This is a genomic window from Rhodococcus sp. JS3073, assembly GCF_026810085.1.
GTDB lineage: Bacteria > Actinomycetota > Actinomycetes > Mycobacteriales > Mycobacteriaceae > Rhodococcus_F > Rhodococcus_F wratislaviensis.
Window position 1 is genome coordinate 403,700 of the sequence record NZ_CP113952.1, and the last position, 57,671, is coordinate 461,370.

The window sequence follows — 57,671 nt, forward strand, 5'->3', positions numbered from 1 at the left end:
TCGGGTTGGAGATGCCAATCACGATTGCGAACGCGTTGACGGCGAAGAGCAGGCAGGCGATCGGAACCCAGTATGGGGAGAGTTTCAGTGGGCGGTGCAGGTGTGGCTGGTCGCGGCGAAGGAGGACGAATGCGCCGACGGCGAGGGTGACGGCGGTGAGGTAGCCGAGATTGCTGGCGAGCAGGATGGCGATCGGTTCGCCGAGCACGATCAGCACGGTGATGTTGATCAGCATGTCGGTGGTCAGGGCGCGACCGGGAACACCGTACTTGTTGAGCACGCCCAATTGCTTGATGGTTCCGCCGGATCGTGAGATGCCGTAGAGGGAGCGGCCGCCGTCCGCGGTGGCCGTCATCATGGCGATGATGAAGGCTGCCATGACGGGGAGTTGGCCGAGCCAGGAGTAGCCGCCGAGGATCCGGTCGAACGCGAGGCCGATGTAGTTCACCGGGTTCAGGCCGATCGTTTCCTCGCCGAGCGCACCGACGACGACGTAGGGGACGACGATGTACAGCCCGAGGATGAAGGCGGCCGAGATGCGTAGCGCTCTTGCCGTGTCCCTGACGGGGTTCTTGTATTCGGCGGCGAAGCTGGCGCATACCTCGGTGCCGTAGGTGGTCCATGCGGTGATGTAGAACCAGACCACCACTTCCTTCCATCCGAAGGGGGAACTGGCGCCTGTCCAACTGATTCGGCTGATGTCGAAGTCGGCGCCGGATGCCACGAAGGGGCCGACTGTGAGCACCAACAACCCGATGACCAGGAGGATTCCGGTCACCTTCGCGACGCCGGCGGCGAGTTTGACGCCGAAGTAGTTCAGTGCCCAGGCGGTGAAGATCGCGCCGATGGCGATCAGGTACGGCAGGCCGAGTTCGTGGCCTATCGGAAGTTGAAGTGCGATGTGCGAATCGGGAAAGAAGGCCTGTTCGATCAGGGTGCCGAGGACGACGCCCTCGACGGACAGAGACAGTGACCAGCCCATCCAGTAGCCGAACGCGGCGATGGCGCCGAGCGGGGCGAAGTGCCGTTTCCATCCTTCGTAGGCATAGACCGAGATGCCGCCGGACCGGTTCGGGAACATGGCGGCCATCTCGGCGAACAGGTTGTTCTGCAGGAAGGCGAGTGCGCAGGCGACGCCCCAGATGGCGATGGCGGTCCATCCGCCGATCGCGCCGACCGTGTAGCCCAGGGTCAGGAAGAGGCCGATCGGCATGTTGAGTGCGAAGACGAATCCGTCGCGCCACGTGAGTGTGCGCAGCATGGATCCGGCCTCGTCGGTGTGGTGTTGTGGGGGAATCGTTGTGCGTGGTTCTTTCGCTGAACTCATTGGACGTGTCCTCGAGAGTGTCGGCGAGTCGGGTGAATGGCGTCAGAGGTCAGCCAGTTCCCACTCGGGGATTTCGGATGTGTGGGTACCGGCCGCGGCCCATTTCCGGCATTTGAGAACCAACCGCAGTTGGTCGACGACGCACGCGCCGACGAATTTACCGTCGCGTGAGTAGAGCGCCCCCAGGTCCTCGGTGCCGCGGGACAGGAATCGGACGGTGTCGTGCCCGGTGGTGTCTCCGATGATGCTGATGCGCTTGCCGAACTGATCGGACCAGACGAACGGGGCCGCCTCGACCGTGCGATTACCGTTGTCGAGGAGGTTGTGTGCGACAGTTCGTGCCTGTTCGCCCGCCGAGGTCCAGTGTTCGTGCCGATGTGGTGTCTCGTTGGTGTCGCGCCAGGCGCAGACATCGCCGGCGGCCCAGATGTGTGGTGCGGCTCGGCCGGTCCGGTCGCATACCAGGCCGGCGGGACCGAGTTCGAGTCCGGAATCGGTGAGCCAGTCGGTGTTTGGTATCGCGCCGACTCCGACGATGACTGTGTCGCAGCGGATCAGTGTTCCGTTGTCGAGCGTAATGCTCTCGACGTGGGCGGTTCCGTCGATAGATGCAACGGATCGTCCGCACGTCAGTGTGATGCCGTGGGTGCGGGCAAGGGCGGAGAGCGCAGGCGCAACGTCGGTGCCGACGTTGCGGGAGAGGGGGATCTCTGCAGCCTCGACGATGGTGACCTGGGTGCCGCGGGACCGTGCGGCTGAGGCGACCTCGAGTCCGATGAACCCGCCGCCAACGACCACGACATATTTCGCGTCGGACAGGGCGTCGCGGATCCGGAGGGCGTCGTCAATGGTTCGGAGGGTGAACACACCCGTGGGTGTGTTCGTGAACGGGTTTCGTGCCCGGGCACCGGTCGCGATTACGAGATCGCTGAAGTGCAGTGTGCTGGAGTCGGTATAGATGGTCCGGTCGGTGATGTCGAGGCGTGTTGCGCGTTCGCCCAGCCTCAGCTCGATCGCGTGATCGTCGAACCAGGCCCGGTCCAGGTAGCCGAGAGTGTCGGCGTCGGCTTCGCCGGTGAGGACGGACTTGGACAGCGGCGGGCGGTCGTACGGCAGGTGGACTTCGTCACCGACGAGGGTTATGGCACCGTCGAACCCCCGGTTCCGTAGCGTCTTCACTACCTGCACACCGGCGAGCGATCCACCGACGACTGTCACGGCGCGCATCAGTGGGCCTCCTCCATCGACAGGGCGGCGGCAGGGCATGACCGCACCGCTTCCTCGACGACGGGTACGTCGTCGTCAGGGATCTGGGTCTGCAGGATTTCGACCTTTCCTTCATCAGATAGATCGAAAACATCGGGGGAGGCGACGACGCAGTTCGCGTAGCCTTGGCATCTGTGTAGGTCAACTGAGAGTTTCACCATCGTGCGGTCTTTCGTCCAAGGGGAGAGGGGTTCAGGACGACAACGCGGACAGCGTCGTCTTCATGAAGGCCTGCAGCGGACTCTCGCTGTCGAGCATCAGGCGTCCCGTGGGGACGCGGCCCGAGCGGTACCCGATCTGCTGGATGTCGGTCGCACGTTTGTCCTCGATCAGGGTCTGATCCCACATCTCGAGCCATTCCTTAACGACGACGGGGTCCGCGCCGGGCTTGGCGTACATGTCCACAAATGCCCAGCATTTCTCGGGGGCGATGGGCTGTACGCTCCCGATGAAGCCGACATAGTCGTCGAGTGCGAAGAATGACGACGGAAATGTGAATGCGAATCGGAATCCCTTGAGGCCGGCGGGATCGACGTTGCCGGGGAGCCACTTGATCGGGCCGTTGTGCCAGATGGTGTTCTCGCCGGAGTCGACGTCATAGTCGTCGGGATTTGTGTGGTAGGTCTTCCCGAAGCTCGACTTGTGCAGGGTCGGGCAGTGGTAGCATTCGACGGCGTTCTCCGCCCACACCTTCCAGTTGCATTCCATGTCGTATTCGTAGCGGATCTGGAACTCGTACTCACGCAGGTCGGTATTGAGTTCGTCGGTGCGGTCCCGGATGTCCGCGGTCACGGATGCCAGCGGCGGTGCTGCGGGATCCGGGTTCACGAAGATCCACTGATCCCATCGTTCGACTGACACGGGCTCGAGCGAGATCGTCGAACACTCGAAATTCATCTCACGCTGAGACCGGGGCGCTGTCTTGAGTTTCCCGTCCAGCCCGTAGGTCCAGCCGTGGTACGGGCACTGCAGTAGTGGTTTGTTCCCGTTCTCTTCGGCGATCGAATGCAGTCGGTGCCGGCAAACGTTGACGAAACCTCGGAGTCTGCCGTCCTTTCCGTGTGTGACGATGATCGGTGTGGAACCGGCCTTGGTTACCGCGTAATCGCCTGGCTTCGCGACCGCCGATTCGTGGCACGCGTACTGCCACGACTTGGCGAAGATCTTTTCCTGTTCGAGGGCGTACATCTCGGGTGCGTAGTAGAACGACGCAGGCAGTGTCGCTCCCTCGTCGAGTCCGGCGAGGATTTCCTCATCCGCCGGTAGTCCATACTTCTCGCGCACGTCGGCCATTTGCAGCATCGATTGCTCATCCCTTCAACTGATCGCTCATCTGCGTGTAACCCCCATCACAGCAGCTTGCGTAACAGCATGCGACTTGAATTACGCAAAGTCAAGATGAAGGCATTTTCCGTTACGCAAAGCGTATTAGGGAAGGCGTGGTGGCCTACCTCAGGCCATGAGGTGTGGGTTTGCAGCGACAGAGCACGGAGCCTTCGCTGGTCGCCGCCGGGTATCTGGTTCGGACGTCTCGAAGAATGGCGTTACTCCGGTTCGAAACCGGTGGATGCCGAACCGGCGTTCCGTCCGCCAAATGCGTACGTGATCCATCGACACCACGAAAATTTCTGTCAGGCAACCAATTAGAGCGATCAGGTCAGCCGATGGGCTTGGGAGGAGCGGAATCGGCAGTACGAACCTGATCACCGACGACCGGTGTTGCAGACGAGTGCGCATGTGGTTGCTGTAGGCATGGAGCCGAGGCGGCGTTCACCGACTGGACCGCTGTTCGCGCTGGGGTGTCGAGCGCGATCCGTTGTCCGATCTGGCTGCGCTGCGTGCTTGGGCGATGTTCCGGCTCCGTGGAGTTGGTAACCGCGTCGATGCGGGTGGGCGGTAGGTTGATGCGTTGGTGAATCTGCTGGTTCTGGCGGGCGCCGCGTCGGGCGGGGCGTTTGTTGCCGGTGGGGTCGTGGTGGGGTGACGGGCGACTGTGGGTGAGCCGTTGATGGTCGAGGATGTCGTCGACCGGCAGATCGAGATCACGGTGTGGGGTAATGATGCGCCGGTGGATGGGTCTCGTCCAGGTGACTCGCGTCCTGATGACCACGAAGCAACGTCGACGGCACGTTATTGACGATCGGCTATCCGCTGGTTGCGCCCCGTAACAGGTCCGTGGCCCGCGCGGCGACCGGCGCGTCGATGAACTCTCCGTCCGGCATGCGCAGTGCGGCGTGCCCGGCTTCTTCGAATGCGAGTAGGACACGGCGCGCCCAGTCGAGTTGGTCGGGCGAGGGGGTGAATACCCGGTGGATCGCGGGCAACTGGGCGGGGTGGATCGCCGACTTCCCGAAGAAGCCGAGGTCTCTGGAGTGTTCGGCTTCGGCTGTGAGGGCGGCGTCGTCATCGAGTTGGGCGAACACGCTGTCGATCGGCGGCGGAAGTCCGGCTGCGCGTGCGGCGAGCACGATGTGGGAGCGGGCATGCTGCAAGGGGGCGGCGCCGTCCGCGACCCGTAGGTCCCGGCGCAAGTCCACCCCACCCATGGCGAGGTAGGTGCATCCGGGTGTGCGGGCGATGTCGGCGGCAGCGAGGACTCCGCGTGCGGTTTCGATGGCGCAGATCAGGGGGACGTCGGGGCACCGCTGGGTCACCCACTCGACGTCGGTGGGATCTTCGACCTTGGGGATGCGGATGCCGGCCGCGGTCGCTCCGACGGCGTCGAGGTCGGATTCACAGTCGGTGGATCGGACGGCGTTGACGCGCACCCACGCCGGCGTGGTGGCGGTGGCTGCGGCGACGATGCGGCGTGCATCGGCTTTGTGCTGGGTGGGCACCGCGTCCTCGAGGTCGAGGATGACGGCGTCGGCGCCGGCGGTGAACACCTTGTTGACCAGTTTCCGGTTGTGGCCGGGCGCGAAGAGGTAGCTGCGGGTCATCAGATGGTTCCCTCTCTGCTGAGCCGCGCGAGGGTGGCGCCGTCGACGCCGGCCTCGGTGAACACGTCGTGGTTATCCTGGCCGAGTCTGCGGCCGGTGAAGTGCACGGCACCCGGTGTCTGTGACATCCGGAAGAAGATGTTCTGCATGCGTATTGGTCCGAGGTCTTCGTCCTCGCAGGTGATGATGGACTGACGGTGCAGGATGTGTGGGTCGGTCATCAGTTGCCCGATGTCGTAGATCGGGGCGATCGCCGCTCCCGCGTCGGTGAAGGCTGCGACGACGGTTTCGAACGAGCGGGCGGCGATCCAGTCGCCGACGAGTTGGTCGAGTAGATCCGCTCGTTTGGCTCGTTCACCGGCATGTGTGAACCAGGGCTCCTCGGCGATCTGGGGATGGCCGACCAGTTGTAGGACGCGTCGGGCGATGCTGGTGGAGCTGGCGCTGATGGCTACCCAGCGGTCGTCGTTGCACTGATAGGCGTTGCGGGGAGAGTTATTCGGTGACCTGTTGCCGTGGCGACCGGGTGCGATGCCGAGTTGGTCGAAAACCGTCGGGCCTGGACCGAGGATGCCGAGGAGTGGCTCGAGCAGGGAGAGATCGATGACTTGGCCTTTTCCGCCGCGGGCGTCGCGGTGGTAGAGCGCGAGGGTGATGGCCAGCGCTCCGGTGATGCCCGCGACGCCGTCGGCGAGACCGAACGGCGGCAGGGTCGGTGGTCCGGTCTCCTGCCCGGTCTGGTGGGCAAACCCGCTCATCGCTTCCGCGAGCGTCCCGAAGGCGCGGCGTTGTGCGTACGGTCCTTGTTGTCCGAACCCGGTGACACGCAGGATGATCAGGCGTGGATTGATGCTGTGCATGACCTCTGGGCCGAGCCCCCAGGCCTCGAGGACGCCGGGCCGAAAGTTTTCGACGAACACATCGGCTTCGCGCAGTAGTGCGCACAGAAGTACTCGTCCCTCGGCGGAGCTGAAATTCAGTGTGACTGTGCGTTTGTTGCGGGCGATGACCTTCCACCACAGTCCATGGCCGTCCTTCTGCCAGCCGTGGGTGCGGGCGGGGTCGCCTTGAGGGTGCTCGATCTTGATGACGTCGGCCCCGTAGTCGCCGAGCAGCATCGCCGCGATGGGGGCGGCGTAGACGAATCCGGCGTCGAGTACGCGCAGACCGTGGAGTGGGCCAGAGCCATTGGTGTGTGGGGACGGCGGGCCGTCGGTGGCGGAGGAATTCAGATGCGTACTCGCGGACATGAATTCATTGAACTGCCCGCACTTCCCGCTGTCAACCCATTGTCCCACAATCGGGCAAAGTGATTCATTTTGACGTGGTCGAGGTCTCCTCGAGCGCGGTGCGTGCCGCATTGCCGATGTGCTGGCGCCATAACTCCGCTGCGCCGGCGCTGTCGCGGGCCTCGATGGCCAGCAGAACGTCTTTGATTTCGTCGCGGCTGTGAGCGGGTCGCCCCGCATGTGCGAGTGACCGGGCCCGAAGCCCCGCCAACCTGCCGTTGAGCAGTTTGGCTTGAGCGCTAGCGATCTTGTTTCCCGTTCCGGCGTAGAGGATTTCGTAGAAGCGATTCTTGGCCTCGATCATCTCGGCCACGTCGAGCGAGTCGTGGGCGGCGAACAGCGCAGTGCATGCCTCGCGGAGTTCGCCTACGGCGGCATCGGTTGCCCGCTCGACGAACAGCCGAACCGCCAGGCACTCGAGTGCCTCACGAAACTCGTACAGATCGCGGGCATCCTGGTCGGAGATGGTGGCCACGACCGGCCCTTTGTGCGGGGGGATCTCAATGAATCCCTCCGCTTCGAGTTGCCGACAGGCTTCCCGGATCGTGTTGCGGGAAACGTCGAGTTCCTCGCAAAGTTCCCGTTCGATCAGGCGTTGCCCGGGTGCAAGATTGCCGCGGATGATCTCGTCCCGGATCGCTTCGACGGCCTGGGCCCGTACCGGTGCCACCACACGGGTGATCTTCATGCCTATCCCTCCAAACGCAGGCTGCGCGAAATGTTCAACTGAGGGACAATACTACCAAATATGCCTGATGGTCAGCCTGAGAAGCTCGCCGCGGCGTATCGGCACGTGGAGGTGGGCCTTCGCGCAGCGTCGTCGAGTCGACGTGCAGTCTGTGGGCGCCCCTACCTGACCCTTTCGAAGCGAGAGTGTCCTGTTCGCCGGTCAGTGTCGACTACCGCGGAATTTTCCGGCGCTGGGACCCGGTCACCACGCCGGTCCACGATGATCTCTCGAGCCGAGTAGCCCACTGGTCGACAGTGGGCTACGTCCGCGATGTAGTCGGTGGCAGGCACGGTTACCGGTCACCAGCGGTCGACGGGCACGGCGGTATGGTCAACGCAGATCCACACCACGCGTTTCCGGGGTCAGCAGGGTCGTGACGAGCCCGATCACCACCAGAACGACCATGTACAGCGAGAAGATCCAGCTGATGTCGTGACTGTTGAGCCAGGTCAGCACATAGGGTGCCGTGCCACCGAACAGGGCGACCATCAGCGAGTAGGGGACACCTACTCCGGATGCGCGCACGTCGGTGGGAAACAGTTCGGCGAAATATGCCGGCATGATCCCGACGAACGCGCCGAGGAAGAACAGGGCCACCATCATCGCCAGTGTCAACACCACCGCAGAATTGCCGACCAGCGCCATCAACGGGAAAGTGAGCACCAGCATCGCCACGCCGTAGGTAATGAAGATCGGCTTGCGGCCCACCCGGTCGGACAACCTTCCCCAGAAGGGCAGAGAAGCCATGAAGAAGACGTTCGCGATCACGCTCGCCCACAGGCCGTGGGTGGCATCGAGCCCCCGGTTTGCGATGGCGAATCCTGGAATTCCCACGGCCCAGGTGTAATACACGACCGTCACACCCGCACTCATGCCCAGCACTCGGGCAATGCTGCGCTTGTTGCGGCTCAGGCCGCGCAGAAGATCGCCGGTGGTGCGCCGCGGCGTATCGGCCCGCTCGTTCTCGAACGCCTCGGTCTCCTGCAGCGTTCGCCGGATGTACAGGCCGGCCACCGCAAGCAGTCCGCCGACGATGAAAGGGACGCGCCATGCCCAGTCCTTGAGTGCGTCGGGTCCGATCGCGCTCGACGCGCCAGCCCCGATCAGGGACGCGAGCACGATACCCGCGGTGACGGAGACGTACACGCTCGTCGACCACAGTCCTCGCCGAGCCCGCGGGGCGATCTCGGCGATGTAGGTGTAGGACGCGGCGATCTCACCGCCGTGAGCGAGGCCTTGGACCAGTCGTGCGACGAGTAGGACCAGCCCGGCCCAGACGCCGATCGACTGGTGGGTCGGGGCGACGCCGATCAGTAGGCTGCCCGCCGCCATCGTCATCATTGACGTCGTCAAGGAGAATCGTCGGCCGTGGCGGTCGGCGAGCCAGCCGAAGAGGAACCCACCGATCGGGCGCATCAGGAAGCCCGCCGCAAAGATCGCCAGGGTCGACAGCAGCGCGCTGGTGGGATTGTCACTGACGAAGAACTGGCTGGCGAAGAACGGGGCGAAGATGGCGTAGACGCTCCAGTCGTACCACTCGAGGGTGTTGCCGACACCCGCTCCCAACAGGGTCCGGAATTTACTTTGTTTTTCCGGTGTGGCCCTCACGGTCTCGGTCATCGAGGCGCTCGCCGTGCTGATCGATTGTGATGAAGTCATGACAGACTCTCCGAACGGGAAAGAGGGAGGGGCGACCGATATGCCCGGCCGCCGTGGAGGATTAAGTTGTCGCTGCGGAGATCGGCGCCGTCGCGGCCCGCATTGCGGCCGCACCACTGATGCGCCCGAAGATCATGCCGCGTAGTACCGAGGTCCCTCCCGGGTACTTGCCGTGGTAGAGGCCTGTGCATTCGCCGGCGGCATACAGTCCTGGGATGGGCGCCCCGGTGTCCGTGACGACTTGGCCGTTGCGGTCGGTAGAGAGGCCGCCGAAAGTGAACACGATCGCGCACTTGATCGGGTAGGCGATGAACGGGCCCTCGTGGAGAGGGAGGGCCCAGTTGCTCTTGGGCGGGTCGATTCCCACGGTCGTGTTTCCGTCAGGCTGTTTCCAGTCGAACGGACCATCGGTAACTGCGGCATTGAATCGGGTGACCGTCTCACGGAGGCGGTCGGCGGGGAGACCGAGAATCTCGGCGAGTTCCTCGATGGAGGGTGCGGTGACGGGTTTGACTGTGGTGAGGATTCCGCGTTCGCGTGCCTCGACCTTCTCGAACTGCTGGTCGGTGATGAAATAGGCGATGCCGTCGGGCAGTTTCCAAATTGCGCGGGCAGTGTGTTCGTAGGTCTCGTCGACGGTTCCACGCGCTTCGTCGATGAAGCGGTCACCGTGTTTGTCGACGAGGATGCCGTAGGGGAACACCATGACCAGCGGCTCCGGCGATGTGCACCGGGGGTCGACGGGTTCGGCGTGGAAATTGTTCCACTCTCCGGCGCGGGCTGCGCCGGCCTCGAGGGCCATGGAGATGCCTTCGCCGCGGTTGAACGCAACGCCGGGTGCGATAGGGATCAGTGGTTCGGCGGAGCCGAGTTCTCTCGCGAGGAAATCCGGATCCCCCTCGAACCCGCCGGAGGCGACGATGACCGCTCCCGCGTTGATCGTGGCGGCGCCCTCCGGCCCCTCAACCTCGATCCCGATCACCCGGCCGTTGGAGGCGGTGAGTAGCCGGCGTGCGGTGGTGCTGTACCGGATGTCGACCCCGAGGCGCTCCGCTTCGGGGCGAAGCGCATTGAGCAACGCCTCGCCGCCTCCGACCGGTTGCAGACGTTTGCGGGCACTGTTGATGAAGTACGTCGGCAGTCGCTTGAACCGGATACCGAGTCCCTGAATCCATTCCATGGTGTCGGGAAGGTGCTCAGCGAGCTCTTCGACGTACCAAGTGGGAGTTCGGCCGTCGGAGAATTCCAGGATGTCCGGTACGAACGAGTCACCTGGCTCGTAAACGTCGTCGAGCCGCAGATATGCTGACGTCCATTTGGTCAGGCCGCCGGCCTCTGCCTCTTCGGCGCGGTCGACGAGAATTACTCGGCCTCCCTCTGTGTCGGCCGCGGTCTGCGCTGCCGACACCGCGGCGGACAGTCCGGCGATGCCGGAGCCGATGACAATCACATCGGCGGTCGGAGACACCCCTTCGTCAGGCGTCGTCATGGTCGTTCTCCTTCTTCGTCGAAGGGCGGTGCAGGGCACCGCGTGTGCTCTCGTGGGGAATCGACGCCTGACGTGCGAGTAGCGTCGTCAGGCACTCAGGCGCGGGGGTTGAACGGGTCCTTCACGCCCTGGCCTGTGTCGACCCAGATGCTCTTCTCCTCGGTGTATTCGAGAAGGGCGTTCGGTCCGTTCTCCCGGCCGACGCCGCTCTGCTTGAAGCCGCCGAACGGGGTTGAGTACCCAGTCTTGCGGTAGTTGTTGATCCACACGGTTCCGGCCCGCAACTGGGCGGCGACGCGGTGGGCGCGCTGAATGTTGTTGCTCCACACTCCTGCTGCGAGACCGAACTCGGTGTCGTTGGCGATGCGGATGGCGTCCTCCTCGTCGGTGAACGGAATCACCGCGGCGATCGGACCGAACACCTCCTCCTGGGCGATCCGCATATCGTTGCGGACGTCGGCGAACACGGTGGGGCGGATGAACAACCCATCCTCGAGGCCGTCCACGCGGGCCGGTTCACCACCGGCAACGAGCCGCGCACCTTCGTTCTTCGCCACCTCGATGTAGTGCAACACCTTGTCGTACTGGGCTTTGGAGGCGATGGTGCCCATTTCACTGGTCGTGTCCTGGGGGTTGCCCACCCTAATGCGCTCGGTGCGAGTCACGAGTTCGGAGACGACGTTGTCGTAGATTCTCTGCTGCACGAGGATTCGGGATCCTGCCATGCAGGTTTGCCCGCTGGCCCCGAAGATGCCGGCGATCAGGCCGTTCAGCGCGCTGTCGAGGTCGGCGTCGTCGAAGACGATGTTCGGTGACTTGCCGCCCAGCTCGAGCGAGACGCTTTTGAGGGTCTTTCCGGCCTGCGACGCGATGGCCTGGCCGGTTGCCGTGGATCCGGTGAACGCGACCTTGTCGACCTGCGGGTGCGTGGTGAGTGCGGCGCCCGGGGTGCCGAGTCCGGTGAGCACGTTGAAGACGCCGGGCGGAAGGCCGACTTCGGCCGCGAGCTCGGCGATGCGCAGCGTCGAAACCGGGGTTACCTCGGACGGCTTGGCGATGACGGTGTTGCCGGCAGCCAACGCGGGCCCAAGCTTCCAGACCAACAGAAGCAAGGGAGAGTTCCACGGTGTGATTGCAGCGACGACGCCAAGCGGCTCGCGAACGGTGTAGTTGAAGATGTCCTTCAGGTGCAAAGGGTTCGTGTTGCCGGTGGGCATCTGTGCCAGACCGGCGTAGTAGTTGAAGTACTCCGGCATCAGCCGGGCTTGGCCGGCCATCTCTCGGATAAGCTTGCCGTTTTCGTCGACCTGGAGCTGGGCGATTTCGTCGGCGTTGTCGGCGATTGCCTGTCCGAAACGGATCAGGAACTTCGCGCGGTCCGCCGCGCGCCAACCTGCCCATTCGCCCTCGAAGGCCCGGCGGGCGCTGGTGACCGCGCGCTCGACGTCCGCAGCCGACGCGTCCGGCACCTTGGCCCACACCTGCCCGGTTGCCGGGTTGGTGACGTCGATGTAGTTGTCAATCGAGGGAGTGACGTACTCGTTGTCGATGAACAGCCCATACCGGCGCACACCGCCTTTGGTTTCCAGCGGGGAGGTCAATGTCTGCGACATGGGAAGCCTTTCTCGTGTGCTGTGGAGAGGGGTGGGCGGATTCGTAACGTGATCGGCCTCACCTGAGAATGTAGGTGATTGACCTACAATCGGTCAATAGGCATGGGTTGGCGCTGGCCGACCCGCCCGGAGCGGTGGCGGATCAATTGTTCGTCTCGGAGCTGCATGCACGGGCGGTACACGTGATGCACGGTGCATCACGTGGGTGTTAGCGGGGAGATACTCAAGTGAACTGGCACCGGGATCGCCCATTAGATCCGATGAACGTGCTTTCGCATCGCCGACGGGAACTGGCCTGTTTGGGCGAATTGGAGCAGTCCGGCCGATCCGAGTAAGGGCAGATTGCGACTTATCAGGGGATTGTGCGGCGTGGCGGCCCGGTTCCGCAGCTAAACGAGGCCGTTTCTCGCGATGTCAAGAACGTCGCTTTGCGAAAACCACCAGCCCGCTCGAAAAGCGGCGGCCGAGTGCTGGTTCATGGCCTGGATTGTTGCGGTACGTCCATCGACCTCGCAGAGTCGGTACCTTCGTTTAGGGTGCTGATTCATGCCGGATGCCGACCACACCATTCCGTTTGACGCACTGTCAACAGCCGATTTGCACGTCGATGCCGTGTACCTCGCGGGAACACGCGGAAACATAAACGATGACCCGTTGCAGCGCTTGCTCCCCGTGGGCAACATGGGCGGCTTCAGGCATGCCGGATCACCATGGAAGCAGACGGTCAAACTGTCGGCGCTGTATACCAGCGGAGCTGAGTCGGATTGGCCGGACTCGCTCGACCCGCAGACCGGCATGCTGACCTATTACGGGGACAATCGCAGCCCCGGTCATGAACTGCACACGACGAAACGTGGTGGCAACCTTCTGCTGCGGGACGCGTTTGAAGCTGCTCACGGTTCCCCGGCAGATCGGCTGCGGGTGCCGCCGTTTCTGTTGTTCGAGCGGGCAGCTCCTGGCCGCGCTGTCAGGTTCCGTGGGCTGCTGGCGCCGGGGTCGGCGACGTTGACCTCCGATGATGAACTCGCAGCGATCTGGCGGAGCAAGGGCGGGAGTCGGTTTCAGAACTACCGTGCGAGGTTCACCGTTCTCGATGCTGCGACGATTTCACGCGCCTGGATCAACGACCTTGTGCAAGGTGCGGACACGACGGCCGGGGATTGCCCCGAGGCGTGGCGTGATTGGGTCGAAGGCCGCGCGTACAAAGTGCTGGCTGCGCCGTCCACCACAGTTGTCCGGAAGAAGTCCGAGCAACTGCCATCCGACCCTGCCGGCATTGCGATGCTACGGACCATTCACCACTTCTTCGAAGGTCGACCGCACGCATTCGAAGAGTGTGCCGTCGCGATCTGGCGCCTCATCGCCCCCGCGACAGGGCGATGTGATGTCACGCGACCTAGCCGGGACGGTGGCCGTGACGCGATCGGGGAGTACTTGCTCGGTCCACTCGCGGACCGCGTTGCGGTTGACTTCGCGTTGGAGGCGAAGTGTTACGCACCGACGACGTCGGTGGGAGTGCGAGACGTCAGTCGCCTGGTTTCTCGGCTGCGGCACCGGAACTTCGGTGTCTTCGTGACCCTGTCGTATTTCAACGATCAGGTTTACAACGAAGTACGGGAGGACGGGCATCCGATTGCGATGATCTGTGGTCAAGATGTGGTGGACATCCTGCGTGAGCACGGATACGGAGATGCGAAGGCCGTGCGTGCATGGCTTGAGAACCAATTCACCAGCGGTTCGGCCGCGGTCCTCGTGTAGCGAGTTGAATGCCGAACTATCGAATCTGGGTTCGGCGCCAGCGATGCGATGCCGTCCGTGAATAAGACGCACTGACCGCACTAGCTACGCGAGGGTAGCCGGTCGGTCAGTCTTGTTGGGGGCTCCCCCGATCTGCAAGCGGGTCGGGCACGTGCTGCAACTTGACCGGCATGTCACGGCGGACCGTAAGCTGCGCGTCGCAGGGGACACGTTGTCGACTTTTCAGAGGGGGATCAATGCAGGCGTGGGTGTTCTTGTCGGTATCGGGCGAGCGTAGTTGGCAGAGCAACGATGGTTACCATGACGTCCTTGGATCGCACTACGTGTACGACAGCGGGGTGGCGTACAGACTGCAGGTCGCGCCAGGCGATCTCGTCGTCGTCCGCGACGAGAATCTGGTTCTCGGAATTTCGCGTCTCGATAACATTCATAAGGCGCCGGCGACGAAAATGCGTTCTCGATGCCCGAAGTGCGACAGGACCGGTGTCGAGCACCGCAAGGGTAGGGGCGTGTACGTGTGTCGGCACTGCAAGGGCGAGTTCGCCGCCCCTGCCAAACGTCGCGAGCCCGTGACCGAGTACGTCGCTACCTACGGACAGAGTTGGCAAGCTCTGGACGGTGCGATTATGTATGAAGAGCTGGAGCCGATGCTAGGTGGGGTGGCGCAGAACGCGATACGGCCGTGCGAGATCGATGGCCTCGAGCAATTGCTCAACCGGATCTCCGTGGAGGTCCCCGCGGTTGGCGCCGCGCCGGATCCGAGTCCTCCTCCGCAGATCCCCGGCGGCCACCGTGAGGCTGTCGGTCGAACTAGGCTAGGACAAAGCAAGTTCCGCAAGGAATTGCTGCGGACATATGGATTGGTCTGCGCGATGACAGGACCGTGTCCGGCTGAGAGTCTCGAGGCAGCCCATATTCGTGGGTTTGCCGAACACGGGAAACACGATCTCAAAGACGGGATCTTGTTGCGATCCGACATCCACAAGCTGTTCGATGCGGGACGAATCGCGGTCGATCCCGAGAAGTTGGTTGTTGTGACGCATCCCGCGTTGGATCGGTACCCGCAGTACCGCGAACTGTGTGGCGCACAGATAGTTCCCGGGCCCGATCCTGCGGCATTGCGAGAGCACTTTGATGCCGCTACCCAGTTGTGGTGAGCGTGATGTAGTCATGCCTGTTCCCTTTTTCCGGGTGCAGCTGTCTGATGCGGCGTTGCATCATGTTTTGGTTGGCAAGTTCGCCGGCGAGTGATTCGTGGGCGCAGTTTCTGGCGCGGTGATGGACGGTCGCGTTCCGCGCCAGGGCATATGGTGGAGATCGGCTGGAGGGTAATCCGTGGTGTATCAAACCGATCCCTTGTCGATGGTCTGGTCAGGGCTATCCTGCGTGTACGCCTTCTCGACCTGGCCGTCCCACGTGAACACCAGAAAGAATATTTTGATCAGCTCGACCATGTAGGTCGATATGGCCCGGCGGGCGGTGGTCGCCCTGGCGCCCTCCGATGCCGCACGGGCGGGGAGGTTGGTGGTTTGTTGGGCTGTCACGCTGTCGGGTCGCCTCGAATTCCATTGTGGGACTGACGAACGTGACTATGGAAAATTGTTCGACGTGTCCGACGTGTCTGCCGTTTACCACCAGCGGTGACCGCCGAGGTCACCGCTGCCAATGATTGGCGTACGGACGGCCGGGCTCGAATAATCCGGACGGCCAGTGCCAGCCCACCGGAAGCCGACGTCCACCATGTCCGTGACAGGTCCGGCCAGAGCCGGCGGCGAGGGCGGTCAAAGGCTGCGATTGCGGCGCGGGCAACCGCCGCGCGGGCAGTGATCTTCTACATTGTTCTCACCTTTCGTTTTTGCGCTTGTCACAGAGTGAGGTCGCTGAGGTCCGGTCGATCGTTCGAGTCAATCGTCCGCCGCACCGGGCGCGCCGTCTGCACCGCCAGCAGGACTCCTCGGGTGCAGCGAGCAGGAATCCCGATCTTCCCAGTTGCGACGATGACGCGCCCGCTCGGTGCCAGCAAGACGTGTCCAACGCGACGTGGAGGACAACCGCGCTTCGGAACGGATACGACAGTGACTAAGGAGGTGGCGATGAACATCGCAGTGTGGGGTATGGGATGGATGGGGCGTGCGCTCGCCGGGAGGCTGCTTGAGGAGATCGTGTCCGTCGGCGCCAGAGAAGCGGAGACCGTCGCCGACGCGGTCTGGAGTCGATGTCGTGGTCACGATGCTGGCCGACGAGCCGCGATCAAGGTCGTGGCGTTCGGGGAGCTACGGTCGTCGATCGGTGCGCAGACCATCGACCTCGATTGCTCGACGGTGTCACGGGAGGCTCAGTGGGGAACTCGCCGAGGTGATCTCTCCTCGGTTCGTCGCGATGCCCGTTGTCGGCAGCCCCGCCGCGGTGAGCGCGGGGCCGGCGACGTTCCTCGTCAGGGGCGACGCCGGCGTCGTGGACAGGTCCGGGAGTGCTTGTTGCCTAAGTCGGGATTCCCGGGACTCCGAGCTTCACGTTGCTGCCGGGCGCCGGGGTGTGGACGGTTCCGTAGATCGCTGTCGCCGCCCTGTGACAACATCCTCCGCATGAGTCCGATCGTTGACCCGCAGGATGAATCTGCGCTCTACCTACCTCGCTGCCTCAGCGCACACCCGCGAGCAGGTACTCGCCCGGCAGTGCCCCGTTCCAGCGACTGCTGGTGTCTACGGCTGGTGGTTCCGGAAATTGCCGGCCGTGATCGACACCTCGGGGTGCGCAAAGCAGGACGGGCTCACGCTGCTCTACGCCGGCATCAGTCCGAGCAAGCCGCCGACCAACGGCAAGGCTCCTAGTACGCAGAACATCCGGAAGCGAATCAAGACCCACTACACCGGTAACGCTGCCGGCTCGACACTCCGCCTCACGATCGGTTGCTTGGTAGCGGATGAGGTCGGGATCGAGTTGCGCCGTGTTGGATCGGGTAGGCGGTATACCTTCCACACAGGGGAGACGCTGCTGTCGAAGTGGATGGCCGAGAACGCCCTCGTCTCGTGGATCGCGCATGAGAAGCCGTGGGAACTTGAGGATCGGTTGATTGCGAGCTTGGACGTTCCGCTGAACCTGGACGGCAATTCGCGTAACTTTTTCTATCTCCAGCTGAAGGCTGCGCGTGCCGCTGCGAAGCGCCGGGCTGATGATCTGCCAGTTCTTCCGAACAATGGCGTGGGCGGGCCGTAGATCGAGGTTCGCTCGGGTTTCATCCAAATGTTTTGCGACCCGAGGTTCTCGACAAAGGTTCTGGCAGACCATTGATATGGACAGCGTGGCGGCGATTTGTGGCGCGTGAGCGGTTGCGAGGTCACGGACTACATCTTCTGGGATGCGTGCCAAGCGGCGGGGCGAATGAGCCTAAGCGTCGCCATGAAGGCATGGAGGAATCGGGTTGCCATGTTGCAATTCCTACGGGGTGGGCAGTGGCGCGGACGATTCGTGAGATATCTCGGATGTCGGAAACGACCAGCAGTCGTTGGTGAGGCCCTCGATGTCATCGGAACCGGCGCGACGAATAGAATGTGAGGATTAGGTCCTTCACTTCCGGGGGATACCTGCGAATTCGATTGCTGCAGGCGAGGTCGTAGAGGTGTTCTCCGTACTCGTGTTTGGAGATTCCGAAGTTGACCATGATGTCTTCCGCGGGTCCGCCGCCGAACGCGGACCAACGTCGGAAGGATTTGCACTATGATCCATTGGACTACTACGGCTGACCGGCACCATATACGCCGGCTTGGGCGTCAAAGCGGCCTGATGTCGCGGAGAGCGTCGACCCCGCCGACGGCGGTGAGTGCCCCACGGAAACGTATCTGCTGCTTGATGAGCCAGGTAGTCATCTCAGGCCACCGTTCCGATTCGGAGATGTCGTCGAACGTGGATGTCATGACGATCCGCGCGCCCTTCCGGCCCGACATGCCATCCCAGGAAGGTGTCTGGCCGAGGGCCGTCTCGAAGGCGTTGCGATGCTCATGAAGCCAGTCAAAGCGTGCTTGGTTGAGATCAGCGTCGCGCGAGTCGAAGTAGATCTGGGTCACCAGTGAGCCGTTCACCCAGGCCATTGAGAGTGAAATGCCGCTGAGCCCCAGGGATGTGTTACACCACGGCGCCCCGTTGGTTCGAGCCCGCGTCCAGTCGGGATGATCGACCCTGATCTGCTCCAAGACCGCCTCCCAGAACTCTCGGTACTGGCGGACCTTCGCTGACGCTTCACCAGGGGCCGACGCAGTCGCCCTCTTGACCTGCTTCTCCCAGTCGTTCGGCTGTGCCACTAGTTCAAAGTTGGGTGCTGATGGGGAGTTTCCAATCTTCACCACGCGAATGACGATTCCGAACACGCGGGTGTTCTCGTCCGTGCGCTGGTTTAACCAGTCGATGGCCGCACGATGCTCCGGCCGGAAGCCCGTGGTCACCCACACGATCGTCGTGGGATCGGTTCCTGCGGCGTAGGTGATGATCTGGCCGAGGTGGGTGTGGTCTGACGGCTCCAACTGGTTCTCGACGATCACGACCTCGCCCGTGGTTTCGTCGTAACCCTTAAGGTCCAGGCTGAAGTTTCCGACGGGGTGTTCTGCGACGTCGAGCACAAGGTCCATGCCTAGAAGGTCGCTCAGAACGTCCACGTTTTGCAGAAGCCAAGGCGTGAAGTCGCGGGCTTCGTTTGGCCAGATTGTTCGTGGGGTGACGATCTCGAGGCGGCCGAGACTAAGAGCGGTCATGGCACATAGGTTCGCACGGGCCGAGAGTTGTAGGTCTGTCCGGATCGGTCAAGCGCCGTCGTCGCTGACTGCCGGTGCGACGATGCGAAGTCGGCGTTGCTCATGCTGCGCGTGCACGCCACGGCGGTTCGTGGTGTTATCGCTGATGAGCACAATTGCTTAATACATGGGAAGTCAGAGAAATCCACAACTATGTATTCGTAGGTGGGGCGGGCTCCTGATTACGCCAAGATGCTCTCGTAACGCAGATTTTCGCGAAAGTTTCACTGAAAGTGGGCGTCATCGCTCGATTCCTGCTGAAGTACTCGGGACGCACGCGGCCTACGCCCGGGGGTGAACGGTCAGCTTTAGGAGATGACAGTGCCGCAGTCCGGGTTAGCAGTGACTCGGCAGATGCGGACGCGACCGAACTGACGGAGTGACGACCGTGGTCGCGCCACCGCAGTCGGATCGTTGTGGTTTCTGTGTCCGCTGCTGGTTCGATGAAATCGCCGGCTTTGCGAGGGATATGGCGGGCCGTTAATTCACCAGCGGTTCATCGCTCGCTGTGTCGTTCGATTGACTGACTGCGCGACTCACCGGTGAGTGAGATACTGACGACAATTTTCTACTTTCAGGGGGAACGAGTGTTGGACATGATCGCCGAAATATCTGTGCGAGGATGACTTACAGGCCTGCTCAGGGGCCGTCGCGCCCATTTTTGCGTTCTCAGGAGACGTCACGGTGACCTCACCCTCGGACCCGTTCGCTTCCGATCCGTTCGCCGCCCGCTCGCCGTCGTACCCAGGCGGGTTACCGGCCCCTCCTTCATTCACACCGAGTGCAGGTGACGCGAGTCCCGGTGCCCCCGGTGGTGGGCGTGGTCTGACGGTGGCGACCCCGCCTATCGGGATCCTTGCGGTAGCTGGAGCGGTCGCCGTGCTCGGTGTTCTTCTCGGCATCATGGCAGGCGGTTCGGGCCCGCTGGCCCTTGCGGGTTGGGCTTTGGCCGGTCCGGGAGCAATCGGGGTGTTATCGGCGTTCACCTTCCTGGATACGAAACGTCGGGCTGCCCCGGTGTACACGCAGCCGACCTGGATTACGGCGGCTTATTGGAGCGTGTTGGTAGTAGCCGGAGTCGGAATTGTGATCGGCGCGTTGCGAGTCGCAGATTGGGTGGGCCGGCTGTGAGGATTTCGACACGGGTGGCGGTGGCAGCTGCGCTCCTCGCCTGCGCTGTTGGGGCGATTGTCAGTCCGATGACAGCCGATGCGGCTCCATCGGGCACAGCGGTCACCGACTTCGGTGCCTGTCTGGCGTCTCAGCGTTCGGGCGACCTGCTGTTGATGATCGACGAGTCGTCCAGCTTGCAGACGTCCGACCCAGGTGCGGCGCGGGTTACTTCGGCGGAGTACCTGGTCGGACAGCTTGCCGCATTCGAGAACTCGTCCGGCGTCGACTTGAATGTCGCTGTCGCAGGGTTCGCCGACACGTATTCGGTCGATCTCGAGTGGACTGCGCTTGACGAAGGGACGTTGCCTGCCATCAACGGTTCGCTGGACGGATTCCGAACTCGCAACCAGGGCATCGATACCGACTACTGGTTGGCGTTGGACGGGGCACGCGAGACCCTTGCGGCACGGCCCGCGGGCATCGACGGTGCCGGCTCGTGTCAGGCCGTTGCGTGGTTCTCGGATGGAAAGATCGATTTCACATCACGCGGCGATACACGCAAACCCTATGCTCCGGAGACGTCCCTCGACTCTCAGGCCGGGGTGGATCAGGTGGTCAGGACGGCGACGGAATCGATCTGCCGCCCTGCCGGCGTCGCCGACCAATTGCGTTCGTCCGGTGTCGTGCTTTTCGGTATTGGTCTCGCCGCGGGGACGGCGTCACCTGCAGATTTCGACGTGATGAGGTCGATCGCGACGGGTGAGCCGTCGGGCTCCGCGACATGTGGGGCGATCTCGTCGCCGAGCCCGGGCGACTTTTATCTGGCCCAGAACATCGATGAGTTGCTGTTCGCTTTCGATGCGTTCAGCACGCCGGGGCAGTCACCGTTGGCGCGGGAAGCTGGAGTCTGCGCTCAGATCGTGTGTGAGGAGGGTAAGCACCGTTTCGTGCTGGACCGGTCGATCGGCAGTGTCGCGGTGCTCGGGTCCGCCGATTCGGAGGGTTTGATTCCCACTCTGGTGTCGCCACTCGGGGATCAGGTTCCTTTGCCGGACACCGGTCAGGAGGGGCGTACCGGTACCGGTATCGGTGGCGTTGACATCAACTACCGGTGGCAGTCGCCCCGGACGATCTCGATCGAGATGACGAATGCTTCCGCGCCGCAGTGGCAGGGTTTGTGGTCCTTGGTCTTTGTCGACCTCGCCGGCTCGTCGGCTGCGCGCTCGAAGTCGAACATCCACATCTCGGGCAATCTGTTTCCGGCGTGGAAGGGGCAGCACACCGTCGCCATTCATAGCGGCGAGTCGTCCGTGCCGGTGGACCTTGCAATCGTCGATTCTGCGCGCTCTGAGATCGATCCGGAGTCACTGCTCGGTAAGGCTTCTCTGTCGGTGGTTCTGATCGGGCAGGATGGGCAACAGCGCACGGTTGCGGCCGATATTCCGAAAGATCGGATCGACCAGCCGGTCATTGTCGACCTCACTGAGGTGCCGGCGGGTCAAGCGACACTTCGCCTCACGTTGGATGTCACCACGGCGGATGCGACGACGGTGTCGGGACAGACCGAACCCGGTACGCCGCTGGCTCCGCAGTCGGTCGACATTCCGCTCGCGATTGCTCCGCCCATCGGTTATCCGACGCTGCCGTCCAAGATTGACTTCGGCACGGTCGAAGGTTCCGGACAGTTCGGTGTGGATGTGCCTGTCACCGGTCCCGGGTGTGTGTGGCTTCCCGAAGCACCTCCGGCTTCGGTGCTGGCGTCGCCGGACGGGGCCGGCAGCATTACTGTCGCCTCCTCGACGGCCGACGCCGCCGCCTGTGTGCAGGTCGAAGAGGGACAGACCGGGTCGGTTCCGATGTCTTTGTCCGTTCCGAACTCGGTCAATGGTGTCGTCAATGGGTCCGTGTCGTTGATGGTTGCGCCTGCAGGTGAGCTGGATCGCGCGCTTCCCGTCGAGGTGCCCTTCACCGCTGCGCTTGAAAAGCCGCTGGATAAGGGCAACTTCATTCTTGCACTGGTCGTGGCACTTCTGCTCGGCCCAGGGATTCCGCTGCTGCTGTTGTACGGCGGGAAGTGGTTCACGGCGCGGATCCCTGCGCGCACGCTCAAGGCGCAGCAGTTCCCTGTCACTGTTTCGGGAGCCACGGTTCTCCGCGATGGTCGGCCGTTCGCGCTTACCGATAGAGATCTCATCGAGGTTGTCCGGGGGCTCGATTCGCCGGCGCGGCAGCTCGACATCGGTGGCCTGGTGTTGAGGACGCGCGTTGGTCGCTCGCCTGTGGGTGCCGGGTTCGTGGTGGTTGAGTCCGGTCCGCGAGCCGGGGCATCCGGTTCCTCCCCGTCGACGTTCGGAAACCGACCCCACGCGAGGCTGCCTCTGGCCGTGCACAACACCTGGTTCGTGCTCCATGACCCGGCGGGTCCGTCCGATGCCGCCACCGTGGTCCTTCTCGTCGGAGACGATGCAGGGCCGACGGTGCGGAGCGGATTGGTCGACGACATGCGTAGCCGGTTGCCCGGCGCCCTGTCGGAAGTGCGCGCGCGTGCAACACCGGCATCGGGTTCGCCTAGCGCTCCTGCTTCGGGTGGTCCCGCGGATTCGTTCGATCCCTTCGGCGGATCTCCGCAGGGTTCCTCGCCGATTTTCGGTGGTGGGAGTCCGGGCGCGGCTCCATCCGACCCGTTCGATCCCTTTCGTGGTGGAAGCAATCGATGACGGACTCGGCGACAACGACAACCTGGATCGACAACAAGGTGGAGGGTGACGGATGAGGCGATTTCTCGTCGTCGGTTGCGGTGGTTCAGGTGGAGCCACGCTGGCCTACATGATGGATCAGCTACGGTCGGACCTGGCTGCGCATGGTGTGAATGAGATTCCTGCTGGTTGGCAATTCATTCATCTCGATGTCCCTACTGCTCCGTCGCACGGTCCGGACGGTATGGGGAACGTGCGCGACCAGGGTGGCCAGTACGTAGGTACCGGTCCGCAGAGTGACAGCTACAGCGTTCTCGACAACGCGATGAGTCAGCAGTTCGCCGGGAAGCAGAAGCTGGACACGATCGCGACGTGGGCGCCGCGGAATCCTGCCACTGTGCATACGCCGCTGAGCACGGGCGCGGGTCAGTTCCGTGCATTGGGGCGGATGATCACACTGAGTCGGGCTGTGACGGTTCGTGAATCTCTTCAACGTGCCTGGGAGAAGTTGTTTCTCGTTGAGACCGAGGCCGAGATGCGGGATCTCGATGTGCCCGGTGCCGGGAAGTACGATTCGGCTGAGCGCCCGGTGGTTCTAGTGGTGTCATCGATGGCCGGCGGGGCCGGTGCGTCGATGGCCCTCGACATCTGTCGACTCCTTACCTTGATTCCGGGTGTCGATCCGCGGCTGATGGGTGTCTTCATGGTGGCACCTGACATCTTCGACGGGCTGGACGCGTCGGCGACTACCGGAGTGCGTGCGAATGCGCTGGCGATGCTCGGGGAGATCGTGGCGAGCCAGACCGGGTCTGCTCGTGAGCACGACGTGTCGATCCTGCGGGCGCTGGGACAACAGAACGGCGAGGGCGAGCTGATCCCGTTTGCGCGAGTGTTCCCGGTGGGCCGGTATGTCGGGGCCGAGCGGACCTTGTTCGGCGACGGCACCCCGAATGCTGTGTATCGGGGCCTTGGTCGAGGGCTGTCCGCGTTGATGATGAGTGTCTCGGCAACGCAGCAGTTCGTCGAGTGGGACTTGACCAATGGTGGCGGCCTGCCCGGAAGCCGGGAATTCCTGGGTTGGGGCAACGAGATCTGGGATCCGTTGCCGTGGGGTACCTTTGGATTCGCGAGCCTGAGCATGGGGCGCGACCGCTATGCCGAGTACTCGGCCCAACGATTGGCGCGGAGCAGCGCGGATAAGTTGCTCCGAGGTCATGTGCAGATCGGGAATCCGGCGTCGGAAGACGAACAGGCTGGTGCGATTCTCGACAACCAGTGGGGCAATATCCGCGGAAAGCTTGGTCTGCCGGCGGTGTCGGCAGGGTCGAATTTGCCATTAGACATTGGTAACTGGGTGACGTCCACCGTACTTCCGTCGAGCGACGCGGTTACCCTGTCGGCGCAGGTGGTAGACGGGGAACTGCGTGACTACATCCCGTCGGGCAACGGTCTCAATGCGTCCAGTTGGGTTCCCGAAGTCAATCGCGCGTTAAGCGTCCGACGTGCCGCGCTGCTGTCAGGTGCTCAGAGCGCCGCGTACTCGTGGGCCTACCGGTGGCATCTGGAATTCGCGCGCCGGCTCGAGGGTGTCGTCGCCGCGGCGATCGCCGAGCTCGGTTTGCCGTATGCGACGGCGTTGGTCAAGCGGGTCTCGCAGTACATGCAGAACGACATCTTGACGACGACGCAGGACATCAGCAAGTACGCGCCGCAGGATATCGCCGCCCCGCCGGAGGATGTGCGGACTACGTTGGCGGCTTTGCGGGGCAACATTGCCAACGCCAACGAGATTGTTCAGAGCGTCCTCGATGGGGCGCGCAGGACGGTGGAGCGGCAGATCTACGCCTCGTTGTCGGCGCATCTGAGTGCTGCGGCGGGCGCGATGGTCACGGAGGTTTTCGATCCGCTGATCGCGGCGTTGAACGAGTCACACACACTTCTGCGTCAGGCTTCGCTGGAACAGACTCGTGACTTGGGTCTGGCGCGACTGCAGACCTCGCAGTATGCGGCGTGGCCATCGGACAGCGATGAGCGTGTGCCGAGTCGGTTCGCGGAGGCGAACAACGAGGTGATGTTGACCAGCTCCGCGGATTTCAAGCAACGGTACGAGCTCGATTTGCCTGCATCGGTTGGGCTGCAGAGCGTCGATCAGCGTGGGTTCGGTGAGGCGGTGGTCCGTGCGGCCGCGCAGGTAATCACGGGGCAGTGGCAGACCCTCGATGGGACGAGGGCGCCGGGGGAGGAGTTGCCACTCGTGGAGCGGATCGCGACGTGGCGTTCCCGGGTGTTCCCGACTGATCCCGGGACTGGGGAGTCAATTATATCGTCTCCGTCCAAGTACGACGTGCACACTCGGCCGGCCGAGTTGCTCTCGCGTGCTCGTCTGTATGTGGCGCGCACGGGCGAGTCCTTCGACAAGTTCTGTTCGGTGTCGTTGCAGGAGTTTGTCACCGGTGTAGGTGCTGCGGAGTCGGAACTTGCCGGCCGCCACCGGGACGTGGTCTCGAAGTTCGGACAGGCCATCTCTCTGGCGAAACCGTTGGCCAGTGTGAATGAACAGGCGTTGCAGGCTATTCACGGCGATCGTCAGATGGAGTATCGGTTCAAGTTCTCGTCGGTCCCGTTTCGGGGGTTGCGGGTGGGTGACGATCTTGTCGCCGCCCTGGATGAGGGTTCGCGGATCGATGAGAAGACCAAAGAGGTCCTCAGGAATGCGCTGAGCGACGAGAAGCAGATCAAGCGGATCGACATCTTCGGGTCGTACCCCAACTATTCGCCGTTGGCGTACAACTCGGTCCTCGAGCCGGCGGCGCGTCAGTGGCTCGAGTCGTCGCCGTCGCAGCGGAAGGCGTTCTGGACGATGCGGCGGGCGCGGCCTCTGGCTGCGTCGCTGCCGATGCATGGTGCTGAGCGTCGGGCGTTGGTGGCCGGGTGGATTCTGGGGCAGATTCTCGGCCGTATTCATCTGCCGCAGGCGCCGTTCGTGGAACCGGCCCGGATCTGGGATGAGGAGGCAGGGCGGTGGCTCGAGTTCCCGAACCCGCTGCTGACCCCTCCGTCGGAGTTTTCGGCGGATTACGACTGGCTGCCCGCGGTCCTCGAGTCGGTGCTGTTGGCGATGGCGCAGTCGCATGAACCGCCGGTGATGTCGTCGATGTTGCCGTATCGGGCGCTCCGGAGAATTTATGACGGCTCGGCGGAGGACGAGGTCAGCGGCATCTTCGGGCTGTCGGCGGCCACTCACCTCACCGAATGGCTCCGAACGGGTTCCACGAATACGGGTGTGGGATCGAGTGTCCCGGACACCGGCGAATCGGTGACGGTGCAGGAACGGGCCGAGCGGGTGAAGTTGTCGCTGCAGGAGTCGCGAGATTTCGCGGGTCGGCACTACATGCCGCCGGGGTCGGGCGGCGCGGTCGGCGAGGCGGGTGCTGTTGGTGGTGGGGTGTTCTCCACTATCACGGTGCGGGCTCAGGCATCGAAGACACCGATCTTCCGGGATGTCGCCCCTGATGTGTTCTGGGCGACAGGAAAGCTGATTTCTCTGGTCGATGAGTGTGCGCTAGCTGCGCTCCGCCCGAAGGTGGGTGTGGACAGCGTTGTGCCGCAGGCTCCCACATCGAGTTGGCCGGCGTCTGGTGACGCATTCGAGATCCCCCAACGAGGAGCGATCTGACATGTCTGAACTGACCGTGTTTCTGGCGCCCCGCGGCATCGCGGAGGGGGTCAAGGATGTCCTGAAGGACTTGTCGGCTGCACAGTTGATCGAACCGTTCATCTGGATCGACGATAACGGGGCGGCCAAGAACCCGGTCGAGGCAGTGCGGGTCGAGCGGGGCAGTGAGTACGACACGACGCTGCAGGAAGTCGTCTCGACGCACCGGATCGATGTCCTTCGGCTCGGTGTTCTCGTCCCCGTGATCGGCGGCGAGGAACCGCTGGACACCGGCGTGGAACGGCGAATCGCGGAGTTGGTGACATCGACCTCCGGCGGCGCGCGGGTCGTCCGTGTTCGGCTTCTTCTCGCCCGCCCGGGTAGTGCTCCCACCGCAGACGCGGTGTGTGCACTCGATGGTTGGCACAACGTGCTTGTTGCGCCCGAGGACGCTCGTGGTCCGGGCATGGGGCATGTGGCGCTCGGTCCCGCCACCGGACCTGCCGATCTGGGGAGGTTCGCGGCTCCGGTGGTGGCGGGTGTGACCGGTCTGTGGAGCGATGTCGAGCACGCCCCCCTTGACGACAAGCCGGTCCTTCCCGGTCATCTGGTCCGCATTGCCCGGTCGTTCTATCGGCGTCTCGATACGTCGGTGGCCGAGGACTCGCTCCGGGGCAAGATCCTCGCACAAGAGGGTGGTTTCCCGCTGCCGCGCGAGAACGGTGCCCCAGTGACGTATATCAACGACGTCGCGCTGGCCACCCGATCGATGGCGGACGCGTTGTGGCGCAAACACGCCGGTGTGCTTCGGGGGCCGCGGTTGGCATATGAGGTGATCGATTCGCAGCGTGTCGGTTTCTGGGACGCGCTGCGGATGTTCTTCTCGTTCCTGTGGGCGGCACTGCGCAATGCGCCGTCGGCGTGGTACGCGCGGGTGGTGAACAGTGTGTCCACGGGAGTGGCGAATGCGGTTCACGCAACTGTATTCGGGGCAGCGCCGTCGGCGTATGAGGTCGTTGTGAAGGGGCGGACATCGCAGGGTGATCGGGCGAGCTGGTCCGAGATCGGTTATGCCTCGGAGCAGCTCGGTGGAACCATGGATTCGCCTGGTGACGATCAGCATCATGCGGCGCGGGTGGACCTGTCCGATCTGTGGCAAGACTACAGTCGAGCAGCGTTGACGCTTGCGGACGCGGGCGCGCGATCGGCGGATCTTCCTCCCGTGCAAGTGGGGGCCAGTCGAGGAATCCTCCGACGTGCCTCCGATGCGGTGCCGGGTCCGTCCGAGAGGTTCGACCAGATCCCGGGAATCGTGGCAGCGACGGTGGGAACCCACAGCGTCGACGCCACCGACACTCTGGGTATTCGTGAGCTCCGGGACAAGCTCGGCGCCTTGGATCAGGATCCCAATATCGGGTTGGAGGCCCGGCGGACGGGCGCCGCACTCGATGAGTGGCAGCGGCGGGACTCCAACAGTTTCGGTGTCGCGGTGGGACAGCGGATCGCGGGACAGTTCTACGCGACGTTCCAGGAGGTTCGGGAGTTGCTGGCCCGCTTGCGGGCCGCTGGTGAGGAGCCGGTGGAGGGTAGCCGGCGGCATAAGACGCTTGCGCGGTGGGCGCAGCTCACGTTCGTCTTGCTGGTGTTGGTCATCGCAGTGTCGGCGGTTGCGATTGCGCAGGACTGGTTGGTGTGGTGGCAGGGCGCTCTCGTGATCCTGACGGCGATCGTGTTGTGGATCGTCGGGTTGGTGATCGTCTTCATGCGGAGCCAGCAAGAGCTGTTCCAGCAGTTGAATAAGCGTAAGAAGGGGGTCGCCGATCTCGAGGTGGACCAAGCCAATCTCCGTAGTGGGTTGCGTGACCTCGATCGTCTCGCCGGTGCGTACAGCCAGTACCTGGTGTGGAGCCGGGCGCTCGGCGCGTTCCTCGCCGAACCGCTGGGACCTGACGAAGTTCGCACCTCCCATGACGGACGCATCGCGTGGGGTCTGCCGAAGAGCACCGCGATCGGGTACGCGTCGCCGCACTCTGAGGAGGTGTCGACTGCGGCCGAGTACCTGCGGCAGGACCTGTTCGGCATGGGATGGTTGACGTCGTCGTGGGAGCGGCTTCTCGGTAGTGCGGGCACGTCGCTCGGGATTGAGGGTCGCGACATCGCGGCGAATCCTGCGATGTTGTGGTCGGAAGCGGGTAGTGGATCAGGCTCGCCGCTCGAGCGGTGGTCGGCGGCGCTGTTCGCGGGGACTGTGACGTCTACTGGTGCTGCGTTGATGTGGGACAAGGCGCGCGCGAACCTCCTGGGTCCGAAGTCGGAGTTGGTTCGTTCCCTGGTGGGCACTATCGATGTGGAGGTCGACGGCAGGACGAGGTCGACGTCGATCGACGACTTCATCGCGGGTGTGGGGGAGGAACGCCCGAGCGGGAGGGCGGACCATTTCGATCGAGGAGTGTTGACCGATTCGGCGACCACCGGGGGACTCACCGCAGTGAAGGATGACGTGCGTCATCGGAGTTACGCCGGCATCGGCTCCGTCAGTGTCGTCACACAGTTCAGCGATGGGTTGTCGGTCGACAACCTTCAGTTGGCACCGGCCGCCGTCGCCGATGCTCAGGTCAGCCAATGGGATGTGCCGGCGTTCCCGACCGCGCACGCGGGTGGCAGCGCACCGTCCGGAGCTGCCGGGGTCGACAGCTTTGAACCACCACGGGCAGAAGAGGGTTTCAGGTTCTGACATGGCAAGCGACAAGCAGGCCCGCCGCGAGACCGCACTGCTGGCATGGTCCCGTCCCGCTGGTGCTCTTGGCTTCGAGGTGCCCACCGAGGACGAGCTTCGGCGGATAGCAGCGAATCAGGACACGTGGAGGTCCGAGGCTCCGTCCGCAGCGGCGGTCGACTGGGCCGACACGATCGTGCACATCCTGCATCAGATCAAGTTCGGTATGGATCCTCTCGAAGTCGTCCGCCACCTCCCGGACGACCTTCGGATCCCGAAGAGCGGCCCTGTTCGTCGGCAGGCACCTGCCTCTGCTCCGGTTCCGGCTGCGGCCGCACCGGAGCCGGAGCTGCAGCCGGAACCGGTGCTCACGCCGATCGACGCCTTGTTCGCGTGGCGTGCGCAGCAGATCGCGAATGGTGTGGAGTACGCGGAGACGATCAAAGACGCCACTTTCCACAATCTCATCAAGTACGGCCACACCTCGGTCGAGCAGGTTCGCCGGCAACTGCGAGGTCCGGCGACAGCACTGGCCGAAGAGATCGCAGCAATTCTCGGTTCGTTTACACAGCCGAGCGGTGAGCCGGCGCCGACCGATGCGACCGCTCCGGCCAACGAGGCCGCGGATACCCGTCCAGAGCCTGCCGTGACGGTGCCGCCGGATGCGTCCGGCGCTGCGGGCGTGCTGGATCGACTCATCACCGAAGACTTCTGCGAATACGAGTACGGCGAGACCGACATCGTCCCGACCGATCTGAAGTTCACGAAGACCGCGGACGGATACACCTTTACCTGGGCCCCGCACCTGTCCCAGACCGCGGTCACTCTGTACCGAATCGTCTGCGGTGAAGGTTCCGTTCCGCACAAGCCCGAAGCCGGTGATCTCGTCGGTGTCACCCTCGAGGCGACGTGGGATGACGCACGCTTCTTCGCCTCAGCCGTGCGCAACCTGCAGATCTGGTGTCATACCGGAGCCGACGTCGACGATGCCCGCAAACGGCAACCCGTCCTGATCGCACAGGGCGAGATCGTCAGCCCTGTTACCGATTTCGTGCTCACCGAGGACGAAGGCCGGGTGATCGGCCAATGGAACGTGTGGTCGGGCACCCAGGCGGTGCGGATCCACCGGATCCCGCTGGGGACCGGATCGCCGGTGGTTCACGACCCGCGTAACGAAATTTGCTCCGGGCAGCCCAATCTCACAGGTTTCGTGGACCGCGACGTCGAGCGCGGGGCCCGATACCTCTACCGAGCGATGTCGGAGGTCGTCGTCAACGGCGGCACCCGGCTGTCGCAACCGGCGCAGGGTGAGATCCTGGTGTCGGTCGTGCTGGAATCGGTCAATGACCTGACGGTGCAGTCCGAGGATGCCGGCGACATCCCGTACTTCGACCTCGCCTGGACCGATCCTGCCGCTGGGCGGGTCGTCATCTACCGAACTGAGTTTCCGCCGGACGCCGGCTTGCAGGATACGGAAGTGCCCGAGGCGTCGCTGGGCCCTCAGGGGCTGACCGAGGAGACCCGACTGGCGCACCCCGCAGTGGCCGGTGAGGGGCGCACCTCCCGGATGGTCGGTGTTCCGTGGCCGAGCGGGTGGGATCGCGCGTATCTGACTCCCGTCACGCTGCTGAATGGCACCGCACGTGTCGGCTCGACCACCGTCCAGACGCGGCCCATCGCACCTGTCAGCAACGCGCGCATCATCGAACGGTGCAACAAGCAGATCGTCACCTTCGGCTGGCCGAAGTCGGCGGCCGCGGTCCTCGCCTACATCGGACCCATGGGGCTCCCCTTCGATCAGGTCTCGCCCAGTGCCGACGCTGACGAAATCTCTGCGCGCCAGTACCGTAGGGACGGCGGAATGTCGCTTCGGTCGAAGCTTCCCGCCGGTGGGTGCTCGGTGCACCTTGTGCCGATTGCGTTCTCCCGTGGTGAGCAGATCACGGGATCGGTCACGTCCATCGAGTACAACGGGCTGGTGCGAATGGCGTACGGCCTGCGGCGCGACGACAGTCCCGGCGCGTCATCCTGGGTCTCCATCCATCTGTTCAGTGCGGAGGATGTGGAGTCGCCTCCGCCGCTCGTGCTGGTGTTCAATCGGGATCGATTGCCGCTCAGTTCCCGTGACGGCAGCAGTGTGCCACTGCTGGGTGTCGGCGAAGATCGGCCGGTCATGCAGTGCGTGATGCTCCGATTGTCGAGGGGCTGGGCTGACACAGGCTGGAAGGCCGATCTGGGTGGGCACGCGGGGTATGTGCGTCTGTTCGTCGACGCCAGTCGGGCGCAGTTCGGTGCCAGGAGATTCGCCATGCTCGACCCGGCGGTCTCCACGCTGAGGCTGGATCCGGGTTCGGGGTCGTCGGCATGAGCGCTGTTCTCCCCGAGCCGACCGGGTACCCGCAGGCAGAGGGTATTGCTGCCCGTTGCCGGTTCGGTGAGTTGACGTACACCTCTTTCGATGACGGATCCGGTTCGGGGGGTGGGTGGCAGGTCAAGAGCACCGTCGGTGACCTTTCCGATCGTGAGCGTTCGGTGCTGACGGCGTGGATTTCTACCCGGTTCGACCTCGAGCCGCCGCTGCCTCGGTTCCCGACCCCGGCGGATATAGACGGTAGGCCCGCCCGGTTGATGTACGCGGCGGTCGACGGTGGTGCCGCGTATTGGCACACGGTCGATGCCGGGTTGGATGGATCTGGGCGCCCAGGCAATGTGTTCGCTCATGTCGTTCTGGATCGGGAGCTCGGGGCATCGACGTCGCCGCTGCGACCTGTCGAGCTGTGGAAGTGGTCGGGGTGGCTGACGCCGTACGGGGCCAGGGCGGTGTTGGAGTCCTCGCTCGAGGACACGCGAGTGCCGGTGCCGGACGGGCCTGTGACGCGGTCTCAGGTGATCGAGTTCTTGGACGATCCCGCAGTGTTCCGTGTCGGGCTTTTTCAGGTGCTGCTCGATGCAGTTGCCGCGGCGATGGTAGGTGGTCCGTCGGTGGTGCTGACGGTCAGCGATGCGACTACCGCGGTGATGTGGATTGGCGCCGTGAGTTACTTCATGTCGCCGGGTTCCGCTCGGCGGTTTGCGTGGTCGACCCACGACAAGGCGCATTCACTGACCGAAGATGTCCGGCGGGGACTGCATCTGATTGCGGTGCCGACCTCCGAGTGTGACGGGCTGAAGGCGGATCCCTCCTATGTTGTGATCGACGAGTACGAGGAACCTAGCCTGGGTTTGCTTGGTTCTGACCCGCATGTCACCAAGGACGGGCATACGACGGTGGCGGTCACGCCGTGGTCGATGCTTGCGCAGTCGATTCTGATCGATGCGCGTACGGCCGAGCAGGTGCTGGCGCAGCAGGACGATCTCGCACACGAGGTGGGCGATGTCGGGTTGTCGCCGATGTGGCCGCTGGCGATGGCCGTGGCCGACACACCGGAAGTGAGCGATGGTCACCAGGAGGCCATCAAGGTCATCCTCGAGGATTCGCCCCGCCACGTGCATGAAACGCCCCGGCTTCTCGAGCGGGTGCGTGGGGTCTATCGTTCGGCGGCACCGAGACGGGCTGCGGAGGCATGGCGCCTGCTGATGCAGTTGGACGTGCGAAATGCGAATGCTTCGACCGCCGCGGTTCATTACGTCGAACGTGCTCTCGAGGATGAGGAATGGCTGTATGGACCTGCCGTTCCACCGGTGGTTCCGTCGCAGTTGGTTCCGCAGTTCTCCGATGAGATCAATCGTGCGATCGGCACCGCCGTCAGGGATTTGCTGGAGTCCGCGCGGCGCCCCGACATCGATGAGGACGGGTCCGAAGAGTTACTGTTTCGGGCTCTGCGAGTCGCCGACCTGGCGATGGTGACGTTGGCGTCGAGTCCGTTCGCCACGGAGGTGCAGGACATGTTGTCCGAGGTGCTCGAGCGCGCGCGTCTGGACGTGTTGTTCGATGACGTGCGTGGGGACGCGTTCGTCGCACGTGTCGGAGAGCTTTCGGGGTGCACGCTTCGGAATGTGGTGCGTCCTGTGGTCGAGACGGCGCCCAAAATGACTTTCGGCGATTTCGGGCGGAGGCTGAGCGCCCCGGTACTCCGGTGGCTGTTCCCGCGAGACACCTCCGGCCCTGAGGGTGCCGATGCCGGCGAAGCCGAGAGCGTGCTGTTTGCCGAGTATGTTCATTCGGTCCTCGTCGCCGACGACGGCACTGTTGAGGAACGAGAGCGAGTTCGTCCGTATGCGGATCTGGCTGTTCGTCACCTCCTTCTCGCCGATCAGCGGACCGATGCGAGTGCGCGAACGGAACTGGTCACACTTTCCCGTGCTGCGTCGCTGACCATCACTGAGGTTCTGACGCTGTTTGGTGAGTTCGGTGACCGTGTTCCTCCCGGTGTGGCAGCGGAGCTGTTGCTGCGGTGTGAATACGGTTCGGATCTGGCCGATCTGATCAATTATGTTGGTGCACAGTGCGATGCCGTCTTGTCCGAGGCGTCGTTGGTGGTCAGTCCGGATTGCGTCGCCGTCGCCGCTGCGTCGATTCGTGGGATTCGAGACTGGGCAGCGATCGATCAGGCCGCGCTGGAAGAGCTGGTGCACACCCATGTCGAGGTACTGCTTCCTGAATGTGTTCTTCTGGAAGCGGATTCGGTCCCGGTCGATCTTGCTGTCGATGTGTGTGTGCTCTTCATTGCCGCCCAGTCTATGCGTTTGGCTTGGGCGGATGCCGGTGAATCAAGCGGTCTGCGCTTCGAGTCATTGTTCGATGTGTGCGCGCGTGACATCGTTTCTGCCGTTACCGAACTCGTGGCCGGTGGTGCAATGGATATTGACTGGATCGTGGCGCAGGCCATCCTGATTTCCCTCGCCCAGAGTTCCGCCCAGACCGACGACTCGAGTTCCATCGGTGTGCTCGGAACACACTCGCACGGACTGCATGGGCCGTTGTGGTTGGACGACGTTGTGGAGAGCCTGGTGCAGAGCGGCAGATACGCCGGGCCACGGACTACCTCCGACATCCGCGACGCCATCTGGCCCGACGTGCGGAACATGTCCGCCGCCCGCGGCGAGGAGATCATCCGCAGTTATGAGCCAGTCGCGGTGCAATGGCTCCGGAATTTTGGAATCGGATCCACGGAAAGGCAGAACACATGGATCCATTGACGATCCGCCGCAGCGTGTGCGACGGACAGGCGTACCGGCCGACAGCGAAGCGAGAGGAACCAACCTCATGGTGACCCACGTTCTGGATGGCAAAAGCCGGGCGCACCTCCCGCGCCGCCCACTCGCCGTGTCGATGGCCGTGGTGGGGGAGCCAGGTTCGGCTGCGCTCGCCGCCCGCATGAATGGAAACGCTGATCCGAGCGCCATCGTGCACAGCCCAGTGCTGTTGATTCTGCCGCGCGTGCAGCATGAAACGTTGATCGTGGCGGTGCCGGGCGATGGGCGATCTACCTTCCCGACCGGCACAACTATCCATGTCTCCGTCGCTGTCGACAGCGCGCAGGACCCGGATCCAGATCGCGCGCAGTTGACGGCGCGGGATGTGTCCGGGCTCAGCTACCTCGAGCTCGCCACCATCGGCCCGGACGGTGACCGGTTGGCGGTCACCACCCGGCTCGAAGATCCCGAAGTGCCGTTGGGACCTCTCGCTTCTCGGGCCCGCGCCGCGGCCCGCGCCGTGCTGGGTGTGGACCAGGTCCCCGACGAGCGTCAGACCGGCATTGACGTGCGCATCGATACCAGTCTCTCGATGCTCGGATCTGTTCGGAACGGCAGCGTTCACGCGATCATGGACATCGTCGCCGGCATCTCGTCGGTGGTGTCCGCGGACGAGATGCCACAGGTGTCGCTGATCGGGCATCGGAGTGTTGGTTTACCGGCAGTCGGTGTGACCGACCTGGCCACGCGAACCCAGGAGGCGTTGCTGTCGTCGAAGTTCGGTGTCGGCTTCGACCCTTCGGTCACCACCGAAGGCTCGGCGTCGGGTGTGCGTCGGTCGGGTGTGCGTCGAATGACCGTGTCCATCACTGATTCGGCCTCCAGGGCTTCGCGGGGGAGTGATGATCCCCTCGCGGTGACCGTCGTCGTATCCCCCTCCCGTGCCGCGCTGTCCTCCCCTGATTTTGTCGGCGCAGTGGTTCCGCCGTCGCCGAACGGCGTCGACACGTCCGAGTTTCTGCTCGGAGACCCGGAAATCGTCGACCAGATCGTCGAGGCGGTTCTGCGGCCACTGGTGCACAACAACGGATGTCTGTCGGGAACCGTGTCATGACCAAGTGCCCACGGTGTTTCAACAATCTCACCCACGAATGGTTCGCGTGGACGGAGGCCGCACCACAGCGAACCGAACCGGATGAACGTGCGACGGCGTTCACGGGGTCTCCGGTGGTTGCCGGCAAGACCTGTGAGCTTCAAAAGCCCGCGGACGCTGCGCCGGACTGGACACCGCCGCCGAACTACCCAGAGACGCAGCTGGGCGGCGCCGCGGTGGAGATCTGCCCCATCTGTCATTACGTCCTTCCGCCTCATTGGAGGTGGGGGCAAGCGACCTGCATCGCGATGGCCGGTGCACGCGCGACCGGTAAGACTGTCTACATCGCGGTGATGATCAAGCAGTTGCAGCTTCTGGCCGAACGAATGAACCGAGCCGTCGAGCCTGCAACCCCTGAAACGGACTACAACTACCGGAAGAACTACGAAAACCCTCTGTTCGAGGAGCGCGGCATCCTTGTGTCGACACCGTCGTCGAGCACGGGAGATTCGTATCAGCGTGAGCCACTGATCTTCAGCCTCGGGGTTTGGAATGAGGTTCGTCGGTTCCTCGTGATCCGAGATGTGGCAGGCGAGGACTTGGAGTCGGGCAACACGGACGGCCATTCTTGGCAGTTCTTTCAGGTCGCCGATGCCATTCTGTTCCTGTTCGATCCGCTTCGTGTCGAAGAGATCGGTGATCAGCTTCGCGACCTGGTTCCGGTGCAAGTGAACCGCGGGGGCGATCCGAAGGTTGTGCTGCGCACTGTGATGAACATGTTGGGATACGGAACCCCTCGTGTTGCCGTGGTGCTGTCGAAGTTCGACGCACTCCAAGCTCTGGAGGAAGTCCAGGGTGGGCAGTGGAGTCAGATCATGTCCAATGTAGGTGCGGCGTTCTCCCGCGATCCGAGCCTGGAGCAGGCTCCGTACGCAGACGAGGACGGCCAGCTCCTGCACGAGGAGGTGCGGAGCCTACTGCAGAAATTGGACGCGGGTCCGATGCTGCAGTCGATGGAGAACCCGGTCACCGGCCAGCAGTACCGGAACAGGTTCTTCGCCGTCTCTGCCCTCGGAGCGTCGCCGGTAGGCGAAAGACTGCACCAGAACGGCATCTCGCCGTTCCGGTGCCTGGATCCGGTCCGATGGGTGCTCTCCGAGCACGGGGTCCTCTAAGGGCGGGCGATTCCAGAGAGGAGATCTGACAGTGAATCAACCTGACGACCCGTGGTTCCTCGGGGGAACTGCGGGTGGATCGTCCGAGACGGCGACCAATGGGACGTTTCATCCCACCGCCAACCCGTTCCTTCATTCGATTGCATCGGCGGTGACCACGCCCGCGCCGAAGGTAGCGAAGCCACCGTCGATATACCTCGCGTTCGGTGCCCTATTGGTGGCGGCCGTGCTCAGCGTGGTGTCCGGTGTGGTCGAAGTCCTGTCGATTCTCGGTGCCCAGCGAAGAGCGAACAGGCTTCTCGCGGTCGACACGACCGGTCGGGCAGCCGAGCTCGGGGGTGGTTATGTCGACGGGACAGCGACCGGATTGATGTGGGTTGTCGTCGGGCTGTCAGTGGTCTTCGCCGCCACCTACGTAGTCTTCTCGGTTGCCGTGTTCAAAGGTCGGCTCTGGCCTCGAATTGCGGGCACTGTCCTTGCGGTCATCTCATTGTTCGGTCTGCTGGGCGGCCCCATCGTGGTGGTGACGGAACTCAGCGGAATCGTGGCGGTAGCGGCGCTCTGGGTTCCCACATCTCGCCGCTACTGCGAGTACGCCGAGGCGCAGCGCAGGATCGTGCCCGCACATCAGTGAGGTTATAACTAGGGCGCCCAGTTCGTCGCTGGTGACGTACTGTGCGCGAAACCGTCGCCGTGGTGAGTAGGAAGTACCCTCAACCGAGTTCGAGTACGTTCTGATGGTCGGGCTCCTCCCCGGCGAGGTCGTGACGGAGAATCCGTGTATCGGCATCAGCTGTGCGCGATTCGCAGCACCCCAGAACTGCGGCGTTGCCCTTCAGTTCAGGGCCGTGAGTGCCTCCGGTAGACCCGGATAGGAGGGGTCCTCGGCGAGAACCTTTTCGATGCTTTTGCGGGCTGCCGCTTTTCGGTTCTGCGTAAGGTCGACTTGGGCGCGTTCGAGGAGAACGCGATGTCGGATCGCCGCGCTGCGACTACGCACCCGCAAGGCCTCCTTGAAGACCTCCCGGGCGGCGTCGTTGAAGCCGAGTTGGGCGAAGGCGCGGCCGCGGAGTCCCAAGAGCAGGGCGGTGGTGTCGTCGGCATTGGTGACGTCGTTGGTCAGTTCGATGACGTCTTGGTGCCGGCCGGCGTCGCTGTAGAGATCAGCGAGGGACAGCGCTGCGTGGGTGGTCGGGCGGGCCTGTTCGGCGCTCCAGATTGCAGCGGGAAGATCGCCGGCAGACTGGTGAAGTTCGGCGACCGCGAGGAGCACGACATCGTCGACGATCCGCAGCTTTGCGGTGACGGCGGGCATGATCTCGACCGGCCATGTCCGATCGGGGAGATACTCGAGGACGAAGTCGAGGAGCGGCCGGGTCGCGTCTTGCGCGGCGGACCAGCCCAGGAGGAAGCGTGCCCGTTCTTGGGCCTGCGGGTTGCCGCGGCCCAGCTCGACATGCAGCAGTCCCTCGAGGATTGCGGCGAGCAGCCGAGCGTGTGGGGTGGATCGGCCGTGTTTGCGGGCGACCGCAATGAAGTCGTTCGGTTGGCGCGATTGTAGAAGCGCGAAGAGATCCTTTTCCCACGCTGGTGCGAGCAACCCGGGTTTTGCGGGCTTCGGGGGCGACGTCGGCGGGGGTAGGGGTGCGGATGCGGGATGAACGGTTCTGGTCGACGATGGTTGTGCGGCTCGGGGTCGCTGTGTCGAGGTCGATCGACGCAGCGTCTGCTGGTGGGAGATCCCGGTGCCGGGGATCGACACCGTTCGGCTCACCCGGCCGTTGGCATGCTTGGTGACGCGGACACCTTTCCCACCGACCGAGTAGCCAATCCCGCTGCGGCTGACATTCATCCGAACTCCGGGCACGATCTGGATGCTCTTGCGGATGCGAAATCCCATGGTCTCGTCCTACAGTTCGTATCCGGCGGGGACCGGCGGATTGGTCCAGTCGATCGGGGGTGGGCCGGGATGGGTGGGGTGGGGGGTGGGCGGGGGAGTGCGCGGTTCGGGGTCAGGTTCGTCGACGGCGACTCCGAAGTCGCGGGCGAGGCCGGCGAGCCCGTCATGATAGCCCTGCCCGATTGCGCGGATCTTCCAGGCACGGTCGCGGCGGTAGAGCTCGACTGTGAGGGCGGCTGTTTCGGAGGTGAGGTCGTCGATGCTGAACGTGGCGAGCTCGCCTCCGCCGTTGTCGTGGATGCCGATCGTGACTATGCCGAGAACGGCGAGACTGCGTGGGGGTTCGGCGTCGAGGCTGAGTGCAAGGGCGATGCTGTCCACCTGGGAATCGCAGGCGTGCAGGTCGATGCTGATCCGGTCTTCGACCAAACCGCCGGCTTCCCGCTTGGCGTCGTGGCGGATCGCGCCGTCGCGGGAGCGTGGTTGGTTGTAGAACACGAAGTCGGTGTCACTGCGGACCTTTCCCGCGGTGAGTAGGAGCGCGGACAGGTCGGCGTCGGCATCCAGGGTGGGTCTCCATCGGCAGGTCACCGTGGCGCTGGACGCGGGGAGTGCGCAGTTCTGTCCCTTGCGCAGTTGCATGTGTTCCTCTCCAACCGCAGAGCGGGTGCCGTGGGCAGTGTGACTGTCCACGGCACCCGCTCTGTGTTCTGGCGATGTTCGGGAGCGCTATTTACTTCCGGGAGTCCAGTTCAGGCCCCACCCGTAGGCGCGGTCGAGTTCATCTTGGCTGCCGTTGATGTACCGGACCTCGCGGGTGACGGTGATTTCGCGTCCGGTGTTCTGCACAAAGGCGATGGCGCAGATCGGTGCGTTGTTGTTCGGTGAGTCCAACCGCACCTCAACCTGGGGGCCAGACGTGGGGTAGAGGGTGACGACACCGTCGACGGCCGCCCAGTTCGGTGCGCCTTCGTAGATCATCGCGAACACCAGGATTCGCCGGAACATTTCCGGACGAGCGAGGTTGATCTGCATGTTCTCGCCGCCGACGTTGGTGCCGGTGCGGTCGTCGCCGTCGAGCTGGATGAACGGGTGAGTGTTCAGGGCGCCGAAGCTATTACCCAGCGCCTGGACAACACCTTTCGAGCCGTCCGCGAGTTCGTACAGGCAGCCGAGGTCGAGATCGACTCCGCCCGCCGGTGCGGCCGCGGCCGCCAACTTGGCGAAGAAGCCCTTCTTCGGCTGCGGTGCACCCGTGGACCAGTTTAGGTTGACCCGCATCGCGCCCTGCTGCTCGCCTGCCTTGGCGAGGCTGACGGTGGGAGCGGCTTTTGACAGCGTCACCTTGCTCAGGTTGACACCGCCCTGTGGTGCCCCGGTGGAGGGTCTGGTGTAGTCGATCGCCATGGTGGTTCCTTGATCTCGGGGTCAGGGTCAGCCGACGGGGACCGATTCGGCCTGGTCGTCGTGGTCGTCAACGGAGATCGGTTCGGGGTTCCGGCGGTTGCGGAGGATGCTGGAGATGAAGGCGGCACCGATGAGGGCGACGCCGACGAGTCCGGTGACGTTCTCGTTGACGTGGTAGCCGATGGACACCAGCAGGATCACGGCCAGTGCGCCGATGGCCCAGTGGGCGCCGTGCTCGAGGTACACGTAGTCCGACAGGGTGCCCTTGCGGACGAGGAACACCGTGATGGAACGGACGAACATCGCGCCGACGAAGCCGAGGCCGAGGGCGATGATGATCGGGTCGGACGTGATCGCGAACGCGCCGATCACACCGTCGAAGGAGAACGACGCGTCGAGGACCTCGAGGTAGAGGAACAGGAAGAACCCGGCCTTACCGGTGGCCTTCGCGAGTTGGGTGGGTCCTGAAGATTTGGTGGTCTCGGAGTCCTCGTCACCCTCTTCGGTGTTGAACAGTTCACCGAGACCGTTGACGGCGATGTAGGTGACCATGCCGAGGACGCCGGCGATCATCACCGTGGAGACCGTGTCCTCGGGGGCGATGTACGCGGCGGTGATCAGCAGCAGGGCGCCGGCGATGATGACGGCCAGCTGGTCGAGCTTGCCGGCGCGGGCGAGGGGCTTCTCCAGCCAGGACAGCCAGGTGATCTCGCGCTCTTCCAGGATGAAGCCGAGGAACAGCATCAGCAGGAACATGCCGCCGAACGCCGCGATCTGCGGGTGCGCGTCGGTGAGCAGGGTTTCGTAGCTGGCGCTGCCGTCGGGGAAGTACGCGGCGCCGTCGGCAGGCGGGTTGAGGGCCAGGTCGAGGGCGGCGACGGGGCCGAGGCCGGACGCGAGCCACACGATGACGAGGGGGAAGACCAGGCGCATGCCGAACACCGCGATGACGATGCCGACGGTGAGGAAGATCTTCTGCCAGAACTCGCTCATGCGGCGCAGCACGGTGGCGTTGATGACGGCGTTGTCGAAGGACAGCGAGATCTCGAGGATCGAGAGGATCACCACGAGGAGGACGGCCTGGGGGCCTCCGTAGATGGCGGCGACGATCAACGAAGCGATCGTGACCGCGAAGGACCAGCCGAATATTCGCAGAACCACGAAGCGTGGCCTTTCTCTAGTGGGCATGCAGGGTGGCTACTGCAGGGAAAAGTGCTGGGGGCGGGCTCACGTCAGGCACGTGAGCCCGCCGGCAGTGGATTGGGTAGTGAGGTGGCTGTGCCCGTACGAGGGACGATCCTCAGACGTTGACGCCGTAGTCGCGGGCGATGCCGGCCAGTCCGGACGCGTAGCCCTGGCCGATGGCGCGGAACTTCCACTCACCGTTGTGCCGGTAGAGCTCACCGAAGGTCATCGCGGTCTCGCTGGAGGCATCCTCGGACAGGTCGTAGCGCACCAGTTCGCTGCCGGTGGCGCGGTCGACGACGCGGATGTAGGCGTTGGTGACCTGACCGAAGTTCTGTCCCCGCGTGACCGCATCGTGGATGGAGACGGGGAAGAAGATGTTGGTGACGTTCGGAGGTACGGCCTGCAGGTCGACGTTGATGACCTCGTCGTCACCGTCCCCGTCGCCGGTGAGGTTGTCGCCGGTGTGCTCGATCGAGCCGTCGGGCGAACGCAGGTTGTTATAGAACACGAAGTGGTCGTCCGACAGAACCTTCTTGTTGTCACCGGTTGCGAGTGCGCTCGCGTCCAGGTCGAAGTCGGCGCCGGTGGTGGACCGCGCATCCCAGCCGAGTCCCACCGCTACGGCGGACAGGTTCGGCGCCTGCTTGTCGAGGGATACGTTGCCGCCTTTGGCAAGAGTGACGCCCATGGGGATCCTTTCACGCATGGATGGGGTGCGCTTCAATTGGCGACCCCGCTCGAGTGTTCGAGCTCGCTCACCATAGATCGTGAGGATTCGGACATGCGAGAGGAGGTCACCGTCTGGTAGCCGAGCACGTAATATCAGCGCGTGATCGGTTGCCGGACTTACCCAGACGAGTAGATTTCTGGCTCGATTGGGCTAGGTTCAGTGCTACCAGAACACATTCACGTTGTCTGTATATCTTGCAGATGACGAAGCGTTACCAACAGTGATTTCCCACCTCATGAAGTCGCTTCCATCCGCGCCCGCCACACCGTAGTTAGACCTCCATTAGACCGTGCTCCCTGGTCCCAGCAGAAAGGAATCGGCCATCCGGCCGGATCTCATGTCAGAGCTTGCCCGCGGTGAAAACACGACCCTGGACGGCGGATCCGTGACGCTGTCCATCTCCGGCGTCCAACAGGGCGGCACCATCGATTTGTTGGCCTTCCAACTCGGCGCTGATCAGCGGGTACGCTCCGACGACGACTTCATCTTCTTCAACCAGCCGTCATCGCCGGAGGGCGCAGTGCGGCTGGTCGCGGCCGACCGCATCACCATCGACCTTCGCGCTGTCCCCGCCAACATCGTGAAACTGTCGATCGCGGTGGCGCTCGACGAGAACGCCGCGGGCAGCCTGTCGGCAGTAGCGAACCTCGGCGTCACCGTCGAGCAGTCGACCGGTCAACGTGTCACCGCGCGAGCCCTCGGTTTGACCACGGAGCGAGCGGCGATCCTGCTTGAGGTATACCGCCGCAACAACACCTGGAAGGTCCGGAACGTATCCGCCGGCTGGGACACCGGCCTGCATGCCCTCGTCAACCACCATGGCGTCGAGATCTCGGATGGGCCAACGACACAAGCACACCCACAGGTCACACCGCAGGCCCAACAGTCGAACCAGCCGGATCCACTCGTCGTCCGAACGGTGGCCGACGAGGCGAAGCTCTCGCTCGACAAACGGCAGAAGCTGGACCTGCGCAAACGTGAGGTCGCGAAGGTTCTGCTCGACAAGGGCGCCTCCGGGGTGCGTGCCCGCGTGGTGCTCGTCATTGACAAGACCGGAAGCATGCAAGCCGAGTACCGAAGCAAGCGCATCAACCAGGTTGTCGAGCGGATGGTCCCGGTCGCTGTGCAGGTCGACGACGACGGCAAACTCGAACCGTACCTCTATGGTGCCAGCTTCGCGCGCCTACCCGACATCGCCGTCCACGAGGTCGACAGCTGGTCAGCGACGTATTTGCATCTCCACGGCACCCACGGCGGGATCGACTACGCAGAGATCGGCGGTTACAACGACGAGCTGCCGATCATGAAAGAGATCATGTCTTCGCTCGTACCCGGGTCAACCATGCCGACGTTGGTGCTGTTCTTCACCGATGGCGGATTCCACAAGAAGGGTCCGATCACCGCACTGATGAAGCGGGCCGCCGCCCTTCCCGCGTTCTGGCAGTTCGTCGGAATTGGCCACGCCGACTACGGGATTCTGGAAAAACTCGACACCCTGAAAGGGCGGGTTGTCGACAACGCCGGTTTCTTTAGCGTCGACGACATCTCGAAGATCACTGACGCAGAGCTGTATCGCCGGCTGCTGAGCGAATTCCCCGAATGGCTCCGCGCCGCGCGCAGAGCCGGCATCGTGGCCTGACATCCCGCACTAACCACTGGCCACAAGTGTGTGGAAGGCCCGGCGGACACCCCAGCTGAGTTTTCGTGACGGAACCCCGCCACTACGACACCATTGTTCATGGGCCTTCAATCGGGACTTTGAAAACCCAGGCGGAGGAGGGATGACGGCGTTCCGGTTCTGTCATTTACGTGAATGATAGAAGGCGGACGCCTCCGGGGCACTCGCGTGCATGGGATTGGCTAATCCTCATCCGCGCGAGCGGACAGGATCGAACCCTGATACTTTTCCATTCAACAACTGTCCGCAAACGGTGAGTAAAGGTAGACCAAGTACATGTTTCGCAGGGTTTCGTGCACCGCTGCAATTGCTCTCGCAATCATCGGAATCGGCACCGCGGTAGCCGACGCGGAACCGGCAACTACCTTCGGCGACGGCACACAGGTCGTCGGTGCCGATATCGCCCCAGGCACCTACGTCGGCAACGGGCAAGCCGACGAGTACGGCTGCTACTGGGCGCGACTGAGCGGCTCAAGCGGTGAGATCGACGACATCATCGCCAATGGCTTCACCGATTCCCCGAAAATCATCGTCATCGTCAAGCCCAGCGATCAGTACTTCGAATCCGAAGGCTGCGGCACCTGGACACTCGCTCCGGCATCAACGCCGCAGTCGGGCACTGCGCCCGAGTTGGCTGCCACCGAATCCGCAGCGGCGGTAATCAATGTGGGTGACTACTGCTCGTCGAAAGGTGCCACCGGCATCCTCGACGACGGAACCACCGTCCACTGCGTCCGCGTCCAGTTCACAGACGCCTACGTCTGGTCGTCAACCGAGGGGCTTGTCGCCACCGACCCGCATTTTCCCGTCGATCCAGGCGACAACTGCCTCGACGCCAATGCCGAAACGGCCGACTCCCAGGGGCGAACGCTGTACTGCAACCCCGCCCAAAATGGTCGAAACGCAGGAAGCCTCGTCTGGCAACTGCGGCCATAAGGGTGCCGGCTCTTGGCTCCACCGGCGTCAACTGATCAAACCGCAATTGCGTCGGCTGGACCCCTGGGCGGGAGCTGGACGCACGATGCAGTTTGCCTTGGTCGTCCGAAGGCGGACGCCGATCCGACGAAGTTTAGAGGACTCGGCATCGGACGCGCAGCCGACCACCCCCTGCACCTTCCGGCGGGGCGACCCGCCGCCTCGTCAACAAGTTCGTGGATCGGTACCGTCGCGAATGAAAGTCGAGTGCTTCTGTGCACGTGTGTCATTCACGTGAATGACATGATGGAGTGGGAGGGTTCGGCCTAGGGGTCGCCGTCCGGGGGGCTGCAATGTGGACACATTCGCGGCCGGGTTTGATGGCAGGATATGGCCGTGACTTCGCTGCGCATGATCAAGGGCTCGAACACCACGCTCAACGACACGCTCGTATATCTGCGGTTGAGTTGGTCATTCCAGCAGGGTGCCCTGGACGTTGACGTATCGGCGTTGCTGCTGACCGTTGACGGGAAAGTACGCTGCGATGACGACTTCGTCTTCTACAACCAACCAAATCACACCTCGGGTGCGGTGACTCTGGCGGGAAAGCGACAGGACGGTGGCCGAGCAACGGACACCATGACGGTAGACCTTAGTCGAGTCGAACCCGACGTCGAGCGGATCGTGCTTGCTGCGTCATCGGACGGCGGCACATTTGGGCATGTCACTGGTCTACTACTCGAATTGATGGATTGGGCAGGGCACGTCATTGCACATTTCCCCGTGGCAGACGCATCAACCGAAACTGCCATGCTGTGCGGTGAGATCTATCGGCGAGCTGGGGCCTGGAAGTTCCGCGCAGTCGGACAGGGCTACGCGTCGGGGCTTCTCGGTCTATGTACCGACTTCGGCATCACGGTCGACGAAACGCCCTCGGCGGCCCTGCCGCCCGCTCCGTCGCTCGCGCCGCCGATAGAGCCAATACAGGTGGGGGCGCGGTTGCCGATCGACATGCAGAAGCGTCTCGATCTACGCAAGCGGCACGTAGCTGTGTCGCTCGAGAAGCGCGGTGCTTCGGCAATCCGCGCACGAGTGATTCTCGTTCTAGATGCGTCGGGTTCGATGTCGCGTTTGTATCAGAAGGGTGTGGTAGGTCGGGTAGTCGAGCGGATGGCCGCGGTGGCGGCTCAACTGGACGACGACGGGGAGATGCAGGCGTTCACATTCGCGTCGAACAGCGCGCGGCTTCCGGATCTGCGGATCGACGAGCTACCGGAATGGACCTCCTTGCACGTGCGGGTCGGTCAGACACGGCTGCTGGGAAGGGCGCCCAAGGGACAGACCGGCCAGGTCGATATGCGGACCATTGGGATTCAGAACGAAGAACAGAAGGTCATCGGCCAAGTTCGGGCATACGTCCGGTCGGCGCCAGTCCCGTCACCGACGCTTGTGCTCTTCTTCTCCGACGGCGGTGTATATCGGAACAACGAAATCGAAAAGGAACTGCGTGAAGCAGTCGGGGAGCCGATCTTCTGGCAGTTCGTCGGACTTGGTTCGGCGAAGTTCGGGGTCCTCGAGCGCTTCGACACGATGAAAGGCAGGCGAGTCGACAACACCGGATTCTTTGCCGTACGCGACATCGACAAGCTGCCGGACGCCGACCTCTATGACAGCCTCCTTTCGGAGTTCCCATCGTGGATCAACGACACGCGGAGAGCCGGAATCCTGCGCCAGTAAGCCTCTGCCGATCCCTGTAGGTGTCGTTCGACGGCCACAGTGGCCGAACAACCGACGAGACTGACTCCGACGTACCGATCGCGCTGTCCGACGGTCGAGCATCTGATCGCTGAGCACGATCTCGACACATCCAACGTTCAATCACCCGTATCGCCGCAGAATGCCTATGTCCGGAACGACAGAAACGCTGCGACCTGGGCTAAATATGTAGGTGCGCGGTGTCATTCGCTCAAATGACGCTCGCTGGAGTGGGTTCAGCCGTGTCCGATTCGTCTGCTATGAATGCACGCATGACAACCCCCGCGTCTTGGCAACCCGACCCCGAAGACCCGCACAATTCGGTGCGCTATTGGGACGGCACGCAGTGGACCAACCACACCCAGCCACGCGTACCCGATCCGGACGCGACCACTGTTCTCCCTGTCACGACGCCCGGGAACGGCGGGGGCAGACGGAAGAAGTGGCCCTGGGTTGCCGGTGCCGCTGTCGTCGGCGTCGTCGCCATCGGCGCCCTGAACAACGGACAGGCGCAACCAGCGCCCGCAAGCGTCGTTCAGACGACGACCGCAGCGGCCGCCACAACCACGACCACGACTATGACTACGAAGACAACCACCACGACGTCAACAGCCGCCGTGGCCTCGTCATCAGTACCCGTAGCGCCGCTCGTGCCCGCCTCCATCCCCGCGACCACCACAACCCCGGCATACGTGCCACCACCGGTCGTGACGACTCCGGCGTATGTACCGCCTCCAGCGCCGGCGTACACCCCGCCCGCCGCATCGGGTCCCGAAGTAGTTCATCCAGGTTCGTTCTGTTCCGGGGGAACTGGCGTCTCCAAGACTGGTAAACCGATGGTCTGTGCACCCGCAAAGGACGGCAGGAACCGTTGGCAATCAGCCAACTAGCCGAGAAGCGCAGCGTCATAGTCCCACGACGTTGTGACGCCGCAGGTCGATCTTGTGTCGATTGTGTTGTTGTTCCTCGGCGCAAGTGATGCGGGTTTGGCGTCAGCGAAGTCGCACTGGTGACATAACGCAGCATCGTTGTCATCCGACGACCAAGACACGGAATGAATTTGTACGAGTTGGCAAGCGAACGGGTGCTCGGGGCTATTCCGGGTAATGAGGAGCCGGGCAGGCCCGCGATTCGAAAGAAAATCCGCGCCAGTTGAGGACACTCAGCCTGGACGCGGCGCGCACACGGTTTCGCAACGCTCCATGCAGGATACGGGCCTACTTGGAGGGCAGCCATAGCAGGAATGCTTCGGCCGTCGCTGTCTGTAACGTCGTTCCACGGGTGGCTACTTCGATTTTCACCTGTCGCAGCAGTTCGGGCTCCAACCGGTGGAGAACTGCGGGTGTTTCGCAGCGCCCGCAGCCGGCGTAGCAGATTCGGCTGCAGCCTGCGGTACGAGTGAATCTGCATCGCCATCGGGGACCGCATGCGACGATGTACTGTTGAACGCTCCCGCGGGTAGGTCCTTGGACATCTTCATCTCCTTGACGAACCGATGAGGTACCTGTCGACGATATCGGCGGCCCTTGCCGCAACTCCCGCGGCCATCCCCGAAATCGAAAGGGCCCAGGGGATACCGGCACTGCAGGCATCGCTTTGGGGTACGCCGAGTAACGGAAATGCTTGTTATTCACATTCACGGCGGAGCGGACCAGAACTGAAAGGGATTTGCGTGTGGTACGAGGGCGGGCTGACTCCGGGGCATACGGACTGCCGGTTCGTGTACGGCTTGGCATTGTGTGCGTAGTCAGTTCGCTCTGGTAGCTGGGGTAGAATTGCTCGTCAGCGGAGGCGGAGAGTGCCGAGAGCGCTTGGCATGTGCGAGTGAGCGCTGTGCGGCGGCGGTGACGGCTTCAGCGGTGAAACCGAACTCGCGGAACAGGGTCTTGTAGTCGGCGGAGGCGCCGAAGTGCTCGATGGAGACGATTTCGCCCGCGTCGCCGACGAAGCGGTACCAGGGCATGGAGATGCCGGCTTCGACGGAGACCCGCGCCTTGACCGTCGGGGGGAGGACGCCGTCGCGGTAGGCCTGGTCCTGGGCGTCGAACCATTCGACGCAGGGCATGGACACGACCCGGGTGGGGATGCCGTCGGCCTCGAGGGTCTCGCGGGCGGCGACGGCGAGCTGCAGTTCGGATCCGGTGCCGATGAGCACGACCTCCGGTGCCCCGGTGGAGGCGTCGGCGAGGACGTAGCCGCCGCGGGAGACACCCTCGTAGCTGGTGCCCTCGAGGACGGGGAGGTCCTGGCGGGTCAGGGCGAGGCCGGCGGGAGCGCGGGTGGCCTCGTCGGCGCCCTTCTCGAGGACGGCGCGCCAGGCGTGGGCGGTCTCGTTGGCGTCGCCGGGCCGCACGACGTACAGGCCGGGGATCGCGCGCAGCGCGGCGAGGTGCTCGATCGGCTGGTGGGTGGGCCCGTCCTCGCCGAGTCCGATGGAGTCGTGCGTCCACACGTAGGTGACCGGGGTCTTCATGATCGCGGCGAGCCGCACGGCGGGACGCATGTAGTCGCTGAAGACGAGGAAGGTGCCGCCGTACGGGCGGGTCGGTCCGTGCAGCGCGATGCCGTTGAGGATCGAGCCCATGGCGTGTTCGCGGACCCCGAAGTGCAGGGTGCGGCCGTAGGGCTGGGCCGTCCACATCCGGGTGGAGATGGCTTCGGGGCCGAACGAGTCGGCGCCCTTGATGGTGGTGTTGTTGCTCTCGGCGAGGTCGGCGGAGCCGCCCCACAGTTCGGGGAGCACCGGTCCGACGGCGTTGAGAACGGCGGCGGACGCCTTGCGGGTCGCGACGCCCTTGGGATCGGGCTCCCAGGTGGGGAGGACGTCGGCCCAGCCGGCGGGAAGGTCGCGGCCGATCAGACGGTCGAGGAGCTTCTTGCCCTCGGGGGCGCGCTGCGTCCACTCGTCGTACTGGGCCTGCCATTCCTTGTGTTCGACGACCTTGCGGGTGTGGGCGATGACCTCGTCGGCGACCTCGAACGTCTTGTCCGGATCGAAGCCGAGAGCCTTCTTCACGGCCGCGACCTCGTCGGCGCCGAGGGCGGCGCCGTGCGCCGCGCCCGTGTTCATCTTGGTCGGTGCGGGGAAACCGATGATCGTGCGGAGCAGGATCAGCGACGGCTTGTCGGTGACCTCGCGGGCCTTGTTCAGGGCCTCTTCGATGGCGACGACGTTCTCGCCGCCCTCGACGATCTGCACGTGCCAGCCGTACGCCTCGTAGCGGGCGGCGGTGTCCTCGGACAGCGCGATGGCGGTGTCGTCCTCGATGGAGATCTTGTTGTCGTCGTAGATCAGGGTGAGGTTGCCGAGCTGCTGGACGCCGGCGATGGAGGAGGCCTCGGAGGTGACGCCTTCCTCGATGTCGCCGTCGGAGGCGATGACGTAGATGTGGTGGTCGAACGGGCTGTCGCCGAGGGCGGGCTCAGGGTCGAAGAGGCCGCGTTCGCGGCGGGCGGCCATCGCCATGCCCACGGCGGAGGCGAGGCCCTGACCGAGCGGCCCGGTGGTGATCTCGACACCGCGGGTGTGGCCGTGTTCGGGGTGGCCGGGGGTCTTCGAGCCCCACGTGCGCAGCGCCTCCAGGTCGTCGAGTTCGAGACCGTAGCCGGCGAGGTACAGCTGGATGTACAGGGTGAGGCTGGAGTGCCCGCAGGAAAGGACGAACCGGTCGCGACCGATCCAGTCGGCGTCGGTGGGGTCGTGGCGCATGACGCGCTGGAAGAGGGTGTAGGCGAGGGGGGCGAGGCTCATGGCCGTGCCGGGGTGACCGTTACCCACCTTCTGCACCGCGTCCGCGGCGAGCACCCGGATGGTGTCGACGGCCTTGGTGTCCAGTTCGGTCCAGTCGGCGGGGTGAACCGGTTGCGTGAGGACGTGGATGTCGTCTGTGATCGACACGGGCAGAAGTCTCCTATTGCGGGGTCGAGAATATGGGCACTCGACTGCTGTCGGTGCCGGGACTGATTCTGGCCGCCCATTTCTCGACGGGCGGTCTGGACTATGTGTAGGAGTAGAAACCTTGGCCTGTCTTCTTACCGAGACGACCGGCATCGACCATGCGCTGTAACAACGGCGGCGGACTGTGTTGTTGCTCCCGGAACTCGGCGTGCAGCGATTCCGTGATCGCGAGTACGACGTCGAGGCCGATTCTGTCGCACAGTGTCAGAGGTCCAAGAGGATAGGCACAGCCACTGGTCATGCCTTCGTCGATATCCTCCCGGCTGGCGAATCCGGTTTCGAGCATTTTGATCGAATTGACCGGGTACGGAATCAGCAGGCATTGACCACGAAACTTGCCCGGTCCCCCGAGCGGATGGTCCTTTCCCCAGTCGCTCTTGTACGTAGGTAGTGACCTGGTCGACCACCACGTGTTCTGCGGTGGTGAGGCTGACGACGATCTCGACGAGCGGCAGGACGGGCACTGAGTTGAAGAAGTGGATGCCGATCACCCACCCGGGGTTTCGGGTGGCGTTTGCGAGCCGGATGACCGGAATGGCGGAGGTATTTGTTGCCAGAATTGCCGATGGGCCGACGATGTCGTCGAGGGTGCGGAAGAGCTCGAGCTTCACGGCTTCGATCTCGGGAGCGGCTTCGATCACGAGGTTGTGGTCCGCGAAGTCTTCGATACCGAGTGTGACGTTGATTCTCGCGGAGATATCTGCCGAGGCGTTGGTGTCGAGTCGTCCCGACTTGACCGCACGGGCAAGGGACGACTGGATACGGTCCGTTGCGGCATTGGCCGAGGTGGTGTCGCGTTCCATGATGGGCACTGAATCGCCCGCTCGCGCAACTACTTCCGCTATCCCTGCCCCCATTGTCCCGCCGCCGATGACGCCCACTCTCTTCACGTGATCTCCTTGGTCGTCAGGGTGGTCGAGCGACTGCATCGGCTCTGGGGGCATAGGTAGGTGCCGGTGAAGAAGTCGTACAGCGGCGCACCAGGCGGTGGTGACGTACGGCCCAGGTGAGTGGTGGGAATTTCCAGTCACTCTGTAGGGCCGCACACCTGGTGCGCCGCCGACGGTCATCGCACTGTCTATGGCTGGACGTGTGCGGTGACGGTCACCGCGGTGTCTGGCTGGACGGTGCGGTGACGGGCTGGGTGAGTTAGCCGAGCCCCCGCAGCCGGGGCGCCAGGTCACGTTCGAACAACTCGAGGAAGCGCTTCTGGTCGTGACCGGGAGCGTGGAACACCAGGTGGTTCAGCCCTGCGTCGATGTAGGGCTTGATCGCCTCGACCACTTCGTCCGGGTCGGCGCCCACGATCCACCGCTTCGCGACCTGCTCGATGGGGAGCGCATCCGCGGCGGCCTCCATCTCGATCGGGTCGGTGATGTCATGTTTCTGCTCGGGTGTCAGGGACAGCGGCGCCCAGAATCGGGTGTTCTCCAGTGCTTGTGCGGGATCAGTGTCGTAGGAAATTTTGATCTCGATCAGGCGATCGATGTCCTCGACCTTCCGTTCGCCTTTCTGCGCGCCCTCGGTGACGGCTGGCATCAGTTTGTCGTTGTAGAGCTCCATGCCTTTACCGGAGGTGCAGATGAATCCGTCACCCGCACGGCCGGCGTAGCGGGCGACGACCGGACCGCCTGCTGCGATGTACACCGGAATGCCTTCTACGGGTACGTCATAGATCGAGGCGCCGGTAGTGCGGTAGTACTGACCTTCGAAGTCGACCCGGCCGCCCTTCCACAGTTCGCGCATGAGTTGCACGGATTCGCGCAGGCGGGCAAAGCGTTCCTTGAAGTCGGGCCAATCGCCTTCGAACCCGGTCGCGATTTCGTTGAGCGCCTCACCGGTGCCGACCCCGAGCATCACCCGGCCGGGATAGAGCAGTCCCATCGTGGCGAATGCCTGCGCGATGACTGCGGGATTGTACCGGAATGTCGGTGTCAGAACCGAGGTGCCGAGCTGGATCCTTGTGGTCCGCTCACCGACGGCCGTCATCCACGCCAGGGAGAACGGGGCGTGGCCACCCTTGTGCCGCCACGGCTGGAAGTGGTCGCTCACCATGGCGCTGTCGAGTCCATGACTTTCGGCGAGCACTGAGAGTTCAACCAGTTCACGCGGGCCGAATTGTTCCGCCGACGCCTTGTACCCGAGCTTGAGTTCTGCGGTCATGTGCGTTTCCTGCTTTTCTGTGTGTACGGAGTGGGTCGTCAGCCGTGGAAGTCCACCGCGGAGTACTCACGGAGTTTGTTCAGACTGTGTTGTCCGTCGATCATCCGGACCGTGCCGGACTTGGATCGCATGACGATCGACTGGGTGGACGCTCCGCCGGCGGCGTATCGGACCCCGCGGAGGAGGTCACCGTCGGTGACGCCCGTCGCGCAGAAGAACACGTTGTCTCCGGAAACGAGATCTTCGGTATGAAGCACCCGGTCGAGGTCGTGGCCCGCGTCGATCGCTCGCCGGCGTTCGGCCTCGTTGGTGGGGGCGAGCCGTCCCTGGATCGCGCCTCCCATGCATCGCAGGGCCGCTGCTGCGATCACGCCCTCGGGGGTGCCGCCGATCCCCAGCAGCATGTCTGGTGCCGAACGTGGATCCGCGGCCGCGATGGCGCCGGCGACATCTCCGTCCGCCAGCAGTTGGACCCTGGCTCCGGCGTCTCGCACGGTATTGATGAGGTCGCCGTGGCGGAGCCGGTCGAGTACGGCCACTGTTACGTCCGAGACCGACGACTTCTTCGCTCGTGCCACCCGTCGGATGTTCTCGTGGACCGGCGCGGTGATGTCGATGACGTCGGCGGCATCGGGACCGACCGCGATCTTCTCCATGTAGAACACCGCAGACGGATCGAACATCGTTCCGCGCTCGGACACCGCGAGCACGGCGATGGCATTGGACATTCCCTTGGACATCATCGTCGTGCCGTCCACCGGGTCGACCGCGACATCGCACTCGGGACCGTCGCCGGTTCCGACGCACTCACCGTTGTAGAGCATGGGGGCGTTGTCTTTCTCTCCCTCGCCGATCACGACGACTCCGCGCATGGTCACGGAATTGATGAGCTGCCGGATTGCGTCGACTGCGGCGCCGTCGCCGCCGATCTTGTCGCCCCGTCCCACCCAGCGTCCGGCTGCCATCGCGGCTGCTTCCGTTACGCGGACCAGTTCGAGGGCGAGATTGCGGTCCGGCTTCTCCCGGCGGCTCACGGTCATCGGGCCGCTGCCTTCACCTGATCGTGTGCAGCGTCGGCGCTGCTCGTGGAGTGTCCACCGAACTGATTCCGCAGGGCGGAGACTGCCTTCATCGACGGTGAGGTTTCCTGCCTGCTGGCGAACCGGGCGAAAAGTGCAGCCGAGATGACCGGTACCGGAACGGCATTGCGGATGGCCTCTTCGACGGTCCACCGGCCTTCTCCGGAGTCTTGGGTCCAGCCGGAGATCCCGGACAGCTCGGGATCGTTTTTGAGGGCGCGCACGAGGAGGTCGAGGAGCCACGATCGCACCACGGTGCCACGGCTCCAGGCCTCGATCACTGCCGGGACGTTCTCGACGAGTTCCGTGGCCTCGAGCAGCTCGAAGCCCTCCGCGTACGCCTGCATCAGGCCGTACTCGATTCCGTTGTGCACCATCTTTGAATAATGGCCTGCTCCAATGGGTCCCGCGTGTACGAATCCTTCGCTACGCGGGCCTTCCGGGCGGAGGGCGTCGAAGAACGGCATCGCCCTGTCGACGTGTTCCTCGGATCCGCCCACCATCAACGCGTAGCCGTTCTCGAGACCCCAGATTCCACCGGACACACCGCAGTCGATGTACCCGATCCCTCGCGCGTCGAGCGCCTTCGCGTGGTGGATGTCCTCGCTGAAGCGGGAGTTGCCTCCTTCGATGACGAGGTCGCCCGGAGAAAGCGCCTGTGACAGGTGCGTGATCGTCTCCTGCGTCGGCGCACCCGCCGGAACCATCACCCAGACGATGCGCGGTGAGGGGAGTGCTTCGACGAGCGCGTCGATGGACGAGACGTCGGAGCTGTTGACGTGCGGGTCGTAGCCGAGGACTTCGGTGCCCGAACGGCGGAGCCGTTCGCGCATGTTGAAGCCCATCTTTCCCAGCCCGATAAGCCCGATCTGCATAGCGTGGAGCCTTTCCGAATCGACAGAGCACAACCGGTGGGGGAGGCCGAGCCCCGTGGGCACGCGTGCTCGACCCCCCGTGGGTGTGTCAGTTCTGGGTGTCCCCGAAGATGGCCTTCACCTCGAGGAAGTCCTCCAAACCGAACTTGCCGAATTCACGGCCATTGCCGGACTGCTTGTATCCACCGAACGGTGCATTGGCGGCCAGCGGGGCACCGTTGAGGTGCACCATTCCGGTCCGCATCCGCCGAGCGACCTTCCGAGCACGTTCGGGGTTTCCGGAAGACACCATGCCGGCGAGCCCGTATTGCGTGTCGTTGGCGATGCGCACCGCGTCGTCGTCGTCTTCGTAGCCGATGAACATCATCACCGGCCCGAAGATCTCCTCCTGCGCGATCGTCATGTCATTGGTGACGTCGGCGAAGACGGTGGGCTTGACGAAGTAACCCTCCTGCAGCCCGTCCGGGCGGCCGGTGCCACCGACAACGAGCGTGCCGCCCTCGTCGATGCCCTTCTGGATGAGTCCCTGGATCTTGTCGAACTGTGCCTGCGACACCACGGGACCGACGGTCGTGCCCTCCGCATCCGGAGCTCCGACGACGATGGTGGCCGCGGCCTTCTTTGCGATCTCCACAGCCTCGTCCATGCGATCCGCGGGGATGAGGATGCGGGATCCGGCGTTGCAGGACTGGCCCGAGTTGACCACCATTCCGGTGACGTCGCGGGTGATGACGTCTTCGAAGTCGGCGTCGTCGAGCACGATGTTCGCCGACTTGCCGCCGAGTTCCTGGGCGACGCGCTTGACCGTCGGTGCCGCGTTCTTGGCGACCTCGACGCCGGCCCGAGTCGACCCCGTGAACGAGACCATGTCGACTTCGGGGTGCGCGGACAGTGCCTTTCCCACGGTCAGGCCGTCACCATTGACGAGGTTGAAGACGCCTGCGGGAACCCCGGCTTCGTCCAGGATCTCGGCGAAGATGATTGCGTTCAGGGGCGCGATCTCCGACGGTTTGAGCACCATCGTGCATCCGGCGGCGAGGGCGGGTGCCACCTTCGCGACGATCTGGTTGAGCGGCCAGTTCCATGGGGTGATGAAGGCGCAGACGCCGACCGGCTCGCGCACCACGGTCGTAGTGTCGATCTTTTCCTCGAACGTGAAGTTCTCGAGGGCGTCGAGCGTCGCCATGAAGTGCCCGAGGCCTGCCGGTGCCTGAGCGGCCTCCGCGAGGCCGGTGGGCGCTCCCATCTCGCTGGTGACGGCGGCCGCGAGGTCCTTCATACGCCGCTTGTATACCTCGATGATTCTCTCCAGCAATGCGATACGCTCGGCCGGGGTGGTCGAGGCGAAACTGTCGAACGCCGTGCGTGCGGCGGTGACTGCGAGGTCAACGTCCTGTTCGTTGCCCATCGCGATCGTGGCGATCGGCTTTTCCGTCGCCGGGTTGATCACCTCGAGCGTCTTCGAGCCGATCGGGTCTACCCAGGTGCCGCCGATGTAGAACTTCTGAGTGTGGTCCATTATTTTCCTCCGTCGAAGCGTTGGTGGTTCTGAAAAGTGCTGGGGCCAAGCGATTGATCTCGAAGATGTGCGATCGCCCCCGTCAGTTCGGCGATCTGAGATAGACCGTTTTGGTGGTGGTGAAGAACGTGCGGGCAGCCTTTCCCTGCTCACGATTCATGCTGCTCGAGGCCTTGACTCCGCCGAACGGGACGTGCGGCTCCACACTCGCCGTCTCCCGATTGACATGCACCAGGCCGGAATTGATCCGGCGCACGAACTGCATGGCTTTGGAGATGTTCGATGTGAACAGCGAGGCCGACAGGCCGAACACCGTGTCGTTCGCCGCGGCCAGCGCTTCGTCGAAATCCTCGACCTCGGTCAGGACGAGCACCGGGCCGAAGATTTCCTCCCGCACGAGTCGGCTGGACGGGGACACACCGGTCAGCACCGTCGGTTCGAGGAAGCAGCCCTCATCGTCTGCCTTGCCACCGAGAAGGATGTCCGCACCCTCCTCGTGCGCGAGCCGAAGGTACTCGACCACGGTGTCGCGTTGCTCCGGTGAGGACATTGGCCCGATGTCGGTGGCCTCGTCGTACGGGTTGCCCACCACCAGTCGGTTGACCTGGGCGAGCAGCAGTTCGCGAAATTCCGTGGCCACCTGGCGCTGAACATACACGCGGCTGGTGGCCGTGCACCGCTGTCCGGCGGCCAGCATGGCTCCGCGAACCACCTGCACGGCCGCGTCCTCGAGGTCGGCGTCCGCCAGCACGATGGCGGGGTTCTTGCCGCCGAGTTCGAGTTGCACCTTGACGTTGCGGTCTGCGACCGCCTCACGGAGGCGGACACCGACACCGTTGGATCCGGTGAAGGTCAACGCCGCCAAGCGGTGGTCCCCGGTCAACGAACCGGACAGGGAACGGCCTTTGCCGGTGACCAGATTGAGCACACCGGTCGGCAGACCCGCCTCGGCGAAAATTTCGGTGAGCAACACCGCGCTGCCGGAGGCCACTTCGGCCGGCTTCCACACCACGGAGTTGCCGAATGCGACTGCGGGAGCGATTTTCCACGTCGGAATCGCGAACGGAAAGTTCCACGGCGTGATGGCGCAGACGATCCCGAGGGGTTGCTCGACGGTGAGCAGAACGGTCTCGGGGTCTGCGCTCGGGTAGGTCTCGCCCGAGGGCTGCAGCAGATCGCCGGCGTAGTAGCGCAGGATCGCAGCGCTGCGCAGCACCTCGCCGCGGGCGTCGCGGATGGCCTTGCCCATGTCGGCGGTGAGCCGGCGAGCGGCCGTCTCGACTCTAGCCTCGAGCAGGTCGGCTGCTCGGCGCAGGACGTCGGCGCGTTGGACGGCAGATGTGGCCGCCCATCTCGGCTGGGCCTTCTCGGCCGCGTCGTAGGCGCGGTGGACGTGAGCGGGAGTCGCCGACGCGAAGGAGCCCGACAGGCGATCTGTCTCGTACGGCTCGAATCGTTTAAATGTCTGTTCCGAGGTGCACCACTCGCCATCGATGAAGAGTGTCGCGGCCTCGTCGAGGAGCGTTGCAGACGCAGCGGTGTTGGACATGGTCACCTGACCTGGGGCATTGAAGGAGTCGAACGTGGGATTTCGGTTCTTTCACCTGCAGTGATGGAGCGCGACGGCATCGGAGTATGTGTGTCGCGTCCGGGAATCCCGCCGGGGTGTCCGAGCCGGAGCGTCATCGCGGCGATCAGGCCGGCCGAGGCGCTCGGGGAATCGTGGGTCATGAGGTTGTCAGGGGCATACGGCATGTGATGGGATGACCTCCCGAGTAGAAACGTTTACATGACAATAAGTGCCCATGCCGGAACGGTCAAGGAGACTTCGAATGAGAAACGATCGAGGGCGCACTGTTCGCCCCCACGAGTACCTCGACACCGACGAAGGGCCGGCGTGGGAGGAGCACAACCCCGCGGAATCCCCGGCCGCGTCCGGCCCGCTCCAGCGGCTGTCCGCCGCCGGCGTTGCCGTGTGGCTCGACGATCTGTCTCGTCACCGTCTGGCGTCGGGGAGCCTGGACGCACTCGTGCGGAACCGGTCCGTTTCCGGCGTGACCACCAAC

General features: G+C 63.8%; 39 protein-coding genes and 2 pseudogenes (2 of these 41 running past the window's edge). 16 read left to right on the forward strand and 25 right to left on the reverse strand.

Annotated features, from left to right (window positions below; all coding sequences use genetic code 11):
• The 10 genes from OYT95_RS39880 to OYT95_RS39925 form a co-directional block, all read right to left on the reverse strand.
• Positions 1-1,327, reverse strand: the 5' portion of a protein-coding gene (locus OYT95_RS39880; RefSeq protein WP_235214834.1) for an APC family permease. The gene continues 206 nt to the left of window position 1, outside the view; 1,327 of the gene's 1,533 nt are visible here — the first part of the coding sequence; it begins with the start codon at positions 1,325-1,327; its stop codon lies off the left edge, out of view.
• A 42-nt stretch (positions 1,328-1,369) separates the two neighbouring features.
• On the reverse strand, positions 1,370-2,554 hold the full coding sequence (locus tag OYT95_RS39885) for an NAD(P)/FAD-dependent oxidoreductase (RefSeq protein WP_268793072.1): 1,185 nt from the start codon (positions 2,552-2,554) through the stop codon (positions 1,370-1,372).
• A complete protein-coding gene (locus OYT95_RS39890) occupies positions 2,554-2,754 on the reverse strand; it encodes a ferredoxin (protein ID WP_268793073.1) in 201 nt (66 codons plus the stop codon). Before OYT95_RS39890 ends, OYT95_RS39885 begins: the two co-directional genes overlap by 1 nt.
• Before the next feature lie 31 nt (positions 2,755-2,785).
• The gene (locus tag OYT95_RS39895) at positions 2,786-3,895 is read right to left on the reverse strand and encodes an aromatic ring-hydroxylating oxygenase subunit alpha (protein ID WP_128642725.1); all 1,110 of its coding nucleotides are present in this window, start codon (positions 3,893-3,895) and stop codon (positions 2,786-2,788) included.
• Positions 3,896-4,737: 842 nt separating this feature from the next.
• On the reverse strand, positions 4,738-5,532 hold the full coding sequence (locus OYT95_RS39900) for an HpcH/HpaI aldolase/citrate lyase family protein (protein ID WP_128642724.1): 795 nt from the start codon (positions 5,530-5,532) through the stop codon (positions 4,738-4,740).
• On the reverse strand, positions 5,532-6,782 hold the full coding sequence (locus OYT95_RS39905) for a CaiB/BaiF CoA transferase family protein (RefSeq protein WP_268793074.1): 1,251 nt from the start codon (positions 6,780-6,782) through the stop codon (positions 5,532-5,534). Before OYT95_RS39905 ends, OYT95_RS39900 begins: the two co-directional genes overlap by 1 nt.
• 64 nt (positions 6,783-6,846) lie before the next feature.
• Complete coding sequence (locus tag OYT95_RS39910; protein ID WP_128642722.1) at positions 6,847-7,509, reverse strand: GntR family transcriptional regulator; 663 nt, start codon at positions 7,507-7,509, stop codon at positions 6,847-6,849.
• Positions 7,510-7,881: 372 nt separating this feature from the next.
• Positions 7,882-9,210, reverse strand: a complete 1,329-nt coding sequence (locus OYT95_RS39915; RefSeq protein WP_268793075.1) for an MFS transporter — start codon at positions 9,208-9,210, stop codon at positions 7,882-7,884.
• A 61-nt stretch (positions 9,211-9,271) separates the two neighbouring features.
• Positions 9,272-10,699: an FAD-binding protein gene (locus tag OYT95_RS39920; RefSeq protein WP_128642720.1), complete on the reverse strand. Its 1,428-nt coding sequence runs from the start codon at positions 10,697-10,699 to the stop codon at positions 9,272-9,274.
• A 95-nt stretch (positions 10,700-10,794) separates the two neighbouring features.
• Positions 10,795-12,312 (reverse strand): aldehyde dehydrogenase, encoded by a 1,518-nt coding sequence (locus tag OYT95_RS39925; protein WP_268793076.1) that lies wholly within the window; start codon positions 12,310-12,312, stop codon positions 10,795-10,797.
• Positions 12,313-12,858: 546 nt separating this feature from the next.
• Between OYT95_RS39925 and OYT95_RS39930 the strand changes: the two genes are divergently transcribed.
• Together OYT95_RS39930 and OYT95_RS39935 are read left to right on the forward strand one after the other, a co-directional pair.
• The gene (locus OYT95_RS39930) at positions 12,859-14,070 is read left to right on the forward strand and encodes a restriction endonuclease (RefSeq protein ID WP_268793077.1); all 1,212 of its coding nucleotides are present in this window, start codon (positions 12,859-12,861) and stop codon (positions 14,068-14,070) included.
• A gap of 236 nt (positions 14,071-14,306) precedes the next feature.
• On the forward strand, positions 14,307-15,227 hold the full coding sequence (locus OYT95_RS39935) for an HNH endonuclease (protein WP_268793078.1): 921 nt from the start codon (positions 14,307-14,309) through the stop codon (positions 15,225-15,227).
• A 186-nt stretch (positions 15,228-15,413) separates the two neighbouring features.
• Here the strand turns inward: OYT95_RS39935 and OYT95_RS39940 are convergent, their stop codons facing one another.
• Complete coding sequence (locus OYT95_RS39940) at positions 15,414-15,614, reverse strand: hypothetical protein (protein WP_268793079.1); 201 nt, start codon at positions 15,612-15,614, stop codon at positions 15,414-15,416.
• Between the two features lie 1,066 nt (positions 15,615-16,680).
• Here OYT95_RS39940 and OYT95_RS39945 point away from each other — a divergent pair.
• Complete coding sequence (locus tag OYT95_RS39945) at positions 16,681-17,286, forward strand: GIY-YIG nuclease family protein (protein WP_328286588.1); 606 nt, start codon at positions 16,681-16,683, stop codon at positions 17,284-17,286.
• A 554-nt stretch (positions 17,287-17,840) separates the two neighbouring features.
• On the opposite strand, the gene OYT95_RS39950 is transcribed toward OYT95_RS39945, so the two are convergent.
• Positions 17,841-18,815, reverse strand: a complete 975-nt coding sequence (locus OYT95_RS39950; protein WP_268793081.1) for a DUF4268 domain-containing protein — start codon at positions 18,813-18,815, stop codon at positions 17,841-17,843.
• Positions 18,816-19,792: 977 nt separating this feature from the next.
• On the opposite strand from OYT95_RS39950, the gene OYT95_RS39955 reads away from it, so the two are divergent.
• The 8 genes from OYT95_RS39955 (at position 19,793) to OYT95_RS39990 (ending at position 37,072) form a co-directional block, all read left to right on the forward strand.
• Positions 19,793-22,684, forward strand: a complete 2,892-nt coding sequence (locus OYT95_RS39955; protein ID WP_268793082.1) for a vWA domain-containing protein — start codon at positions 19,793-19,795, stop codon at positions 22,682-22,684.
• 52 nt (positions 22,685-22,736) lie between these two features.
• Positions 22,737-26,339 carry a tubulin-like doman-containing protein gene (locus OYT95_RS39960; protein WP_128642714.1) on the forward strand — a complete coding sequence of 1,201 codons (3,603 nt, stop codon included), beginning with the start codon at positions 22,737-22,739 and terminating at the stop codon, positions 26,337-26,339.
• Position 26,340: 1 nt separating this feature from the next.
• The gene (locus OYT95_RS39965) at positions 26,341-29,052 is read left to right on the forward strand and encodes a hypothetical protein (RefSeq protein ID WP_268793083.1); all 2,712 of its coding nucleotides are present in this window, start codon (positions 26,341-26,343) and stop codon (positions 29,050-29,052) included.
• 1 nt (position 29,053) lies between these two features.
• Positions 29,054-31,402: a hypothetical protein gene (locus OYT95_RS39970; RefSeq protein ID WP_268793084.1), complete on the forward strand. Its 2,349-nt coding sequence runs from the start codon at positions 29,054-29,056 to the stop codon at positions 31,400-31,402.
• Entirely contained in the window at positions 31,399-34,173 is a 2,775-nt protein-coding gene (locus OYT95_RS39975) for a GAP1-N2 domain-containing protein (protein WP_268793085.1), read from the forward strand. The genes OYT95_RS39970 and OYT95_RS39975 overlap by 4 nt, the downstream gene beginning before the upstream one ends.
• A gap of 67 nt (positions 34,174-34,240) precedes the next feature.
• Positions 34,241-35,284, forward strand: a complete 1,044-nt coding sequence (locus OYT95_RS39980) for a hypothetical protein (RefSeq protein WP_128642710.1) — start codon at positions 34,241-34,243, stop codon at positions 35,282-35,284.
• On the forward strand, positions 35,281-36,438 hold the full coding sequence (locus tag OYT95_RS39985; protein WP_128642709.1) for a TRAFAC clade GTPase domain-containing protein: 1,158 nt from the start codon (positions 35,281-35,283) through the stop codon (positions 36,436-36,438). The genes OYT95_RS39980 and OYT95_RS39985 overlap by 4 nt, the downstream gene beginning before the upstream one ends.
• Before the next feature lie 31 nt (positions 36,439-36,469).
• Positions 36,470-37,072 (forward strand): hypothetical protein, encoded by a 603-nt coding sequence (locus OYT95_RS39990; RefSeq protein ID WP_128642708.1) that lies wholly within the window; start codon positions 36,470-36,472, stop codon positions 37,070-37,072.
• A 201-nt stretch (positions 37,073-37,273) separates the two neighbouring features.
• Here the strand turns inward: OYT95_RS39990 and OYT95_RS39995 are convergent, their stop codons facing one another.
• From OYT95_RS39995 to OYT95_RS40015, 5 genes are all read right to left on the reverse strand, one after another.
• Positions 37,274-38,338 (reverse strand): DUF4236 domain-containing protein, encoded by a 1,065-nt coding sequence (locus OYT95_RS39995; RefSeq protein ID WP_128642707.1) that lies wholly within the window; start codon positions 38,336-38,338, stop codon positions 37,274-37,276.
• A gap of 9 nt (positions 38,339-38,347) precedes the next feature.
• Positions 38,348-38,980 (reverse strand): TerD family protein, encoded by a 633-nt coding sequence (locus tag OYT95_RS40000; RefSeq protein WP_128642706.1) that lies wholly within the window; start codon positions 38,978-38,980, stop codon positions 38,348-38,350.
• Positions 38,981-39,067: 87 nt separating this feature from the next.
• A complete protein-coding gene (locus OYT95_RS40005; RefSeq protein WP_268793086.1) occupies positions 39,068-39,745 on the reverse strand; it encodes a TerD family protein in 678 nt (225 codons plus the stop codon).
• Between the two features lie 27 nt (positions 39,746-39,772).
• Positions 39,773-40,906: a DUF475 domain-containing protein gene (locus OYT95_RS40010; RefSeq protein WP_268793278.1), complete on the reverse strand. Its 1,134-nt coding sequence runs from the start codon at positions 40,904-40,906 to the stop codon at positions 39,773-39,775.
• A gap of 139 nt (positions 40,907-41,045) precedes the next feature.
• The gene (locus OYT95_RS40015) at positions 41,046-41,621 is read right to left on the reverse strand and encodes a TerD family protein (RefSeq protein ID WP_268793087.1); all 576 of its coding nucleotides are present in this window, start codon (positions 41,619-41,621) and stop codon (positions 41,046-41,048) included.
• Positions 41,622-42,000: 379 nt separating this feature from the next.
• On the opposite strand from OYT95_RS40015, the gene OYT95_RS40020 reads away from it, so the two are divergent.
• From OYT95_RS40020 to OYT95_RS44895, 4 genes and pseudogenes are all read left to right on the forward strand, one after another.
• Positions 42,001-43,302 carry a VWA domain-containing protein gene (locus tag OYT95_RS40020; protein WP_128642703.1) on the forward strand — a complete coding sequence of 434 codons (1,302 nt, stop codon included), beginning with the start codon at positions 42,001-42,003 and terminating at the stop codon, positions 43,300-43,302.
• Between the two features lie 315 nt (positions 43,303-43,617).
• Entirely contained in the window at positions 43,618-44,277 is a 660-nt protein-coding gene (locus OYT95_RS40025) for a hypothetical protein (RefSeq protein WP_200887867.1), read from the forward strand.
• A 390-nt stretch (positions 44,278-44,667) separates the two neighbouring features.
• On the forward strand, positions 44,668-45,993 hold the full coding sequence (locus OYT95_RS40030; RefSeq protein WP_442972611.1) for a VWA domain-containing protein: 1,326 nt from the start codon (positions 44,668-44,670) through the stop codon (positions 45,991-45,993).
• Between the two features lie 290 nt (positions 45,994-46,283).
• Positions 46,284-46,385 (forward strand): annotated as a pseudogene (locus tag OYT95_RS44895) (DUF2510 domain-containing protein); the annotation flags it as partial.
• Between the two features lie 161 nt (positions 46,386-46,546).
• On the opposite strand, the gene OYT95_RS40035 reads toward OYT95_RS44895, so the two are convergent.
• The 8 genes and pseudogenes from OYT95_RS40035 to OYT95_RS40070 all read right to left on the reverse strand — a co-directional run bounded on the left by OYT95_RS40035 (position 46,547) and on the right by OYT95_RS40070 (position 57,154).
• Positions 46,547-46,762, reverse strand: coding sequence for a hypothetical protein (locus OYT95_RS40035; protein WP_235214831.1), 216 nt, complete (start codon positions 46,760-46,762; stop codon positions 46,547-46,549).
• 996 nt (positions 46,763-47,758) lie between these two features.
• Complete coding sequence (gene tkt, locus OYT95_RS40040) at positions 47,759-49,909, reverse strand: transketolase (protein WP_268793089.1); 2,151 nt, start codon at positions 49,907-49,909, stop codon at positions 47,759-47,761.
• 100 nt (positions 49,910-50,009) lie between these two features.
• Positions 50,010-50,859: pseudogene (locus OYT95_RS40045) on the reverse strand (3-hydroxybutyryl-CoA dehydrogenase).
• Between the two features lie 259 nt (positions 50,860-51,118).
• Positions 51,119-52,132: a glucose-6-phosphate dehydrogenase (coenzyme-F420) gene (fgd, locus tag OYT95_RS40050; protein WP_128642700.1), complete on the reverse strand. Its 1,014-nt coding sequence runs from the start codon at positions 52,130-52,132 to the stop codon at positions 51,119-51,121.
• A 38-nt stretch (positions 52,133-52,170) separates the two neighbouring features.
• Complete coding sequence (gene glpX, locus OYT95_RS40055) at positions 52,171-53,172, reverse strand: class II fructose-bisphosphatase (RefSeq protein WP_128642699.1); 1,002 nt, start codon at positions 53,170-53,172, stop codon at positions 52,171-52,173.
• Positions 53,169-54,119, reverse strand: a complete 951-nt coding sequence (gene gnd, locus OYT95_RS40060; RefSeq protein ID WP_268748139.1) for a phosphogluconate dehydrogenase (NAD(+)-dependent, decarboxylating) — start codon at positions 54,117-54,119, stop codon at positions 53,169-53,171. The genes glpX and gnd overlap by 4 nt, the downstream gene beginning before the upstream one ends.
• A 55-nt stretch (positions 54,120-54,174) precedes the next feature.
• Positions 54,175-55,605, reverse strand: coding sequence for an aldehyde dehydrogenase family protein (locus OYT95_RS40065; RefSeq protein ID WP_268793090.1), 1,431 nt, complete (start codon positions 55,603-55,605; stop codon positions 54,175-54,177).
• 82 nt (positions 55,606-55,687) lie between these two features.
• Positions 55,688-57,154, reverse strand: coding sequence for an aldehyde dehydrogenase family protein (locus OYT95_RS40070; RefSeq protein WP_268793091.1), 1,467 nt, complete (start codon positions 57,152-57,154; stop codon positions 55,688-55,690).
• A gap of 283 nt (positions 57,155-57,437) precedes the next feature.
• Here OYT95_RS40070 and tal point away from each other — a divergent pair, with 283 nt between their 5' ends.
• Positions 57,438-57,671, forward strand: partial view of a transaldolase gene (gene tal, locus OYT95_RS40075; protein ID WP_128642695.1) — the 5' portion only. The gene runs 1,044 nt beyond the window's last position; 234 of the gene's 1,278 nt are visible here — the first part of the coding sequence; the start codon lies at positions 57,438-57,440; its stop codon lies off the right edge, out of view.

What these genes read in the sequence shown, in the direction of transcription:
- OYT95_RS39885 (WP_268793072.1), bottom strand. Translation starts at nt 2,554, where the DNA reads ATGCGCGCCGTGACAGTCGTCGGTGGATCGCTCGCCGGTGTGCAGGTA.
- OYT95_RS39890 (WP_268793073.1), bottom strand. Translation starts at nt 2,754, where the DNA reads ATGGTGAAACTCTCAGTTGACCTACACAGATGCCAAGGCTACGCGAAC.
- OYT95_RS39895 (WP_128642725.1), bottom strand. Translation starts at nt 3,895, where the DNA reads ATGCTGCAAATGGCCGACGTGCGCGAGAAGTATGGACTACCGGCGGAT.
- OYT95_RS39900 (WP_128642724.1), bottom strand. Translation starts at nt 5,532, where the DNA reads ATGACCCGCAGCTACCTCTTCGCGCCCGGCCACAACCGGAAACTGGTC.
- OYT95_RS39905 (WP_268793074.1), bottom strand. Translation starts at nt 6,782, where the DNA reads ATGTCCGCGAGTACGCATCTGAATTCCTCCGCCACCGACGGCCCGCCG.
- OYT95_RS39910 (WP_128642722.1), bottom strand. Translation starts at nt 7,509, where the DNA reads ATGAAGATCACCCGTGTGGTGGCACCGGTACGGGCCCAGGCCGTCGAA.
- OYT95_RS39915 (WP_268793075.1), bottom strand. Translation starts at nt 9,210, where the DNA reads ATGACTTCATCACAATCGATCAGCACGGCGAGCGCCTCGATGACCGAG.
- OYT95_RS39920 (WP_128642720.1), bottom strand. Translation starts at nt 10,699, where the DNA reads ATGACGACGCCTGACGAAGGGGTGTCTCCGACCGCCGATGTGATTGTC.
- OYT95_RS39925 (WP_268793076.1), bottom strand. Translation starts at nt 12,312, where the DNA reads ATGTCGCAGACATTGACCTCCCCGCTGGAAACCAAAGGCGGTGTGCGC.
- OYT95_RS39930 (WP_268793077.1), top strand. Translation starts at nt 12,859, where the DNA reads ATGCCGGATGCCGACCACACCATTCCGTTTGACGCACTGTCAACAGCC.
- OYT95_RS39935 (WP_268793078.1), top strand. Translation starts at nt 14,307, where the DNA reads ATGCAGGCGTGGGTGTTCTTGTCGGTATCGGGCGAGCGTAGTTGGCAG.
- OYT95_RS39945 (WP_328286588.1), top strand. Translation starts at nt 16,681, where the DNA reads ATGAATCTGCGCTCTACCTACCTCGCTGCCTCAGCGCACACCCGCGAG.
- OYT95_RS39950 (WP_268793081.1), bottom strand. Translation starts at nt 18,815, where the DNA reads ATGACCGCTCTTAGTCTCGGCCGCCTCGAGATCGTCACCCCACGAACA.
- OYT95_RS39960 (WP_128642714.1), top strand. Translation starts at nt 22,737, where the DNA reads ATGAGGCGATTTCTCGTCGTCGGTTGCGGTGGTTCAGGTGGAGCCACG.
- OYT95_RS39965 (WP_268793083.1), top strand. Translation starts at nt 26,341, where the DNA reads ATGTCTGAACTGACCGTGTTTCTGGCGCCCCGCGGCATCGCGGAGGGG.
- OYT95_RS39970 (WP_268793084.1), top strand. Translation starts at nt 29,054, where the DNA reads ATGGCAAGCGACAAGCAGGCCCGCCGCGAGACCGCACTGCTGGCATGG.
- OYT95_RS39975 (WP_268793085.1), top strand. Translation starts at nt 31,399, where the DNA reads ATGAGCGCTGTTCTCCCCGAGCCGACCGGGTACCCGCAGGCAGAGGGT.
- OYT95_RS39980 (WP_128642710.1), top strand. Translation starts at nt 34,241, where the DNA reads ATGGTGACCCACGTTCTGGATGGCAAAAGCCGGGCGCACCTCCCGCGC.
- OYT95_RS39985 (WP_128642709.1), top strand. Translation starts at nt 35,281, where the DNA reads ATGACCAAGTGCCCACGGTGTTTCAACAATCTCACCCACGAATGGTTC.
- OYT95_RS39995 (WP_128642707.1), bottom strand. Translation starts at nt 38,338, where the DNA reads ATGGGATTTCGCATCCGCAAGAGCATCCAGATCGTGCCCGGAGTTCGG.
- OYT95_RS40000 (WP_128642706.1), bottom strand. Translation starts at nt 38,980, where the DNA reads ATGCAACTGCGCAAGGGACAGAACTGCGCACTCCCCGCGTCCAGCGCC.
- OYT95_RS40005 (WP_268793086.1), bottom strand. Translation starts at nt 39,745, where the DNA reads ATGGCGATCGACTACACCAGACCCTCCACCGGGGCACCACAGGGCGGT.
- OYT95_RS40015 (WP_268793087.1), bottom strand. Translation starts at nt 41,621, where the DNA reads ATGGGCGTCACTCTTGCCAAAGGCGGCAACGTATCCCTCGACAAGCAG.
- OYT95_RS40020 (WP_128642703.1), top strand. Translation starts at nt 42,001, where the DNA reads ATGTCAGAGCTTGCCCGCGGTGAAAACACGACCCTGGACGGCGGATCC.
- OYT95_RS40025 (WP_200887867.1), top strand. Translation starts at nt 43,618, where the DNA reads ATGTTTCGCAGGGTTTCGTGCACCGCTGCAATTGCTCTCGCAATCATC.
- OYT95_RS40030 (WP_442972611.1), top strand. Translation starts at nt 44,668, where the DNA reads ATGATCAAGGGCTCGAACACCACGCTCAACGACACGCTCGTATATCTG.
- fgd (WP_128642700.1), bottom strand. Translation starts at nt 52,132, where the DNA reads ATGACCGCAGAACTCAAGCTCGGGTACAAGGCGTCGGCGGAACAATTC.
- glpX (WP_128642699.1), bottom strand. Translation starts at nt 53,172, where the DNA reads ATGACCGTGAGCCGCCGGGAGAAGCCGGACCGCAATCTCGCCCTCGAA.
- OYT95_RS40065 (WP_268793090.1), bottom strand. Translation starts at nt 55,605, where the DNA reads ATGGACCACACTCAGAAGTTCTACATCGGCGGCACCTGGGTAGACCCG.
- OYT95_RS40070 (WP_268793091.1), bottom strand. Translation starts at nt 57,154, where the DNA reads ATGTCCAACACCGCTGCGTCTGCAACGCTCCTCGACGAGGCCGCGACA.